At 73.1% G+C, this 54,175-nt stretch carries 62 protein-coding genes and 3 tRNA genes (1 of these 65 cut by a window edge); 43 read left to right on the forward strand and 22 right to left on the reverse strand.

The features are described from left to right. Together ABD948_RS07060 and ABD948_RS07065 are read left to right on the forward strand one after the other, a co-directional pair. Positions 1-11: the final stretch of a hypothetical protein gene (locus tag ABD948_RS07060; RefSeq protein WP_345264052.1), read on the forward strand. The gene continues 676 nt to the left of window position 1, outside the view; 11 of the gene's 687 nt are visible here — the last part of the coding sequence; the start codon falls outside the window, past its left edge; it ends in the stop codon at positions 9-11. Positions 12-70: 59 nt separating this feature from the next. Next, entirely contained in the window at positions 71-925 is an 855-nt protein-coding gene (locus tag ABD948_RS07065; RefSeq protein ID WP_345264054.1) for an SDR family oxidoreductase, read from the forward strand. Between the two features lie 12 nt (positions 926-937). On the opposite strand, the gene ABD948_RS07070 is transcribed toward ABD948_RS07065, so the two are convergent. Both ABD948_RS07070 and ABD948_RS07075 read right to left on the reverse strand, forming a co-directional pair. Continuing rightward, entirely contained in the window at positions 938-2,686 is a 1,749-nt protein-coding gene (locus ABD948_RS07070) for a SpoIIE family protein phosphatase (RefSeq protein ID WP_345264056.1), read from the reverse strand. 151 nt (positions 2,687-2,837) lie between these two features. After that, positions 2,838-3,464: a TetR/AcrR family transcriptional regulator gene (locus ABD948_RS07075; protein WP_345264058.1), complete on the reverse strand. Its 627-nt coding sequence runs from the start codon at positions 3,462-3,464 to the stop codon at positions 2,838-2,840. Between the two features lie 66 nt (positions 3,465-3,530). Here ABD948_RS07075 and ABD948_RS07080 point away from each other — a divergent pair, with 66 nt between their 5' ends. Beyond that, complete coding sequence (locus ABD948_RS07080) at positions 3,531-4,085, forward strand: DUF1697 domain-containing protein (RefSeq protein ID WP_345264060.1); 555 nt, start codon at positions 3,531-3,533, stop codon at positions 4,083-4,085. 7 nt (positions 4,086-4,092) lie between these two features. Here ABD948_RS07080 and ABD948_RS07085 read toward each other — a convergent pair whose 3' ends face one another. Then, complete coding sequence (locus ABD948_RS07085; protein WP_345264062.1) at positions 4,093-4,875, reverse strand: enoyl-CoA hydratase-related protein; 783 nt, start codon at positions 4,873-4,875, stop codon at positions 4,093-4,095. Between the two features lie 61 nt (positions 4,876-4,936). On the opposite strand from ABD948_RS07085, the gene clpS reads away from it, so the two are divergent. From clpS to ABD948_RS07120, 7 genes are all read left to right on the forward strand, one after another. Beyond that, positions 4,937-5,245 (forward strand): ATP-dependent Clp protease adapter ClpS, encoded by a 309-nt coding sequence (gene clpS / locus ABD948_RS07090; RefSeq protein ID WP_425576536.1) that lies wholly within the window; start codon positions 4,937-4,939, stop codon positions 5,243-5,245. 8 nt (positions 5,246-5,253) lie between these two features. Continuing rightward, positions 5,254-5,838: a DUF2017 domain-containing protein gene (locus tag ABD948_RS07095; protein WP_345264064.1), complete on the forward strand. Its 585-nt coding sequence runs from the start codon at positions 5,254-5,256 to the stop codon at positions 5,836-5,838. Positions 5,839-5,894: 56 nt separating this feature from the next. After that, positions 5,895-6,329, forward strand: coding sequence for a M67 family metallopeptidase (locus ABD948_RS07100; protein WP_345264065.1), 435 nt, complete (start codon positions 5,895-5,897; stop codon positions 6,327-6,329). 12 nt (positions 6,330-6,341) lie between these two features. Then, entirely contained in the window at positions 6,342-6,614 is a 273-nt protein-coding gene (locus ABD948_RS07105) for a MoaD family protein (protein ID WP_345264067.1), read from the forward strand. Between the two features lie 9 nt (positions 6,615-6,623). Then, positions 6,624-7,205, forward strand: coding sequence for an NYN domain-containing protein (locus ABD948_RS07110; protein ID WP_345264069.1), 582 nt, complete (start codon positions 6,624-6,626; stop codon positions 7,203-7,205). A 77-nt stretch (positions 7,206-7,282) separates the two neighbouring features. Continuing rightward, the gene (locus ABD948_RS07115) at positions 7,283-8,230 is read left to right on the forward strand and encodes a PLP-dependent cysteine synthase family protein (RefSeq protein WP_345264071.1); all 948 of its coding nucleotides are present in this window, start codon (positions 7,283-7,285) and stop codon (positions 8,228-8,230) included. A gap of 46 nt (positions 8,231-8,276) precedes the next feature. Next, positions 8,277-9,446: a DUF3152 domain-containing protein gene (locus ABD948_RS07120; RefSeq protein ID WP_345264073.1), complete on the forward strand. Its 1,170-nt coding sequence runs from the start codon at positions 8,277-8,279 to the stop codon at positions 9,444-9,446. Between the two features lie 9 nt (positions 9,447-9,455). Here the strand turns inward: ABD948_RS07120 and ABD948_RS07125 are convergent, their stop codons facing one another. Next, complete coding sequence (locus ABD948_RS07125; RefSeq protein WP_345264075.1) at positions 9,456-10,538, reverse strand: alkaline phosphatase family protein; 1,083 nt, start codon at positions 10,536-10,538, stop codon at positions 9,456-9,458. A 52-nt stretch (positions 10,539-10,590) separates the two neighbouring features. On the opposite strand from ABD948_RS07125, the gene murI reads away from it, so the two are divergent. Continuing rightward, positions 10,591-11,427 (forward strand): glutamate racemase, encoded by an 837-nt coding sequence (murI, locus tag ABD948_RS07130; RefSeq protein ID WP_345264077.1) that lies wholly within the window; start codon positions 10,591-10,593, stop codon positions 11,425-11,427. Next, entirely contained in the window at positions 11,424-12,197 is a 774-nt protein-coding gene (locus ABD948_RS07135) for an MBL fold metallo-hydrolase (RefSeq protein ID WP_345264079.1), read from the forward strand. Before murI ends, ABD948_RS07135 begins: the two co-directional genes overlap by 4 nt. A gap of 163 nt (positions 12,198-12,360) precedes the next feature. Here ABD948_RS07135 and ABD948_RS07140 read toward each other — a convergent pair whose 3' ends face one another. Both ABD948_RS07140 and ABD948_RS07145 read right to left on the reverse strand, forming a co-directional pair. Then, entirely contained in the window at positions 12,361-13,062 is a 702-nt protein-coding gene (locus tag ABD948_RS07140; RefSeq protein WP_345264081.1) for a response regulator, read from the reverse strand. Continuing rightward, the gene (locus ABD948_RS07145) at positions 13,059-14,219 is read right to left on the reverse strand and encodes a sensor histidine kinase (RefSeq protein ID WP_345264082.1); all 1,161 of its coding nucleotides are present in this window, start codon (positions 14,217-14,219) and stop codon (positions 13,059-13,061) included. Before ABD948_RS07145 ends, ABD948_RS07140 begins: the two co-directional genes overlap by 4 nt. A gap of 129 nt (positions 14,220-14,348) precedes the next feature. Here ABD948_RS07145 and ABD948_RS07150 point away from each other — a divergent pair, with 129 nt between their 5' ends. The 5 genes from ABD948_RS07150 to rdgB all read left to right on the forward strand — a co-directional run bounded on the left by ABD948_RS07150 (position 14,349) and on the right by rdgB (position 18,327). Then, positions 14,349-15,272, forward strand: a complete 924-nt coding sequence (locus ABD948_RS07150) for an ABC transporter ATP-binding protein (RefSeq protein ID WP_345264084.1) — start codon at positions 14,349-14,351, stop codon at positions 15,270-15,272. After that, positions 15,269-16,099, forward strand: a complete 831-nt coding sequence (locus ABD948_RS07155) for an ABC transporter permease (RefSeq protein ID WP_345264086.1) — start codon at positions 15,269-15,271, stop codon at positions 16,097-16,099. Before ABD948_RS07150 ends, ABD948_RS07155 begins: the two co-directional genes overlap by 4 nt. Positions 16,100-16,193: 94 nt before the next feature. Beyond that, positions 16,194-16,961 carry an SGNH/GDSL hydrolase family protein gene (locus tag ABD948_RS07160; RefSeq protein ID WP_345264088.1) on the forward strand — a complete coding sequence of 256 codons (768 nt, stop codon included), beginning with the start codon at positions 16,194-16,196 and terminating at the stop codon, positions 16,959-16,961. A gap of 9 nt (positions 16,962-16,970) precedes the next feature. Next, entirely contained in the window at positions 16,971-17,702 is a 732-nt protein-coding gene (rph, locus tag ABD948_RS07165; RefSeq protein WP_345264090.1) for a ribonuclease PH, read from the forward strand. Beyond that, the gene (gene rdgB, locus ABD948_RS07170; protein WP_345264092.1) at positions 17,695-18,327 is read left to right on the forward strand and encodes an RdgB/HAM1 family non-canonical purine NTP pyrophosphatase; all 633 of its coding nucleotides are present in this window, start codon (positions 17,695-17,697) and stop codon (positions 18,325-18,327) included. Before rph ends, rdgB begins: the two co-directional genes overlap by 8 nt. Here rdgB and ABD948_RS07175 read toward each other — a convergent pair. From ABD948_RS07175 to bcp, 4 genes are all read right to left on the reverse strand, one after another. Then, positions 18,291-19,178: a bile acid:sodium symporter family protein gene (locus tag ABD948_RS07175; RefSeq protein WP_345264094.1), complete on the reverse strand. Its 888-nt coding sequence runs from the start codon at positions 19,176-19,178 to the stop codon at positions 18,291-18,293. The two genes, rdgB and ABD948_RS07175, sit on opposite strands and share 37 nt — an antisense overlap. Before the next feature lie 43 nt (positions 19,179-19,221). Further along, complete coding sequence (locus ABD948_RS07180) at positions 19,222-20,172, reverse strand: hypothetical protein (RefSeq protein ID WP_345264096.1); 951 nt, start codon at positions 20,170-20,172, stop codon at positions 19,222-19,224. A gap of 89 nt (positions 20,173-20,261) precedes the next feature. Then, positions 20,262-20,343, reverse strand: a tRNA-Leu gene (locus ABD948_RS07185). Positions 20,344-20,389: 46 nt separating this feature from the next. Further along, positions 20,390-20,869 (reverse strand): thioredoxin-dependent thiol peroxidase, encoded by a 480-nt coding sequence (bcp, locus tag ABD948_RS07190; RefSeq protein ID WP_345264098.1) that lies wholly within the window; start codon positions 20,867-20,869, stop codon positions 20,390-20,392. A gap of 124 nt (positions 20,870-20,993) precedes the next feature. On the opposite strand from bcp, the gene ABD948_RS07195 reads away from it, so the two are divergent. From ABD948_RS07195 to ABD948_RS07235, 9 genes are all read left to right on the forward strand, one after another. After that, positions 20,994-21,692, forward strand: a complete 699-nt coding sequence (locus tag ABD948_RS07195) for an energy-coupling factor ABC transporter permease (protein ID WP_345264100.1) — start codon at positions 20,994-20,996, stop codon at positions 21,690-21,692. Next, positions 21,689-22,024, forward strand: a complete 336-nt coding sequence (locus ABD948_RS07200; RefSeq protein ID WP_345264102.1) for a PDGLE domain-containing protein — start codon at positions 21,689-21,691, stop codon at positions 22,022-22,024. Before ABD948_RS07195 ends, ABD948_RS07200 begins: the two co-directional genes overlap by 4 nt. Position 22,025: 1 nt before the next feature. Further along, positions 22,026-22,694 (forward strand): cobalt ECF transporter T component CbiQ, encoded by a 669-nt coding sequence (gene cbiQ, locus ABD948_RS07205; protein ID WP_345264104.1) that lies wholly within the window; start codon positions 22,026-22,028, stop codon positions 22,692-22,694. Beyond that, complete coding sequence (locus ABD948_RS07210) at positions 22,691-23,494, forward strand: energy-coupling factor ABC transporter ATP-binding protein (RefSeq protein WP_345264106.1); 804 nt, start codon at positions 22,691-22,693, stop codon at positions 23,492-23,494. Before cbiQ ends, ABD948_RS07210 begins: the two co-directional genes overlap by 4 nt. Continuing rightward, positions 23,491-23,739, forward strand: coding sequence for a DUF3618 domain-containing protein (locus ABD948_RS07215; RefSeq protein ID WP_345264108.1), 249 nt, complete (start codon positions 23,491-23,493; stop codon positions 23,737-23,739). Before ABD948_RS07210 ends, ABD948_RS07215 begins: the two co-directional genes overlap by 4 nt. A gap of 44 nt (positions 23,740-23,783) precedes the next feature. Next, on the forward strand, positions 23,784-24,083 hold the full coding sequence (locus ABD948_RS07220) for a GroES family chaperonin (protein WP_345264484.1): 300 nt from the start codon (positions 23,784-23,786) through the stop codon (positions 24,081-24,083). 51 nt (positions 24,084-24,134) lie between these two features. After that, entirely contained in the window at positions 24,135-26,543 is a 2,409-nt protein-coding gene (locus ABD948_RS07225; RefSeq protein ID WP_345264109.1) for a penicillin acylase family protein, read from the forward strand. 158 nt (positions 26,544-26,701) lie between these two features. After that, complete coding sequence (locus ABD948_RS07230) at positions 26,702-27,940, forward strand: acyl-CoA dehydrogenase family protein (RefSeq protein WP_345264111.1); 1,239 nt, start codon at positions 26,702-26,704, stop codon at positions 27,938-27,940. 27 nt (positions 27,941-27,967) lie between these two features. Next, a complete protein-coding gene (locus ABD948_RS07235; protein ID WP_345264113.1) occupies positions 27,968-28,606 on the forward strand; it encodes an AmiS/UreI family transporter in 639 nt (212 codons plus the stop codon). Here the strand turns inward: ABD948_RS07235 and ABD948_RS07240 are convergent. Then, the gene (locus ABD948_RS07240) at positions 28,549-29,466 is read right to left on the reverse strand and encodes a 3-methyladenine DNA glycosylase (RefSeq protein ID WP_345264115.1); all 918 of its coding nucleotides are present in this window, start codon (positions 29,464-29,466) and stop codon (positions 28,549-28,551) included. The two genes, ABD948_RS07235 and ABD948_RS07240, sit on opposite strands and share 58 nt — an antisense overlap. 469 nt (positions 29,467-29,935) lie before the next feature. Between ABD948_RS07240 and ABD948_RS07245 the strand changes: the two genes are divergently transcribed. Together ABD948_RS07245 and ABD948_RS07250 are read left to right on the forward strand one after the other, a co-directional pair. Continuing rightward, complete coding sequence (locus ABD948_RS07245) at positions 29,936-31,393, forward strand: HNH endonuclease signature motif containing protein (protein ID WP_345264117.1); 1,458 nt, start codon at positions 29,936-29,938, stop codon at positions 31,391-31,393. A gap of 204 nt (positions 31,394-31,597) precedes the next feature. Beyond that, the gene (locus ABD948_RS07250; RefSeq protein ID WP_345264119.1) at positions 31,598-31,933 is read left to right on the forward strand and encodes a hypothetical protein; all 336 of its coding nucleotides are present in this window, start codon (positions 31,598-31,600) and stop codon (positions 31,931-31,933) included. A 21-nt stretch (positions 31,934-31,954) separates the two neighbouring features. Here the strand turns inward: ABD948_RS07250 and ABD948_RS07255 are convergent, their stop codons facing one another. Together ABD948_RS07255 and ABD948_RS07260 are read right to left on the reverse strand one after the other, a co-directional pair. Further along, positions 31,955-32,776, reverse strand: a complete 822-nt coding sequence (locus ABD948_RS07255) for a DUF1963 domain-containing protein (protein WP_345264121.1) — start codon at positions 32,774-32,776, stop codon at positions 31,955-31,957. Positions 32,777-32,787: 11 nt separating this feature from the next. Continuing rightward, positions 32,788-33,393, reverse strand: a complete 606-nt coding sequence (locus ABD948_RS07260; RefSeq protein ID WP_345264123.1) for a CBS domain-containing protein — start codon at positions 33,391-33,393, stop codon at positions 32,788-32,790. An 89-nt stretch (positions 33,394-33,482) separates the two neighbouring features. Here ABD948_RS07260 and ABD948_RS07265 point away from each other — a divergent pair, with 89 nt between their 5' ends. From ABD948_RS07265 to ABD948_RS07285, 5 genes are all read left to right on the forward strand, one after another. Next, positions 33,483-34,292: a fumarylacetoacetate hydrolase family protein gene (locus tag ABD948_RS07265; RefSeq protein ID WP_345264125.1), complete on the forward strand. Its 810-nt coding sequence runs from the start codon at positions 33,483-33,485 to the stop codon at positions 34,290-34,292. Continuing rightward, positions 34,289-35,749, forward strand: coding sequence for a glutamate--tRNA ligase (gene gltX, locus ABD948_RS07270; protein ID WP_345264127.1), 1,461 nt, complete (start codon positions 34,289-34,291; stop codon positions 35,747-35,749). Before ABD948_RS07265 ends, gltX begins: the two co-directional genes overlap by 4 nt. 13 nt (positions 35,750-35,762) lie before the next feature. Beyond that, positions 35,763-36,827, forward strand: a complete 1,065-nt coding sequence (locus ABD948_RS07275) for a CPBP family intramembrane glutamic endopeptidase (protein WP_345264129.1) — start codon at positions 35,763-35,765, stop codon at positions 36,825-36,827. Between the two features lie 64 nt (positions 36,828-36,891). Further along, positions 36,892-36,963 (forward strand) — tRNA-Gln (locus tag ABD948_RS07280). Between the two features lie 67 nt (positions 36,964-37,030). After that, positions 37,031-37,103 (forward strand) — tRNA-Glu (locus ABD948_RS07285). 53 nt (positions 37,104-37,156) lie between these two features. Here ABD948_RS07285 and ABD948_RS07290 read toward each other — a convergent pair. Continuing rightward, positions 37,157-38,272 carry a hypothetical protein gene (locus tag ABD948_RS07290; protein WP_345264131.1) on the reverse strand — a complete coding sequence of 372 codons (1,116 nt, stop codon included), beginning with the start codon at positions 38,270-38,272 and terminating at the stop codon, positions 37,157-37,159. A 74-nt stretch (positions 38,273-38,346) separates the two neighbouring features. Next, a complete protein-coding gene (locus ABD948_RS07295; protein ID WP_345264133.1) occupies positions 38,347-39,483 on the reverse strand; it encodes an LCP family protein in 1,137 nt (378 codons plus the stop codon). Between the two features lie 92 nt (positions 39,484-39,575). On the opposite strand from ABD948_RS07295, the gene ABD948_RS07300 reads away from it, so the two are divergent. Next, positions 39,576-41,132, forward strand: a complete 1,557-nt coding sequence (locus ABD948_RS07300; RefSeq protein WP_345264135.1) for an AlkA N-terminal domain-containing protein — start codon at positions 39,576-39,578, stop codon at positions 41,130-41,132. A gap of 1 nt (position 41,133) precedes the next feature. Then, on the forward strand, positions 41,134-41,625 hold the full coding sequence (locus ABD948_RS07305) for a methylated-DNA--[protein]-cysteine S-methyltransferase (RefSeq protein ID WP_345264137.1): 492 nt from the start codon (positions 41,134-41,136) through the stop codon (positions 41,623-41,625). Between the two features lie 12 nt (positions 41,626-41,637). Here ABD948_RS07305 and ABD948_RS07310 read toward each other — a convergent pair whose 3' ends face one another. Next, on the reverse strand, positions 41,638-42,084 hold the full coding sequence (locus ABD948_RS07310; protein WP_345264139.1) for a hypothetical protein: 447 nt from the start codon (positions 42,082-42,084) through the stop codon (positions 41,638-41,640). A gap of 66 nt (positions 42,085-42,150) precedes the next feature. Next, positions 42,151-42,873 (reverse strand): IclR family transcriptional regulator, encoded by a 723-nt coding sequence (locus ABD948_RS07315; protein WP_028636173.1) that lies wholly within the window; start codon positions 42,871-42,873, stop codon positions 42,151-42,153. Between the two features lie 115 nt (positions 42,874-42,988). Here ABD948_RS07315 and leuC point away from each other — a divergent pair, with 115 nt between their 5' ends. The 4 genes from leuC (at position 42,989) to ABD948_RS07335 (ending at position 46,795) form a co-directional block, all read left to right on the forward strand. Beyond that, on the forward strand, positions 42,989-44,413 hold the full coding sequence (leuC, locus tag ABD948_RS07320; RefSeq protein ID WP_345264143.1) for a 3-isopropylmalate dehydratase large subunit: 1,425 nt from the start codon (positions 42,989-42,991) through the stop codon (positions 44,411-44,413). Between the two features lie 14 nt (positions 44,414-44,427). Further along, a complete protein-coding gene (leuD, locus tag ABD948_RS07325; RefSeq protein ID WP_345264145.1) occupies positions 44,428-45,030 on the forward strand; it encodes a 3-isopropylmalate dehydratase small subunit in 603 nt (200 codons plus the stop codon). Between the two features lie 87 nt (positions 45,031-45,117). Next, positions 45,118-45,939: an alpha/beta fold hydrolase gene (locus ABD948_RS07330; protein WP_345264147.1), complete on the forward strand. Its 822-nt coding sequence runs from the start codon at positions 45,118-45,120 to the stop codon at positions 45,937-45,939. A gap of 154 nt (positions 45,940-46,093) precedes the next feature. After that, complete coding sequence (locus tag ABD948_RS07335; protein WP_345264149.1) at positions 46,094-46,795, forward strand: HU family DNA-binding protein; 702 nt, start codon at positions 46,094-46,096, stop codon at positions 46,793-46,795. A 73-nt stretch (positions 46,796-46,868) separates the two neighbouring features. On the opposite strand, the gene cofC is transcribed toward ABD948_RS07335, so the two are convergent. Next, positions 46,869-47,504: a 2-phospho-L-lactate guanylyltransferase gene (gene cofC / locus ABD948_RS07340; protein ID WP_345264151.1), complete on the reverse strand. Its 636-nt coding sequence runs from the start codon at positions 47,502-47,504 to the stop codon at positions 46,869-46,871. 73 nt (positions 47,505-47,577) lie between these two features. Between cofC and ABD948_RS07345 the strand changes: the two genes are divergently transcribed. Together ABD948_RS07345 and ABD948_RS07350 are read left to right on the forward strand one after the other, a co-directional pair. Then, positions 47,578-48,366, forward strand: coding sequence for a lysophospholipid acyltransferase family protein (locus tag ABD948_RS07345; RefSeq protein ID WP_345264153.1), 789 nt, complete (start codon positions 47,578-47,580; stop codon positions 48,364-48,366). Then, positions 48,363-49,370 carry an NAD(P)H-dependent glycerol-3-phosphate dehydrogenase gene (locus ABD948_RS07350; protein ID WP_345264155.1) on the forward strand — a complete coding sequence of 336 codons (1,008 nt, stop codon included), beginning with the start codon at positions 48,363-48,365 and terminating at the stop codon, positions 49,368-49,370. Before ABD948_RS07345 ends, ABD948_RS07350 begins: the two co-directional genes overlap by 4 nt. A gap of 136 nt (positions 49,371-49,506) precedes the next feature. On the opposite strand, the gene ABD948_RS07355 is transcribed toward ABD948_RS07350, so the two are convergent. Further along, on the reverse strand, positions 49,507-50,616 hold the full coding sequence (locus tag ABD948_RS07355) for a trans-sulfuration enzyme family protein (RefSeq protein ID WP_345264157.1): 1,110 nt from the start codon (positions 50,614-50,616) through the stop codon (positions 49,507-49,509). Between the two features lie 32 nt (positions 50,617-50,648). On the opposite strand from ABD948_RS07355, the gene ABD948_RS07360 reads away from it, so the two are divergent. Beyond that, the gene (locus tag ABD948_RS07360; RefSeq protein WP_345264159.1) at positions 50,649-51,809 is read left to right on the forward strand and encodes a D-alanine--D-alanine ligase family protein; all 1,161 of its coding nucleotides are present in this window, start codon (positions 50,649-50,651) and stop codon (positions 51,807-51,809) included. 13 nt (positions 51,810-51,822) lie between these two features. Here the strand turns inward: ABD948_RS07360 and ABD948_RS07365 are convergent, their stop codons facing one another. Continuing rightward, positions 51,823-52,284 (reverse strand): DUF3515 family protein, encoded by a 462-nt coding sequence (locus ABD948_RS07365; protein ID WP_345264161.1) that lies wholly within the window; start codon positions 52,282-52,284, stop codon positions 51,823-51,825. 65 nt (positions 52,285-52,349) lie between these two features. Continuing rightward, entirely contained in the window at positions 52,350-52,586 is a 237-nt protein-coding gene (locus ABD948_RS07370; RefSeq protein WP_345264163.1) for an Lrp/AsnC family transcriptional regulator, read from the reverse strand. 144 nt (positions 52,587-52,730) lie between these two features. Between ABD948_RS07370 and ABD948_RS07375 the strand changes: the two genes are divergently transcribed. Then, positions 52,731-53,714, forward strand: coding sequence for a thiamine-phosphate kinase (locus ABD948_RS07375; protein WP_345264165.1), 984 nt, complete (start codon positions 52,731-52,733; stop codon positions 53,712-53,714). A gap of 180 nt (positions 53,715-53,894) precedes the next feature. Here the strand turns inward: ABD948_RS07375 and rpmB are convergent, their stop codons facing one another. After that, positions 53,895-54,080, reverse strand: coding sequence for a 50S ribosomal protein L28 (gene rpmB, locus ABD948_RS07380; protein ID WP_345264167.1), 186 nt, complete (start codon positions 54,078-54,080; stop codon positions 53,895-53,897). Between the last annotated feature and the right edge of the window lie 95 nt (positions 54,081-54,175).

Here is a 54,175-nt window from a genome sequence, read left to right on the forward strand (position 1 = left end):
CCGGCAGCTGATCTCACCCCCCTGCCGGGGACGTTGACAGTATCGCTGTCACGGTGCAGGGTGGGCGGTCATGAACCGACCCACCCTGCACCGTTCTGCGTCCCGTGACATCTCCGGGATGACGGTCGTCGTCACCGGTGGTGCCCGCGGCATCGGCCGCGCCACCGTCGAGCGGCTGGCCGGTCACGGCGCCGCGGTCGCCGTGGGCGACCTCGACCTCGAGCTGGCCGAGTCCGTGGCCGCGCCGCTCGGCAGCCGGGTGCGTGCCGCCCGCCTCGACGTCACCTCCCCGGAGTCGTGGAGCAGCTTCCTCGACGCGGTCGCCGAGCTCGGGCCGATCGACGCGCTGGTCAACAACGCCGGCATCATGCCGCTGGGCTCGGTGCTCAAGGAGCCCGAGTCGGTGAGCCGGGCGATCATGGACGTCAACGTCCACGGCCCCATCAACGGCACCAAGGCCGTCGGCCCCGGCATGGTCGAGCGTGGCCGTGGCCACATCGTCAACGTCGCCTCGGCCGTGGGTCGGGTGGCGGTGGCCGACGGTGCCACCTACAGCGCCTCCAAGTTCGCAGCCGTCGGCTTCAGCGAGGCCACCCGCGCCGAGCTGGCGCCGCACGGCATCGACGTCAGCGTCGTGCTCCCCGCCGTGGTGCGCACCGAGCTCTCCGCCGGCGTTCCGGAGGCGCGCGGCGTCAAGTCGGTCAGCGCCGACGACGTCGCGGCCGTCATCGAGTCGGTGCTCCAGCGACCGCGCGCCGAGACCTGGGTGCCGCGCTACGGGCAGTACGTCAGCAAGCCGACGCTGCTGCTGCCCCACAGCTGGCAGGACGCCGTCGCCCGGGCCTTCAAGGCCGACAGCGTGCTCGCCTCGGCCGACCCCGCCGCCCGCGCCGCCTACGAGGAGCGGGTGCGCTCGCAGGGCTAGGCAGGGCGCCCTTCAGGGCCGCACACGGACGGCGAGCACGGCGATGTCGTCCTCGGGCACCTCGGGCACCAGCACGGTGAGCAGGTGGTCCAGGAGGTCGTCGAGCGGCCGGCCGGCGGCCTGCTGCGCGGCCTCGCGCAGCCGCGCGAGCCCGACCGAGAGGCAGGTGTCGCGCCGCTCGACCAGACCGTCGGTGACCAGCAGCAGCACCGAGCCGGGCTCGAGCAGCACCTCCTGCTCCTGGCGCGACTGCGCGGGGTCGACGCCGAGCAGCAGGTCGGGGTCCCCCCGGTCGAGCAGGCACGCGCGCCCCGAGGGGTCGAGCACCACGGGCGGCGGGTGACCCGCGTTGGACCACACCAGCCGGTGTGCGCCTCCGGGGGCCGCCGGTGGCTCGAGCCGGCCGAGGACGGCGCTGGCGACGGTGTCGACGTCGAGGGAGAGCAGGGCGTCGTCGAGCAGGGCGAGCGCCTCGGCCGGGTGCTCCTCGGCCGAGAGCGCCGCCATGCGCAACATGCTGCGCAGCTCGCCCATCCGCGCGGCCGCGGAGATGTCGTGGCCCGAGGCGTCACCGATCATCAGCTGGGTCGCACCCGAGGGCATCAGCACCGCGTCGTACCAGTCGCCGCCCACCTGGGCCCGGGCGGCGGCGGGCAGGTAGCGGCCGGCCAGGTCGAGCGTGGCGGGGGTGGGGAGTCGCGGCAGCAGGGCCTGCTGCAGCGTCAGGGCGACGTCGAGCCGCTCCTGGTGCAGCGTGGCGCGCTGCAGCGCCTGCGCGGTGTAGGAGGCCATCGCCGCGATCGTGACGCGGTCCTCGTCGGAGAAGCTGCGGGTGCCCGGCCACACCAGCGCCATCGCCCCGTAGTCCACGTCGCCAGCGCGCAGCGGCACGAACGCGCGCGCCTCACCGAGCTGGTGCGGGTTGGCCAGGTGCGGGTGCTCGCCGTTCTGGGTGGCGCGGTCGCCGTAGTAGACGCCGCGGCCGGTGAGGAGCGCGGTGCCCAACGGGTTGCTCTCGTCGAGCGGCAGCACGGCGAACGTGGCGGCCGAGAGCCACGAGGAGTCGGCGTCCTCCTGGAAGTGCAGCGTCTCGGTGGAGCGCTCGTCCGCGGTGGCGGGGGGACGCCCCAGGTGACCGACCACCCGGTCCGCCGGCCGCAGCCAGATGCCGGCGCGCTCGCAGCCGAGGTGGCGCGTGCTCACCCGGGCGACGGCGGTGACGACGTCGGCCAGGGTCTCGGTGCTGCCGAGGCCGGTGCTGAGGTTGAGCAGCACGCGGCTGCGCTCGCCCAGCTGCTCGGCGGAGCGGAGCGCGGCCATCGTCCGGTCGCGGTTGCTGTGGGCGACCAGCTCGGCCGTGCAGGCGGCCGCCAGGTCGGCGAGGGTGGCCACCTCGTCCTCGGTCCACGACCGGGGCTCGGTGTCGATGGCGCACAGCGACCCCACCACCTCGCCGGAGGCGTCGCGCAGCGGCCAGCCCGCGTAGGCGACGACGCCGAGGTCGCGGATGGCCAGGTTCGAGCGCAGCCGGTCGTCGCGGCGCGCGTCCTCGACCACGAGCGGGGCGGCGTCGGCCACCACGTACTGGCAGAACGAGTGCGTCAGCGGGGTCTCCCGCGCCGCGTCGACCTCCGGCGGCAGACCGCTGGCCCCGTGGAAGACCTGGCGCTCGGGCTCGACCAGCGAGACCAGCCCCACGGGGACGTCGAGCAGGCGACGCACCAGGCGGGCGTAGTGGTCGAAGGCGCCGGTCTCCTGCACGCGCACCGCCTTCGGGTCTCCACGCCGGGCCCCCGGACGGGGCGGGCGGTCGCGGTCACCAGTATCGGGTGCGAGCGGGGGGAGCGTGGGCCGAACCGCGCAGAAGGTCCGCCGGTGTGAGGTGGGTGACTCCCCGGACCGGACGTGCGGGTCAGCGGAGGTCGAGGCCGACCTCGGCGGCGGCACCGCTGACGGCGTGCCAGGTGAAGCTGGCCAGCTGCGCCGCGACCGTCTCGATCGGCATGGCGTGCTGCTCGAGCCACCACTCACCTGTGTTCATGCCGATGCCGACCAGGCTGTGGGCCCAGACGGTGGCGGGCGAGGGGTCCAGCCCCGCCTGCTTGAGCACGTTGGCGATGATCCGGGCCACCGTGGCCGCGATCCGGTCCTTGCCGTCGCCCAGCGGGTTGCCGCCCGGCCGGCGACGCACGAGCAGCAGGAAGACCTGGTGGTGCTCGGCGATGACCCGCAGGTAGGCCTGCACCGCCCGCTCGACGCGCTCGCGCGTGGCACCGTCGTCCATGAGTGCGGGCAGGACGGCGTCGAGGATCTCGTCGGCCGCCCAGGCGCCGACGGCGGCGTGCAGCTCGTCCTTGTCGGCGAAGTAGCGGTAGAGCACGGGCTTGCTGACGCCGGCCTCGGCCGCGATCTCGGCCACGCGCACGTCGGGCCCGTGGCGGTCGACGGCGCGGGCGGTCGCCGCCACCAGCTCCGCCCGGCGCGCCTCGCGGTGCTGCTCCCAGCGGGAGGCGCGCCCGTCCACCTGACCCTCCGCCATGCGCCTCACTGTAGGCGCCTCACTGCACAGGCCCCGCGACCCGGCGTGCGCTGGCAGGATCGCGCCATGAGCACCTGGGTGGCCTTCCTCCGCGCGATCAACCTGGGCAGGACCCGCAAGTTCGCCAAGGACGACATCGCCGCGGCCACCGAGGCCGCCGGGTTCACCGGGGTGGCCACCCACATCAACACCGGCAACGTGCGGCTCGAGACCCGGATGCGCTCGCGTGCGCGCATCGAGGAGTCGCTCGAGCGGGCCTACCGGGACCGGGCCGGGTTCGAGGTGCCCACCATCTGCCTCACCGACGCCGAGCTGCGCCGCGTCGTCGAGGACGCGGCGAGCCTGGCCGACCGGTTGCCGGAGGGCGGCACCCACTACGTCTCGCTGCTCAAGGCCGAGCCGGACGCCGCGACGGTGGCAGCCGTGCAGGAGCTGGCCGACGCGGCGGGGGAGGGCGCCGGTGCTGCGGTCGTGCTGCCGCCGAGCAGGGCCGTCCACCTGCTGGTGGGCGACCCGTACCACGCCGCGCGGCTGACCAACGCCGAGGTGGAGCGGACGCTGGGCGTGGCCACCAACCGCAACCTGCGGGTGCTGGCCGCCCTGGTCGAGAAGTGGTGCTGAGTCCCGGCTACTCGCCGCGGAAGTCCGGTCGCCGCCGCTCGTTGAAGGCGGCCATGCCCTCCGCGAGGTCGGCGGTGCCGAACAGCAGCGTCTGCCCCGCCCGCTCGCGCTCGAGCGCCTCCTCGAGGTGGGGGAGCGTGGCGGCGTTGACGGCACGCTTGGTGGCGGCCAGCGCGACCGGCGGGCCGGCCGCGAGACGCCGAGCGAGGGTGGCCACGAGCTCGTCGACGGCGTCGTCGTCGGCCAGGTGGGTGGCCAGTCCGGCGTCGTAGGCCTCCTGGGCCGTCAGCGGCTCGGCCAGCAGACCCATCCGCATGGCGCGCGCCCGGCCGATCGAGGCGGCCACGGTGGCCGTCGAGCCGCCGTCGGGCATCAGGCCGATGCGGGTGAAGGGCAGCAGCAGCTGCGCGGAGCGCGCCACCACCACCAGGTCGCAGGCCAGCGCCAGCGAGGCGCCGACCCCGGCCGCGACCCCGCCGACCGCGGCCACGACCGGCTTGTCGAGCCGCACCACGCCACGGATCATCCGGTTCGCCACGTCCATGGCCCGCACGTCGAAACGAGCGTGGGCGCCCTCCCCGGCGATGTCGGCGCCGGTCGAGAACGCACCGCCGCGACCGCTGATCACCACCACCCGGACGTCGTCGCGGGTCACGGCCTCCTCGAGCACGGCACCGACGCGCGCCGCCATCTCGCCGGAGAGCGCGTTGAGCACCTCGGGGCGGTCGAAGGTCAACCGCAGCACGCCGTCGGCGACCTCCTCCAGGAGACCGGGAACGGTGCTGGTCATGGGCCGGTCGGGGAGCCGGGGGCGGGGCTGGTCATGGCGTGGAGTGTGCCACCATGGGGCCGTGTCAGCGCCGAGTCCTGTGGAGGTCGAGCCGGACCTCGAGCAGGAGCAGGTGCCCGAGGGCTCGCGCCGCCCCGCCACACCGTGGATCACCATCGTGTGGAACGACCCGGTGAACCTGATGTCGTACGTGACCTACGTCTTCCAGAAGCACTTCGGCTACTCGAAGAAGAAGGCGGAGAAGCTGATGATGGAGGTCCACGAGGACGGGCGCTCGGTCGTCAGCAGCGGCTCGCGCGAGGAGATGGAGCGCGACGTGCAGGCGATGCACGAGTACGGGCTCTGGGCCACCTTGCAGAAGCAGGAGTAGAGCAGCAGATGAGCGGCTTCACCCGCCACCGCCGCAGCAAGCAGGTCATCGCCACCTTCACCGGGTTCGAGGCCGACCTGCTGCGCTCGTTGGCCTCCCAGCTCGTCGAGCTGCTGCGCAACGAGGCGGCCGCCCCGGTCGAGAGCACCGATCCGCTCGAGGCGATGCTCGACTTCGACGGCCCCACGCAGGCGCCCGACGACCCGGTCCTGGCCCGGCTCTTCCCCTCGGCCTACCACGGGGACGAGGAGGCCTCCTCGGAGTTCCGCCGGTTCACCGAGGGCGGCCTGCGCGACGGCAAGTCGCGGGCGGCGTGCACGATCATCGACGACCTCGAGGAGGCCGGGCTCCCGCCGCTGCTCGAGGAGGACGGCCTGATGATCGACGTCGAGCTCGACGAGGACGCCGCCCACACGTGGATGCGCTCCTTCACCGACCTGCGGCTCGCCCTCGCCACCCGGCTCGGCATCGAGGACGGCGACGAGGACTACTGGATGCAGCTGCCCGACGACGACCCGCGCGCCCAGGCCCACGACATCTACGAGTGGGTCGGCTACCTGCAGGAGACGCTCGTCCTCGCCCTCCAGCGCTGAGGCGCGAGCCACGGCCCCGGCAGCCCCGGCGACCGTCGGCCCACTAGGGTGGCGGCGTGCTCACGATCGACCAGGCCACCCACGACGGCATCGTCGCGCACGCCAAGCGCGACCACCCGGACGAGGCCTGCGGCGTGGTGGCGGGCCCCGAGGGCAGCGACCGGCCCGAGCGGCTGGTCGAGATGGTCAACGCGGCCGGCTCGCCGACCTTCTACGAGTTCGACTCCACCGACCTGCTGCGGCTCTACCGCGAGATGGACGACCGCGACGAGGAGCCGGTGGTGATCTACCACTCCCACACCGCCACCGAGGCCTACCCGAGCACCACCGACATCGGCCTGGCCATGGAGCCCGGCGCGCACTACGTGCTCGTGAGCACGCGCGAGCACGGGAATAACGAGGGCCCCGTGGAGTTCAGGTCCTACAGAATCATCGACGGCGAGGTGACCGAGGAAGAGGTCAACGTCGTCGCCAGTCTTCCCGCGAGCTGAGGAGCAATACCCATGGCCATCGAGGTCCGGATCCCCACCATCCTGCGCACCTACACCGGCGGCGAGAAGGCCGTCACCGGTGAGGGCGCCACCCTGAGCGCCCTCATCGAGGACCTGGAGGCGAACCACAGCGGCATCAAGGAGCGCCTGGTCGACAACGGCGACCTGCGCCGATTCGTCAACGTCTACATCAACGACGAAGACGTGCGCTTCATGGGCGGCCTCGAGGCACCGCTCTCCGACGGCGACCAGGTCGTCGTCCTTCCCGCCGTCGCCGGCGGCTGAGCCACCGGCATGAGCGAGGGGGCGGTGGCCGAGCGGGCCGAGCGGCGGACCTTCGTCCTCGTCGACGGCGAGAACATCGACGCGACGCTGGGCAACTCCGTGCTCGGCCGGCGCCCCCACCCCGAGGAGCGGCCGCGCTGGGAGCGCGTCACCGCGTTCGTCGAGCAGCAGTGGGGCCACCCGGTCACCGGCCTGTTCTTCCTCAACGCCAGCAACGGCCAGCTGCCCGCCTCGTTCGTGCAGGCGCTGCTGGCGATGAGCTACCGGCCGGTGCCGCTCTCGGGCCGACCCGACGAGAAGGTCGTCGACGTCGGCATCCAGCGCACGCTGCAGGCGCTGCGCGAGCGCCCCGAGGCCGACGTCGTCCTCTGCAGCCACGACGCCGACTTCGTCGCCGACCTCGGCGCCCTGCTCGGGGGCGAGCGCCGGCTCGGCGTCATCGGGTTCGACGAGTTCATGAGCGCCCAGCTGCGGATGGACGGCGTCGAGGTGCTCGACCTCGAGCACGACGTGCGGGCGTTCAACACCGAGCTGCCGCGCACCCGGATCATCCCGCTCGACGAGTTCGACCCGACGTTCTTCCTGCGCTGAGCCCCCGGCGCTCGGCCGGTGTCCGCCGGTGCCCACGGAAGCAGGACGACCTGGCAGGAGGTGCCACCATGGGAGGCATGCGCTTCGACAACCTGCTGGCCTCGGTCGGCGGCACGCCGCTGGTCGGGCTCCCGCGGCTCTCGCCGGGACCCGACGTCCGGCTGTGGGCCAAGCTCGAGGACCGCAACCCCACCGGCTCGATCAAGGACCGCCCCGCCCTGAAGATGATCGAGGAGGCGGAGAAGGACGGCACGCTGCGTCCCGGCTGCACCATCCTCGAGCCGACCTCGGGCAACACCGGCATCTCGCTGGCGATGGCCGCCAAGCTCAAGGGCTACCGCATCGTGTGCGTGATGCCCGAGAACACCTCCGAGGAGCGGCGCCAGCTGCTGCGGATGTGGGGTGCGGAGATCATCTCCTCCCCGGCGGCCGGCGGTTCCAACGAGGCGGTGCGGGTGGCCAAGCAGGTGGCCGCGGAGCACCCCGACTGGGTGATGCTCTACCAGTACGGCAACGCCGCCAACGCGCTCGCGCACGAGGAGGGCACCGGCCCCGAGGTGCTCGCCGACCTGCCCTCCATCACCCACTTCGTGGCAGGCCTGGGCACCACCGGCACGCTGATGGGCGTCTCGCGTTTCTTCCGCCGGGCCAAGCCGGAGGTGCGCATCGTCGCCGCCGAGCCGCGCTACGGCGAGCTGGTCTACGGCCTGCGCAACCTCGACGAGGGCTTCGTGCCCGAGCTCTACGACGCCGACCTGATCGACTCCCGGTTCTCCGTCGGGCCGCGCGACGCCGTGCGCCGCACCCGCGAGCTGCTCGAGATGGAGGGCATCTTCGCCGGCATCTCCACCGGCGCGATCCTGCACGCCGCGCTGGGCCAGGCCGCCAAGGCCGTCAAGGCCGGCGAGAGCGCCGACATCGCGTTCGTGGTGTGCGACGGCGGCTGGAAGTACCTCTCCACCGGCGCCTACGAGGGCACCGTCGACGAGGCCGAGGACCGGCTCGAGGGCCAGCTCTGGGCGTGAGCCCGACAACGCCGCGCGCACGGCGCGTGCGGGTTACCCTGCGGGCGTGACCCGCCCCTCGCACCGCTCCCCCCGCGTCCGGCACCCCCTGCGCGCACGGCTGGCCCGGCTGGCCGCGCTCGTGGTGCTGCTCGGCGGCCTGGCCGCCGTGACCACCGCGGCGCAGGCGGCGGCGCCGGTCAACACGGCGCCTCCGACGGTGAGCGGCACGCCCGCCGTCGACGGCCGGCTGGTGGCCTCGCCGGGCGCGTGGAGCCCGTCGCCGTCCGGACGGCCGCTGGGCTACGCCTATCGCTGGCTGCGCGACGGCGACCCCATCCGCGGCGCGGTCGAGCGCAGCTACCGCCCCGGGGTGGCCGACCAGGGCGCCCGCCTCACGGTGCGGGTCACGGCCACCGACCCGAGCGACCCCGGCGCCGGCTCCGGCGTTGCGGAGTCAGCGCCCACGGCACGGGTGCAGCGCGGCACGATGACCAACCGGCGGCCGCCTGTCGTCATCGGCGAGCAGCGCTACGAGCGCACCCTGCGGGTCACCGCCGGCCGCTGGTCGACGACGCCCACGCGGCTGCGCTACCAGTGGCTGCGGGCCGGCAAGCCCATCCGCGGCGCGACCGGCGCCCGGTACCGGCTCGGCGTCGACGACGTGGGCCAGCGGGTGCGCGTGCTCGTGACCGCCACCGCCCCCGGCTACACCCGCGGCACCGCCCGCTCGGCGCGCACCGGCCCCGTCGACCACCGCGTCGGCGTGCGCCGCGTGGCCACCTACAGCATCGTCACCCGCGGTCGCATCGGCGTCTCCGTGCGCGAGTTCGCCCGCCAGGCCGCCGAGACCTTCGCCGACCCCCGCGGCTGGCGCGGCGGCGGTGTCGCGTTCCGGCGCGTGCCGCGCGGCGGCGGGTTCACCCTGGTGCTCGCCGAGGCCAGCACCGTGCCCTCCTTCTCCTCCGGCTGCTCGGCGGAGTACTCGTGCCGGGTCGGCCGGTTCGTGATCATCAACCAGACCCGCTGGCGCCTGGCCACCGCGCCGTGGCGCGCCGCCGGCGGCTCGTTGCGCGAGTACCGGCACATGGTGGTCAACCACGAGGTCGGTCACTGGCTCGGCCGCGGCCACGCCGGCTGCTCCGGTCGGGGACGCCTCGCGCCGGTGATGATGCAGCAGTCCAAGGGCCTCGACGGCTGCCGCTTCAATCCCTGGCCGCTGCGCTCGGAGTACTGAACGAGCGCGTCACTCCCAGGTGAGCCGCTGCCGCACGTCGTAGCGGCTGCCGGGCAGCGGGCCCAGGCCGAGCAGGTCGAGGCTGAGGTTGGCGAGGTCGCCGTTGCGGATCGGCTGCCTGCCGGCGTAGCCGACACGGCGGGTGCCGGGGGAGCGGTAGGTGGGGTTCATGGCGTAGAGGTCGCCGGCCCGGACGCCGGGCCCCCACACCACGAACGGGATCTCGAAGTTGGGCCGGCGGCCCACCTGGTCGTGCAGGGTCTGGCCGCGACCGCCGCCGTGGTCGGCGGTGAGGACGACGACGGTGTCGGCCAGGGCCGGGGTGGCCTCGATCGCCGTCAGCATCCGACCCACCTGGGCGTCCGACTCGCGCACGCCGTCGAGGTACTCGGGGCTCATGAAGCCGTAGGTGTGACCGCGGGAGTCGGGCCGGCTCAGGTGCACGAACCGGAATGCGCGCGGGGTCCGCGCCAGGTCGGCCACGACCTGGGTGGTGAGGGCGACGTCGTCGGTCTCACGGTGCACGTAGCGGTCCAGGTCGGCGCGCCACGAGCGCTTGAACAGCGAGAACTTCTCCTTCGTGGTGAACAGCGCCGTGCTGCCGGCGGCGCTGGCACCCGTGAAGACCGAGGGGATGGGCAGGTCGTCGGCGAACTGCTGCACCCGGGTGCCCGGCCGGTGCTCGTTCCACAGGACCCCGTGGCCCCCCTTCCAGTCCCACACGCGCCGCCCCGTGACCATGCTGGTGTGGTTGGGGAGCGTGGAGGTGGACTCCCACTGGGTGCGGGCGCGCACCGTGGAGGCGCCCTCGGCGAGCAGGCGGGTCAGCGCGGGGGCGCCGGTGGCCCCCAGACGGCGGATGGCGCGGGGGGTGAGTCCGTCGATCGAGATGGCCAGCACCTGCGTGGTGGCGGCGTCGGCGCTCGGCGTGCGTGAGGCGAGGTCGACGGCGGGTGCGGCCGGTGCAGCCGCCTGACGCCCCTGCGCGACGGCGGGGGCGTCGGTGGTCGGTGAGTCCGCCCCGACCTGGGGTGCGACGAGCGCGGCGGTGAGGACGAGCGCCAGCGCAGCGAGCGAGGTGGGGATGCGCACTCGGCGAGGGTACGCCCGCCGCCGGTCGTGCGGCTCGTCTACGCTGGGCCGCGTGCCACCGCCGTCACCGACCGACCCCGCCGGGGCCCGGCTGGACGCGCCGATCGGCATCTTCGACTCCGGCTTCGGCGGACTCACCGTGGCGCGCGCCGTGATCGACCAGCTGCCGCACGAGTCGGTGCTCTACGTGGGCGACACCGCGCGCCAGCCCTACGGCCCCAAGCCGATCGCCGAGGTGCGCGAGTACGCGCTGGAGTGCCTCGACCACCTGGTGCACCAGGGGGTGAAGGCGCTGGTGATCGCGTGCAACTCCGCGAGCGCCGCGGTGCTGCGCGACGCGCGCCAGCGCTACGACGTGCCGGTGGTCGAGGTGATCCTGCCCGCCACCCGCCGCGCCGCTGCCAGCACCCGCAACGGCCGCGTCGGCGTCATCTGCACCCACGCCACCGCGTCCTCGCAGGCCTACGACGACGCCTTCGCCGCGGCGCCGCACCTGCAGGTGCACACCAGCGTGTGCCCCCGCTTCGTCGACTTCGTGGAGGCCGGGGTCACCGGCGGCGAGGAGCTGATCGCGGCCGCCCACGAGTACCTCGACCCGCTGGCCGCCGCCGGCGTCGACACGCTCGTGCTCGGGTGCACGCACTACCCGCTGCTGACCGGCGTCATCTCCTACGTGATGGGGGAGGGCGTCACCCTGGTGAGCAGTGCCGAGGAGTGCGCCCAGGACGTCTACCGCGTGCTGGCCGACTCCGGGCTGATGCGCCCCGGCGGCGAGCCCACCCACACCTTCGTCACCACCGGTGCCCCGGAGCAGTTCGAGGCGATCGGTCGGCGCTTCCTCGGGCCCGAGATGGTCGGCGTCCGTCAGTTCGTGGGAGGTCTGGCATGAGGCTCACCGTCGTCGGTTGCTCGGGGTCCTACCCCGGTCCGGACTCCCCGGCCAGCTGCTACCTGCTGGAGGCCGAGCACGACGACGGCGGCGGCGCCCGCACCTGGCGGGTGCTCCTCGAGCTCGGCAACGGGGCGCTCGGCGCGCTGCACCGCGTCGTCGACCCGCTGAGCATCGACGCCGTGCTCGTCAGCCACCTGCACGCCGACCACTGCCTCGACCTGTGCGGCTACTACGTGATGCGCAAGTACCACCCGCAGGGTCCGCCGCCGCGGATCCCCGTGTGGGGCCCCTCCGACACCGCCGACCGGATGGCGCGCGCCTACGACCTGCCGCTCGACCCGGGCATGCACGAGGAGTTCGACTTCCGGGTGCTGGAGGAGCCGTTCACGGTCGGCCCCTTCGAGGTGCAGCCGATCCCGGTCGAGCACCCCGTGGACGCCTTCGGGCTGCGGGTCAGTGCCGACGGCGCGACGCTGGCCTACAGCGGCGACACCGCCCCCTGCGAGGGCTTCGAGCAGGTGGCCCGCGACGTCGACCTGCTCCTGGCCGAGGCCTCGTTCCGCGCCCAGGACGAGAACCCTCCCGGCATCCACCTCACCGGCCGTGACTGCGGCGAGACCGCGGCGCGCCAGGGCGCGCGCCGTCTCGTGCTCACCCACATCCCGCCGTGGTTCGACTCCGCCGATGCCCTCGCCGAGGCCCGCGAGGTCTACGACGGACCGCTCGACCTGGCGCGTGCCGGGGCCGTCTACGAGCTGGGTGGCTGACGCACCGTCGGTTCGTTGAGGCAGCCGGTCACGCCGGCTCCAGTGTCAGGGTGCGCAGGTGGGGCGCCGGAACCATCTCGTCGAAGGTGTCCCTGCGCGGCACGATCGGGCATCCCCCAGCACGACCGTTCTCTCAGCCGCACTGATGAGCGAACGGGCTCAGCTACCTGCCCGGCGCCTGAGGTTCCTGGTCGTTCCAGCCGGCGTCGTGCACGCAGATGGCGATCTGCACGCGGTTGGTGGTCTCGAGCTTCTCGAACAGGCGCGAGACGTGCGCCTTCACCGTCGGCACGGAGAGGTGCAGGCGCGCCGCGATCTCGGCGTTGCTGAGGCCGGCACCCACGGCGCGCGCCACCTCCAGCTCGCGCCCGGTCAGCCGCGCGAGACGACGCTGCGCCTGCGCCGCGCGGTCGTCGTCGGCGTCCTGGCGCACCCGCTCGATCAGCGTCCGCGTCACCGAGGGGGAGAGCATCGGCTCACCCTCGGCGACCCGGCGGATGGCGGCCACGATCTGGGCGGGCTCGGTGTCCTTGAGCAGGAAGCCGTCGGCTCCGGCCGCCAGCGCGCCGACCACGTGCTCGTCGGCGTCGAAGGTGGTGAGCACGATGACGCGCGGCGGCTCAGGAGCGGCGTGCAGGGAGCGGGTGGCCTCCAGCCCGCCCATCACCGGCATCCGGATGTCCATCAGCACCACGTCGGGCGCCAGCTCGCGTGCGCGGTCGATGCCGGCACGGCCGTCGGCCGCCTCGCCGACGACCTCCAGGTCGGCCTGGCCGCCGAGCATCAGGCCCAGCGCCGAGCGCACCAGCGGGTCGTCGTCGACCAGCAGCACCCGGATCGGTGCGACGGCGGGCGGGGTGGTCACGCCGTCCACGGTATCCACGCCCGGACGACGAAGCTGCCGTCCTCCCGCCGGTGCTCGAGCCGACCGCCGCGCAGCTGTGCCCGCTCGGAGAGACCCACCAGGCCGAGCCCGGCTCCGGGGGTGGCGGTGGAGCCGAAGCCGAGCGGGTTGCGCATGGTCACGGTCAGGCCCTCCTCTGGGGAGCCCTCGACCCGCAGCTTCAGCAGGCTGGCCGGCGCGTGCTTGGCGGCGTTGGTGATGCCCTCCTGCAGGATCCGGTAGACGGTGCGGCCGACACCGACCGGTACCGCGCCGTCGCCCGACCCGAGCTCGAGCCGGTCCTCGAGGGACACGTGGAGCCCGTGCTCCTGGGCCTCCTGCACGAGGGCCGGCACGTCGTCGAAGGTGGGCTGCGGTCGGTCGAGGAGATCACCGCTCTCGTCGCGCAGCACGCCCAGCACCGCCCGCAGCTCGGTGAGGGCCTGGTGGGACTGGTCGCGGATCAGCGAGGCGGTGCCGCGCATGGCCTCGGCGTCGAGGTCCTCGCGGTAGGCCAGGGCACCGGCCTGCATGGCCACCTGCGAGATGCGGTGCGCGAGCACGTCGTGCATCTCGCGCGCGATCCGGGCACGCTCGTTGGCGCGGGCCTGCCCCACCCGGAGGTCCTGCTCGGCCTCCGCGCGCTCGGCCCGCTGGCGCAGCGTGTGCAGCAGCTCGCGCCTCGACCCCACGTACATGCCCCACGCGATCATCGCGGCGATGGCCACGGCGTTGCTGGTCAACGTGAACCAGTACGGCTCGGACTGCGCGGGCGGGTTGACGACGGCGAACAGCTGCGCGCCCGCCACGCTGGCCACGTAGAGCGGCACCAGCTGGGACCAGCGCCGGTGGGTGGCCAGCGAGACCAGCGCGAGGACCGCGGGACCCGCTCCCAGCGACGAGAACGTCGTCAGCACCGCGGTCGCCCACGCCACCGTGAGCGGGAAGCGGCGTCGGTACCAGACCAGCACCCAGCACGGCACGGCCAGCACGACGTCGACGGTGCGGACCAGCGTCGACTGCTGGTCCATCACGGTCAGCCAGATGACCACGCTCAGCGCGAGCGCCAGCAGCCCGCGCCAGGTGTGGCCCCAGGCGGTGAGGGCCGGCTGGTAGGCCTCGACCGGTGCACGCTCCACGCCGAGGAGCCTAGGCCGCGCGTCGGGTCGGGCACAGCGGGCCGGGGTCGCTGCCACCCCCTACCAAGGTCGGGGGAGCACATCCCCGAGCACGATGTGCCGCGAGCGCTCGTGCGACAGGGTGGGGGCATGATCACCGTCGAACGACTCACCAAGACGTACGGGGGCTTCCGCGCCGTCGACGACGTCAGCTTCACCGCCCAGCCGGGGCGCGTGACGGGCTTCCTGGGCCCCAACGGCGCCGGCAAGACCACCACCATGCGCGTGATGGTCGGCCTGACGCCGCCGACCGCGGGCACGGTCACCATCAACGGCCGCGGCTACCACGACATCCCCAACCCCGGCCGGCAGGTCGGGGTGCTCCTCGACGCCTCCGCCCAGCACGCGGGCCGCACCGGCCGCGAGATCCTCACGGTCGGTGCCAAGACGATGGGCCTGCCCCTCGCCCGCGTCGACGAGATGCTGGCGATGGTCTCGCTCAGCGACACCGAGTCCGGCCGACGACTGCGCAACTACTCGCTGGGCATGAAGCAGCGCCTGGGCATCGCGCACGCGCTGCTGGGTGACCCCTCGGTGCTCATCCTCGACGAGCCCGCCAACGGCCTCGACCCGGCGGGCATCCGCTGGATGCGCTCGCTGCTCAAGGGCTACGCCGACCGCGGCGGCACGGTGCTGCTCTCCAGCCACCTGCTGCACGAGGTGGAGCTGATCGCCGACGAGATGATCCTGATCGGAAACGGCACGATCGTGGCGCAGGGCGACAAGGCCTCGCTGATGGCGATGGACGGCAACGTCTCGGTGCTCGCCAGCTCGCTCGACGACCAGGCCCTGGCCGCCGCCCTGACCCAGCGTGGCTTCAGCGTCAGCCCAGAGGCCCAGGGGCTGCGCGTGGCGTGCGCCCCCGAGGAGGTCGGCCGGGCCGCGCTCGAGGCCGGCGTCGTCCTGACCGAGCTCCGCTCCGGCGCCGCCGGGCTGGAGGACCTCTTCCTCGAGCTGACGGCGAGCACGCAGCGCGAGGGCAACATCGAGCGCACCGAAGGAGCGCAGGCATGAGCACTGGAACGAGCGCCGGGGAGACCCCGGCCCCCGAGGCCCCGAGCCACCGCACCGCGCTGGACCTGGGCGACCCCGAGCGTCGCATCCCGCTCGGACGCCTGGTCGGCGTCGAGCTGCGCAAGACGGCCGACACCCGCGCCGGGCGCTGGCTGCTCGGCATCATCGTGGGCATCACCGCGGCGATCATGGTCGTCTTCTTCCTGATCGCCGACGCCGACGACCGCCTGTTCGGCAACTTCATCGGCGTGGCCGCCACACCGCAGGGCTTCGTTCTGCCGGTGCTCGGCATCCTGCTGGTCACCAGCGAGTGGGGTCAGCGCACGGCCATGGTCACCTTCGCCCTCGAGCCCTCGCGTACGCGGGTGATCGGCGCCAAGGTGATCGCCGCCCTCATCTGGGGCCTGGGCGCCTTCGTGGCGGCCATCGTGATCGCCGCGGTCGTGACGCTCCTCGGCGGCGCCGCGGACGGCTTCGCCGGGCTCGACGTCAGCGTCTTCGTGCTGTTCCTGGGGCTGCAGCTGCTGACGATCCTGCAGGGCCTGGCCTACGGCCTGATCTTCCTCAACACCCCGGCCGCGATCGTCACCTTCTTCGTGGCGCCGGTGGCCTCGCAGCTGATCTTCAACCTGGTGCCGGCACTGCGGGACCCGGCGCCGTGGCTCGATCTCGCCACGGCCCAGCAGGCCCTGTTCACCTCCTTCGGCCCGGGCGGTGCCGGCCTCAGCGGCGAGGAGTACGCCCAGCTGGGCACGACCGCGCTGATCTGGATCGTGCTGCCCTTCGTGGCCGGCTGGATCCGGGTGATGCGGGCCGAGCTGAAGTAGCCGGCCCCCTCGGCCCCCGAGCCGTCATCCACCGTTGCGGGACGCGTCACCTCCGGGTGCGCGTCCCGTAGCGCGTGACGGCACCGTGGTGGCCATGGCGGGCTACCTGCGCGTGGCGGCACTGGGGGACAGCGCGACGGTCGGGGTCGGCGATCCCGTCCCCGGCGGATGGCGGGGGTGGGCGCGGCTGCTGGCCGAGGCCCTGGCGGCCACCCACGACCTCTCCTTCTGCTCCACCGCCCGGGTGGGAGCGACCGCGCACGAGGTGCGTGCCGACCAGCTGGAGCAGGCGGTGGCGCACCGGCCCCAGCTGGCCTCGCTGGTGGTGGGTGTCAACGACACGATGCGCTCCTCGTGGGACCCCGCGCGGCTGCGGGAGGACCTGACGACGTGCGCGGCGGCCCTCACCGCCGTCGGCGCGACCCTGCTGACCGTGCGCTACCACGACCACGCCGCGCTGCTGGGGCTGCCCGGGCCGCTGGCGCGCGCGATGGCGGCGCGGCTCGCCGTCGTCAACGGGGTCTACGACCACCTGCACGCCCGGCACGGCGGCGTGCGCGTCGACCTGGCTGCGATGCCGGGTCACGACCGCCGCGAGCTGTGGTCGGTGGACCGCCTGCACCCCTCCGAGCGCGGGCACCGCGCGCTGGCCGCCGCGTTCGCCGACCGGCTGCGCGACGCCGGCCACCCGGTCGCGCCCGTCGGTCTGGAGCCGGCCGGCGGACTGCCGCCCAGCTGGCGTCGCGACCTGGGCTGGGTGGTGGCCGAGGGCGGGCCGTGGGTCGGCCGGCGGGCACGCGACCTCGGGCCGTGGGCCGTGCGACAGGCGTGGTCGGCGCGCCCCTCCACCACGCGACACTAGGGTCGGGGCATGAGCACTACTCCTGCCGACCACACCCCCCGCGCCGACGGCCGTGCCGACGACGAGCTGCGCCCCGTGAAGCTCACCCGCAACTGGCTCGACCACCCGGCGGGCTCGGTGCTGGTGGAGTTCGGCGGCACCCGCGTGCTGTGCGCGGCCTCGGCCTCCGAGGGTGTGCCGCGCTGGCGCAAGGGCTCGGGCCTGGGTTGGGTCACCGCCGAGTACGCGATGCTGCCGGCCAGCACCAACACCCGCTCGGACCGCGAGTCGGTCAAGGGCCGCATCGGCGGGCGCACCCACGAGATCAGCCGCCTGATCGGGCGCTCGCTGCGTGCCGTCATCGACTACAAGGCGCTGGGCGAGAACACCATCCAGCTGGACTGCGACGTGCTGCAGGCCGACGGCGGCACCCGCACGGCCGCGATCACCGGCGCCTACGTGGCGCTGGCCGACGCGTGCGCCACCCTCGGCAAGACCGGCGCGCTGACCGGGTCGGTCGCCGCGGTGAGCGTCGGCATCATCGACGGCGTGCCGCGCCTGGACCTGCCCTACGTCGAGGACGTGCGCGCCGAGACCGACATGAACGTCGTGATGACGGGTGCCGGCAGCTTCGTGGAGGTGCAGGGCACCGCCGAGGGCGCTGCGTTCTCGCGCGCCGAGCTCGACGCGCTGCTCGGCCTGGCCGAGACCGGCTGCGCCCAGCTGACCCGGATGCAGCGCGAGGCGCTCGCCGGTGCCTGAGCGGGTCGCCCTCCAGGTGCTGGTCGCCACCGGCAACCCCGGCAAGCGGGCCGAGATGGAGCGCCTGCTGCGCGCCCACCTGCCCGACGTCGTCGTCCTGGGGCTGCCCGACGTCGAGGCCTACGACGAGCCGGTCGAGGACGCGCCGGACTTCGCGGGCAACGCGCTGCTCAAGGCCCGTGCCGGCCTGGCCGCCACCGGCCTGCCCACCGTCGCCGACGACAGCGGACTGTGCGTCGACGCGCTGAACGGCATGCCGGGTGTGCTCTCGGCACGGTGGTCGGGCCAGCCCAAGAGCGACGAGCGCAACAACCGGCTGCTGCTCGAGCAGCTGGCCGACGTGCCCGACGAGCGTCGCGGTGCGCATTTCACCTGCGCCGTGGCGTTCGTGCACCCGACCGCGGGGGAGCACGTCGTCGAGGGGCACATGGCCGGTCGGGTGGGCCGGGAGGTGCGCGGCGGGGGAGGCTTCGGCTACGACGTGCTGTTCGAGGCCGACGACGCGCCGGGCCGCACCACGGCCGAGCTGACCCGCGAGCAGAAGGACGCGATCTCCCACCGCGGCCACGCCTTGCGCGAGATCGCGCCCTACGTGGCCGAGGTGCTGGCGCGCTCCGAGGGCTGAGGCGCCACGCGACGCGAGACCCACGAGCCCCACAGCGCCGCGAACGCGAACATCACCAGGGAGTAGACCGCGGCCGGCACCGCGATCTCACTCTCGCCCAGCACGTTCTCGGCCACGAAGATCGCGAGCGTCGCGTTGTGCACGCCGATCTCCATGCTGCAGGCGATCGCCTGCCGCTCGGTCACGCCCGCGGCGCGCGGCACCGCGTAGCCCACCAGCAGGCTCAGCGCGCAGAACAGGGCGGCGGCCGGTCCGACGTCGCGCAGGTAGCCGCCCACATCCTCGCGCTCGGCCAGCAGGATGCCGAGCACCAGCACCGCCAGGATGACCGCCGAGGCGATGCGCACGGGCCGGTCCATCCGGGCCGCGAACGCCGGCCGCGCTGCCCGCACCGCCATGCCGAGCCCGACGGGCAGCAGGATCAGCGCGAAGACCTTGACCACCTCGACCAGCGGCATCGAGACGTCGTCGCCGCGGTCGTAGAAGGCGATGGCCAGGCTGGTGATCAGTGGCAGCGTCACGACCGCGATCACCGAGTTGATCGCGGTGAGCGTGATGTTGAGGGCGACGTCGCCCCGGAAGAGGTGGCTGAACAGGTTGGCCGTCGTTCCGCCCGGTGAGGCTGCCAGCAGCATCAGGCCGATGCCGAGCAGCGGCGGCAGGTCGAGCAGCACCACCAGGCCGAAGCAGACGGCCGGCAGCAGCACCAGCTGGCAGGCCAGCGCGACGACGACGGCGCGTGGGTGGGCACCCACGCGCCGGAAGTCGGCCAGGGTGAGGTCGAGCCCCAGCCCCAGCATGATGATGCCGAGTGCGATCGGCAGTCCGACGTCGGTGAGGGCCCCGTCCATGACGGGACCCTACCGAGCATCGGCGGTCAGCGTGTGGTGCAGGTCACTCGAAGGTCCACGAGTCGTAGATCTGCTCGAACTGGTCCTCGGCGCCGTCGTCGTCCGCGGTGCTGCTGGCGGTGATGATGTAGGCGACGTCGTCGATCACCGCCACGTACGCCTCCTGGTCGACCTCGACCCCGGCCTCGTTGGTGCGGGTGAGCTCGAGTCCGAGCATCTCCTCGCCGCCGATGGTGCGCGGGTCGGTGTCGTCGATCTCGGCGTCGGGGAACTGCGAGGTGAAGTTGGTGCGCAGCTGCTCCAGGGCCTCGGCGCTGTCGGCGCCGCCGGCCGGCGGGTTCTCGACGATCACGTTGCCGCGACCCTCCTCGATGGAGGGGCCCCAGCTGGCCGCGGTGTCGATGAAGGTGCCCGGGTTCGCGCCGGTGACGTCGGCGCTGATGTCCTGCCAGCCCTCGGGGAGGGAGTAGGAGTACCCGGTGCCCTGGAGGGTGGAGCCGTCGGGCGCGGGCGCCTCGGTGGCCGCGCCGTCGTCGCCCCCGGCGCCGCTGTCCTCCGAGGCGGAGTCGGTGGGCTCGTCGGTCGGCTCGTCGGAGGAGTCCGCCTCCTGGCTGGACTCGTCGGCGCGCGGCTCGTCGCCCTCGTCGTCGTCACCGGTGACCGCGAGCGTGACGCCCACGATGATGGCGATGACGGCGATCGCGCCGACCACGCCACCGATGATCAGGCCGGTCTTCTTCTTGGGGGGCTGCTGGCCCGGCGGGGGGAAGCCGCCCTGGCCGAGGGGCTGGCCCGGCTGCTGGGGGTAGCCGCCCTGGCCGTAGGGCTGGCCCGGCTGGCCACCGGTCGCCATCGGCTGGGTGGGGGTCGGCTCCTGCGGCGGCCACGGCTGCTGGCCGGGCGGCGGGGGAGGCGGCTGGTCGCCGGCGCCCCATCCCTGACCCGGAGGCGTGTCGGGGCCGGATCCGGGCGGGGGCGGTGGGGGCTGGTTCACGAGGGTCCTCCGGGTGCGGTGGGTACGACGACCCGAGGGGGCCGCACCGGCACGGTACCCACCTGGGCGCCGCATCCGCGGGCATCGTGTGCCGGAAGGGGGACTCGAACCCCCACGCCGCGAGGCACAGGAACCTAAATCCTGCGTGTCTGCCAGTTCCACCATTCCGGCCGTTCTGCGGCGCGAGTGTAGGGCCTGGCCGGCCCGCCCCCCGGGGTCAGGCGTCGAGGCCCAGGTCGCGACGCAGCTTGGCCACGTGCCCGGTGGCCTTGACGTTGTACTGCGCCAGCTCGACGGCGCCCTCCTCGTCGACGACGACCGTGGAGCGGATGACGCCCTCGACGACCTTGCCGTAGAGCTTCTTCTCCCCGAACGCGGCGTAGCGGCGCATGACCTCCTTGTCGGGGTCGGAGAGCAGGGTGAGCGTCAGGCCGTCGCGCTCGCGGAACTTCGCGAGCTTCTCGGGCTTGTCGGGGCTGATGCCGAGCACCTCGTAGCCGGCCGACCGCAGCGACTCCAGGGAGTCGGAGAAGTCGCAGGCCTGCTTGGTGCAGCCCGGCGTCATCGCCGCCGGGTAGAAGTAGACGACCACTTTGCGGCCGCGCAGCCCGGAGAGGGTGACCTCCTCGCCGGTGTCGCTGGGCAGGGTGAAGTCGGGGGCGGTGTCGCCGGGGGAGAGGCGCTCGGGCTGGCTCACAGGTGCTCCTGGCGGGTCGGTCGTGCGCGGATCGGGCAGTCGCAAGTTGTTCGCAACAGCGTAGAGTGGCCGATCGGGGCCACTTCGACCCTATCGACGGCCAGCCGGCCCCGAGCCGCAGGAGATGCCCGTGCACGTACCCGACGGATTCCTCGACGCCCCCACCTCGGTGGCCACCGGCGTCGTCGCGGTCGGCGTGGTGGCCGTCGCGCTGCGCAAGGCGCGCACCGAGCTCGACGACCGCACGGCGCCGCTGGTCGGCCTCGTGGCGGCGTTCGTGTTCGCGGCCCAGATGATGAACTTCCCGGTCGGCGCCGGCACCAGCGGGCACCTGCTGGGCGGAGCGCTGGCCGCGGTGCTGGTGGGGCCGTGGACCGGCGCGCTGTGCGTGAGCGTCGTGCTGCTCGTGCAGGCACTCTTCATGGCCGACGGCGGCATCACCGCACTCGGCACCAACGTGGTGCTGATGTCGGTGGTGGGCACCTTCGTCGGCTACGGCGTGTTCCGCGCGGTCCGGATGGTGCTACCCAAGCGCCTCAGCAGCGTCGCACCCGCAGCCGCCGTCGGAGCGCTGCTCTCGGTGCCGGCCGCCGCCCTCACCTTCACCCTGCTCTTCGCCGTCGGCGGTCAGGCGCCGGTCAGCCTGGGTGCCGTGCTCACCGCGATGGTCGGCTGGCACGTGGTCATCGGCATCGGCGAGGCGGTGGTCACCGGGCTCGTGGTCGGCGCCGTCGTGGCCTCGCGCCCCGACCTGGTGCACGGTGCCCACGACCTGGTGCAGCAGCGTCGGCTCGAGATCCGCGGCACGGGGGTGCAGGCATGAGTGCGCGCACCTCGACCCGCCGCTTCTGGGTCGTGGGGTTGCTCGTGGCCCTGCTGGTCGCCGGGTTCGGCAGCTACTACGCCAGCTCCCACCCCGACGGCCTGGAGTACGTGGCCGAGCAGACCGGCTTCCTGGACTCCGCCGAGGACTCGCCGACCGCAGGCAGCCCCTTCGCCGACTACTCCACCGAGGGGGTCGAGGACCCGCGGCTCGGTGGCGGCATCGCCGGCGTCGTCGGGGTGCTGGTCACCCTCGCGCTGATGGGCGGCCTCGCGATGGCGGTGCGGCGGCGCGGGAGCCCGAGCCGCGAGCGCGTCGGCGCGGACGACTGAGGTGGGGGCCGGCCACGGTCACCGCCTGCACTACCACGGCCACAGCCGGGTGCACCGCGCCCCGGCCCACCGCAAGCTGGTGGTGCTGCTGGCCTTCGTCCTGCTGGTGGTCGCCACCCCGCGCGAGTGGTTCTGGGCGCACGCCGGGTACGCGGCGCTCGTCGTCGGGGTGATCCTGGCGGCACGCGTGCCGCTGGGCTACATCGCCCGACGGATGGTCGTCGAGGTGCCCTTCGTGGTGTTCGCGGTGCTGATGCCGTTCGTGGCCACCGGCCCGCGCACCGAGGTGCTGGGCCTGAGCCTCTCCGAGCCCGGGCTGATGGCGGCGTGGGCGCTGCTGGCCAAGGGCACCATCGGCGTCATGTCCTCGCTCACCCTGGCCGCCACCACCGAGCCCGCCGACGTGCTCGACGGGCTGCGCCGACTGCGGATGCCCGAGCTGATCGTGCAGATCATGGCGTTCATGATCCGCTACCTCGACGTCGTGACCGCCGACCTCGGCCGGATGGTCGTGGCCATGCGCTCACGTGGCGTCGACCCGCGCTCACCGCGCCACTGGCCCGCCCTGGCCCGCACCCTGGGGGCGCTGTTCATCCGCTCCTACGAGCGCGGCGAGCGCGTGCACCTGGCGATGCTCTCGCGCGGCTACGAGGGGGCACCCCGGTCGTGACCGAGCCTGTCAGCGAGCCCAGCGCGCCCGTCCTCGACGTCCGCGGCCTGGCCTACGCCTACCCCGACGGCCACCAGGCGCTGTTCGGCGTCGACCTGCAGGTGCGGCGTGGCGAGCGGGTCGCGCTGCTGGGGCCCAACGGCGCCGGCAAGACCACGCTGGTGCTGCACCTCAACGGCATCCTGGGCGCCGGCTCGGGGCACGGCGCCGGCAGCGTCCGGGTCAGCGGCCTGCCGGTCGAGAAGGCGCACCTGGCCCAGGTGCGGCGTCAGGTGGGCATCGTCTTCCAGGACCCCGACGACCAGCTGTTCATGGGCTCGGTCCGCGCCGACGTCGCCTTCGGGCCGCGCAACGCCGGCCTGCGCGGCGCGGAGCTCGAGGACCGCGTGCAGGAGGCGTTGGCGCTGGTGGGGATGGCCGACCTCGCCGACCGGCCGCCGCACCACCTCTCCTTCGGCCAGCGGCGCCGCGTCGCCGTCGCGACCGTGCTGGCGATGCGCCCCGAGGTGCTGGTGCTCGACGAGCCCTCCTCGAACCTCGACCCCGCCTCGCGGCGCGAGCTCGCCGACATCCTGCGCTCGCTGGAGGTGACCGTGCTGATGGTGACCCACGACCTGCCCTACGCGCTCGAGCTGTGCCCGCGCTCGGTGGTGCTCAGCGACGGGCACGTGGTGGCCGACGCGCCGACGCTCGAGGTGCTCACCGACGCCGACCTGATGCGGGCCCATCGGCTGGAGCTGCCCTGGGGTTTCGATCCGCGGACGGTGGGGCCCGGCCCGGTTGGTAGCGTGGGCCCGTGAGCCAGAACCCCGCTGCCATCGAGCGCGAGATCGAGGAGACCCGCGAGCGACTGGCGGCGACGATCGACCAGCTGCTCCACCGTGCCTCCCCGAAGACCATCGTGAGCCGCGAGACCGCTGCTCTCAAGGGCTACTTCGTCGACGCCGAGACCGGGCAGCCGCGCACCGACAACATCCTCAAGGTCGTCGGCGGCGTCGCCGGCTTCGTGGCCCTGCTGGTGGTCGTGCGCAAGGTCGCCTCCTGAGCGGCTCCGTGTCGCAGGCCTCCGGCGACAAGACGCCGATCAAGATGCTCCACGACCGCGTGCTCGTGGAGGTCGACGAGGAGGCGGGGGAGCGGCGCTCCTCCGGCGGCATCGTCATCCCCGCGACCGCGGCCATGGGCGCGCGCCGGCTCGCCTGGGCCCGGGTGGTGGCCACCGGCCCGCACGCACGCGCGGTGCAGACCGGCGACAAGGTGCTCTTCGACCCCGACGACAAGGCCGAGGTCGAGGTGCACGGCGACCTGTTCGTCGTCATGCGCGAGCGCGACGTGCACGCGGTGGCCGCCGAGCGGCTCGGTGACGAGTCCGCCGGTCTCTACCTCTGAGGCCCCTCGGTCCGCACGTAACCGTCGTCACAGGCTCACGTTGAGCCCTGCATGCGTCGCACCCTCTCGGCCTCCGGCCTCGCGCTGACCCTCCTGCTCCCGCTCGTGGGGGTCACCAGCGAGGCTGCCTCGGCCGCCCCGGCTCCGGTTGCTGCTCCGACCGCCGCGGCGAAGCCGCGCTACGAGGCGACCGTGCGCTTCACCGAGCACGGCATCCCGCACATCACCGCCCGCGACTTCGGGTCGCTGGGCTACGGCAGCGGGTACGCGGCGGCGGAGGCGTCCATCTGCACGCTCGCGGACACGTTGGTGACCGCCCGCGGCCAGCGCAGCCGGTGGTTCGGCCCGAGCGCCCGCTACGACGACCAGGTGACGCTCGAGGCGTCCAACCTGCAGGTCGACGCGCTGGTGACCGACCTGCGCAACCGCAAGGTGGTCGAGCGGCTGCTGCGCTCGAAGGCGGGTCCGGGTCGTGAGGCCAAGCAGCTGGTGCGTGGCTACGTGGCGGGCATCAACCGCTGGGTGCGCACCCAGCGCGTCACCGACCCCGCCTGCAAGGGGGCCGGCTACCTGAAGCCGAACGCGACCACGGTCGACCTCTGGTACGGCGTCTACCTGGCCAACCTGCTGGCCAGCACCGGCGTGTTCGTCAAGGAGATCGTGACCGCGGCCCCGCCCAGCCTCACCGACCCCGGGCTGCCCGAGGTGCCCGGGCTGCCCCTGCGGGCCGCCGACGTCGACCGCGAGGCGCTGCTGCGCGGCCTGGGGCGCGACCCCGAGCGGCCGTTCGGCTCCAACGCGACGGCGGTGGGTGGCTCGGCCACCTCGACGGGGCGCGGGATGGTGCTCGGCAACCCGCACTTCCCGTGGCAGGGGCGTTACCGCTTCACCCAGCAGCACCTGACCATCCCCGGCCGCTACGACGTCGCGGGCGCATCGCTGATCGGATCCCCGGCCATCAACATCGGCTGGAACAAGAACGTGGCGTGGAGCCACACCGTCTCGACCGCCTACCGCTTCACGCCCTACGAGTACACGACGGTCGGCCCCGGGACGCGCTACCTCACGACGAACGGCGTCAGGCAGGCGGAGCGACGCGTGGTCAAGGTGCGCGTCCGCAAGCCGGGGGGCGGGCTCGCCACGGTCACCGAGGACCTCTACCGCACCCCGCAGGGCTACGTCAGCGACTCGCCGGCCCAGCTGATGCCGTGGGGACCGGCCAGCTTCTGGGCCATCCGTGACGCCAACGCCGAGCACCTGCGCACCATCGACTCGTTCCTGAACATGGGCAAGGCCACGAGTGCGCGCGACCTGCTGCGTCGCCAGGACCAGGGCGGCGGCATCCCGTGGGTCAACACCACGGCGGCCGACCGCCAGGGCAACGCCCTCTACGCCGACCACTCGGTGGTGCCGCACGTGACCAACGAGCTGGCGCAGGCGTGCATGACGCCGGTGGGCCGGCTCCTCAACCAGGTGGCCGGGCTGCCCGGGCTGGACGGCACCCGCGCCGACGGTGCCTGCGCGTGGGGTGCCGACGCCGACGCCCAGCGGCCCGGCATCCTCGGCCCGCGCAACCTGCCCGACGTCGTGCGTCGCGACTGGGTGATCAACGCCAACGACTCGTTCTGGCTGCCGAACCCCGCGAGCCGCCTGGAGGGCTTCCCCGACATCATCGGCTGCGAGCAGTGCGAGCGCACCATGCGCACCCGGATGGTGAGCCAGTACGTGATCGACCGGCTCGCCTCGCGCCGCAAGGAGACCCCGGCCAGCCTGCGGGGCCACCAGCACGCCAACCGGCTGCGCGCCGCCGAGGTGATGCGCGCCGACGGCGCCCTGGACCGGGTCTGCGCCGCCACCGGCGAGACCGCGGCCTGCGCGGTGCTGCGACGCTGGGACGGTCGCTCGGAGCGCGACTCGCGCGGCACGCACATCTTCGAGGAGTTCGTGCAGCGGCTGCCTGCCAACCCGTGGCGGGTGCCGTTCTCGGCCGCCGACCCGCTGAACACGCCGCGTGGCCTCAACGACGCCGACCCCGCCGTCGTCACCGCCATGCGCGAGGCGATCGCCTCGCTGCGCGCCCGACGCATCCCGTTGAACGCGCGGTGGGGCTCGCTGCAGGTGGCGGCCGACCGGGGCTCGCCGCGGATCGGCCTCGGCGGTGGGACGGGCGACTCCGTCGGCAACGCCAATGCTCTGGCCTCCTACAAGCCGGTGCAGAACCGTTCGGCCTACCGTCCGATCACCTACGGCTCCTCCCACATCCAGGCCATCTCGTTCCTCGACGGCGGTCGCGTGGACGCCCGCACGATCCTCACCTACGGCCAGGTGGAGAACCCGCGATCACCGTTCTCGAAGGACCAGACCCGGCTGTTCGGGGCCGGGCGATGGGTGAGGTTTGCGTTCACCGAGCGCGAGATCCGCCGCGACCTGCTGCGCTCGGTGCGCCTGCGGGGGCGCTGATCGCAGCGAGGGGGAGTGAGCCGAGGGGGCGATCGGCAGAACCGAGCACGCGTGGCGTGGGACGGGGTCCATCCCGGCCGCTCAATCTGTATAAACTCAGGTGACTTACTGGCCGAGGCGCGACCCTGCGTCTCGTCGTCACCCGAGGAGACCCACGCATGAGCACCACGACCCTGCACCACGACGCCACCGCCGCGGCGCCGACCAGCCAGCCCGTGCGGCCCGGCACGCCCGAGCTCGACCAGCTGCTCGCCCGGATCGCCGTCGGCGCCGACGAGCGTGACCGCCTGCGCGTGAGCCCGTTCGAGCAGATCGGCTGGGTCAAGCAGGCCGGGCTGGGCCGCTTGCGCGTGCCGAAGGCCGAGGGCGGTGCCGGCGCGGACGTGCGCACCTTCTTCGAGGTGCTGATCCGCCTGGCCCAGGCCGACTCCAACGTCGCCCACATCCTGCGCACCCACTACTGGTTCGTGGAGCAGCAGCTGGCCTCGCCGGACCCCGAGTCGCGCGCCCGCGGTCTGGCCATCGTGACCGCCGACGAGCTGGTGGGCAACGGCTTCAGCGAGCAGACCGCCAAGCCGGTCGGCCTGCACTTCGAGAGCACGCTGACCCCTGAGGCCGACGGCGGCTACCGGCTCAACGGCACCAAGTTCTACTCCACCGGCACGCTCTACTCCGACCACACCCAGATCTGGGCCTCCACGCCCGATGGCCGCATCGCCGGCGCCGTCGTGCCGCTCAGCCGGCCCGGCGTCACCGTCGAGGACGACTGGGACGGTTTCGGCCAGCGCCTCACCGGCACCGGCACCACCCGGCTGGAGAACGTGCGCGTGGAGCCGCACGAGTTCTTCGACCTGGGCGACCCCGACGACCAGCCCGACGGCTACATGGGCGCCTTCCTGCAGCTCTACCTGCAGGCCGTGACGGTGGGCATCCTGCGCAGCGTCCGCGACGACGCCGTCGCCCTGGTGCGTCGCCGCGCCCGCAACTTCAGCCACGCCTCGGCGGGCAGCGCCGCCCAGGACCGTCAGGTGCTGCAGGTGGTGGGCGAGATCTCCGCCGACGCCTTCGCCGCCGAGGCGATCGTGCTGGCCGCGGCCGACCGCATCCAGGACGCCGTCGACTCCGTCGTCGATGGGGCGCCCGGCGTCGAGGAGGCCCAGGCCGCGCAGCTCGCCGCCGCCCAGGCCAAGGTCGCCATCGACCGGTTCTCCTACGCCACCGCGGCCCGGCTCTTCGACGTCGGCGGGGCCTCGGCCACGCAGTCCGTGCACAACCTGGACCGGCACTGGCGCAACGCCCGCACCGCCTCCACCCACAACCCCACGTTCCTCAAGGCCTCCGCCATCGGGGACCACGAGGTCAACGGCGCGGGCTTCCCGGCCAACGCCTACTTCTGAGACCCCGGAAGAGAGAGCGAGAACGCCATGTCCTCGGTCGGACTGACCTTCGTGGGCGCCGCCCTGTTCGTGAACGGCCTGCTGCTCCTCGGCAAGGTCGACCCGCGCAGCGCCGGTGTCTTCAACCTGTTCGTGGGGGCCCTGCAGACGGCCATCCCCTTCTACCTGATCGCCACCGCCACCACCCCCGACGAGATCCTGGGCGCGGCAGGCATCTTCTTGTTCGGCTTCACCTACCTCTACGTCGGGATCGGCAACCTGGCCGGCCTCGACGCCTCCGGGCTGGGCTGGTACTCGGCCTGGGTCGCGCTGATGGCGGCCGGGTTCGCCGTCGTCAACGCCGTGCGGTTCGACGACGTCGCGACCGCGCTGCTGTGGGCGCAGTGGGCGGTGCTGTGGACGCTGTTCTGGCTCGTGATGGGTCTGGGGCGCACCCACCTCACCGAGCTCACCGGCCGCCTCACGCTGGTGCTCTCGTTCACCACCTGCACGATCCCCGGCTTCGTGCTGCTGCTGGGGGAGTGGGCGGCGGTACCGGTGTGGGCGGTCGGCGCCTCGATCGCGGTCACCGTGGCGGTGCTGGCCCCCACCGCGCTGCGGGCAGGCAGTCAGCGCGAGGTCGTGACGCCGGAGTCGCGCACGCAGCCGCTGCCGGCCGGGGTCTGAGCGTCCAGCAGACGATCGCACTCGGCCAGCACCCGCGCCCGCAGCGGCGCGCCACGCTCGGCGAAGCGCCGCTGCGCCTCCGCGTAGTGGCGCTTGCCGTCCGGAGTCTCGATGGGGATCGGGCTCCAGGCCTCACCGGTGTGGTCCATGACCACGCCGGTGAGGTCGTACGGCGCTGCGCGCATGTCCATCACGCGGATCTCCCACGCCAGCTCGAAGCAGTCGACGACCAGCTCCGAGGGAACCAGGGGCGAGAGCCGGAAGGCGTGCTTGTAGAGGTCCATCCCGGCGTGCAGGCAGCCAGGCTGCTCGAAGTCCGCGCGGTCCCCGCTGGCGGGGGAGAGGGTGTTGAGCGGGCGCGCGCTGGAGGTGAAGAACCGGAACGCGTCGAAGTGCGAGCAGGTGATGCGGTGGCTCTCGACGACGGCGTCGGTGCCTGCGCCGCCGAGGCGCAGCGGCCACGGGTGCCGGATCTGGTCCTGCTCCTGCCCGTGCACCATCGCCCACTCGTGCAGACCGAAGCAGCCCAACGTGGCGGGGCGGCTCGCGGTGGCAGCGAGCAGTCGCCGCAGTGCCACCAGCAGGGGGCGGCGGCTCTCGAGCAGCTCAGGGCTGACGGCGCCGTCACGGTAGGCGGGCAGCTCCTCGTGCTCCGGGGCGTCGAGCAGCCGGACGCCGTAGCCGGGGTGCCAGCGGCGCAGCTGCGAGGGCTTGTGGGAGTAGTAGGTGAACAGGAAGTCGTGCACCGGGTGCTTCTGCTCGGCCTCGCGGCGAGCCAGGTGCGGAGCCACCAGTGCGTCGACGCGCTGCTCGTGGGCCCGGGCGCGCGGCTCCCACTCGTCCCGGGTCAGCGTGCGCACCGGTCCAGGTTAAGGCCGCGCCGGACAGCGCTCCGACACCACCTTCGCCGGTCGAGTGCCGCAACCTTGCTGGGCGAGCAGCCCACCCTCCGCTGGTCGAGTAGTGCCGTCCCGAGGAACGAGGGGCGGCACGTATCGAGACCCCCGCACCCGACCGCAGGCCTCTGGGAGCGGCATCGCGGGTGACGGGTGGGTGGTGGTCCGGACCGACAGGCGACGACGGCGAGGGCGCCGCGGTGGGTGGCGGTCGCCGGCCGACGTCCGGTGGTCGAGGAGCCACCCACCGGTGGTCGAGTAGCCGGGTGGCGAGCGCGCGAGACACTCGGCGTACCGAGACCCCCGCACCCGACGGCCAACCTTAGACCCATGCTGACAGACAGAAAACTGTTACCAGTTTGTTCCTCGGAGACCGGTGGATAACCCCCGATTCCAGGCTCTGACTGTCGGTGGTGAGTGCTTGAGTAGACCCATGACCAGCACCGCTCCCGACCTCGCCGAGGTCCTCGCCCGCGAGGAGCGCGAGCGTGGTGAGCGCGAGCACGCGCTGCGGATGGTGCGCTCGGTGCAGACCCAGCTGATGAGCGCCGAGGTCGCCAAGGTCCGGGTGATCATCGAGTGGGCGAAGGTCAACCGCCTCGACGCCGACCACCTCGAAGGTGAGCCCGACCCCGACGCCGCCATGAGCGACGAACAGGTCGAAGAGCTCGAAGCCGCTCTGGCCGACCTGGGGTTCTGCGACCGCTGGTTGAGTGTCGCCGGTCCCGGCGCGCCAGTGGTCAGCGAGTTCGCCGTGATGGAGCTGGCTTCAACGCTGGGCATGGGCACCGATGCCGGGTTCACGTTGGTCGGCCGGGTGCTGGAGCTGAAGTACCGCCTCCCGCGCCTCTACCAGCGCGTGGAGCAGCTGCAGCTGCCGGTGTGGAAGGCGTTCGAGCTCGCCGACCTCACCCAGCCCCTCACCGCCGAAGCGGCCGAGCATGTCGACCGTCAGGTCGAGGCGGTGGCGGGGAAGGTCGGCAAGCGCGCGATGGAGCGGCTCATCGCGGAGACCCAGGCCAGGTTCGACCCGAACGCTGCGGCCGAGGCGGCGGCGAAGAAGCGGGAGCGCCGGTTCTTCGACATCGGCGAGGGCCGGCGCACGGACTCCACCGCCGGGACGCTGGAGGACCTGGCCGGCACCGTCGAGGTGTCGGGGTGCCTGGACGCCGCGGATGCCGCGGACCTTGAGGCCGCGATCAGGAACACCTCCCGCGCTCTGGCCGCTGCGGGGTGTGAGGACTCGTTGGACGTGCGCCGCGCCGCCGCGGTCGGGGAGCTGGCCCGCAACCAGCTCGCCCTCGACCTGGACACCGGCGAGATCGTGGAGCAGGCAGCGCACGGCGGCCGCGGCGTCGAGCTGGTGGTGCACCTCTCCGACGAGGCGTTCACCGCCGCCGGGTTCATGGTCGGGCGCCTGGAGAACACCCAGACCCCGGTCAGCGCGGAGGTGATCCGCGAGTGGTGCGGGTCGGCCGCCAGGATCACCGTGCGGCCCGTGATCGACCTCAACGGTGCGGTGCACGTGGAGCAGTACGAGGTCCCGAAGCGGATCAAGCAGCAGCGTTCCCGGTGGACCGACCCGCGGTGCGTGTACCCGCACTGCAACCGCCCAGCCGATCGCTGCGACTGCGACCACATCCAGCCCTTCGAGCGGGGTGGCGCGACCTGCAGCTGCAACCTCGCGCCATTGTGCCGTCGGCATCACCGCTTCAAGACCCACGGCGCGGTGACCTACCGCCGGATAGGCCCGGGTGCCTACGAGTGGGAGTTCCAGACCGGCATGACCATCGTCCGCGACCACCTGGGCACCCAGCCGCCGGTCTGGCCCAAGCCACCTCCACCGGGCGACTGGGAAGCCGAACCACCAGACGAACCCATCCTCGACTGACGACGGGCGCAGCGGACCCGCCGTGCACGATGAGGATCGCGTCGCCCGCGGGTCTGCACCTGCATGGGCACCGAACTCCATCACCAGCTCGACCAGCTCGTCGGCACCTGGCGCACGCGCGGCCGCATCGTCGACGGCTCGACTGACAGCGACACCTGGACGGGCCACGACGTCTACGAGTGATTCCCCGGCGGACGGCACCTCGTGCACCGCATCGACGTCGAGATGGGCGGGCAGCGCAACGAGGGGCTCGAGATCTTCACACCACGAGGCGAGGGCTCGTCGACCTTCGACCAGACGAGCTACAACTCCGACGGCACCGTCGAGCACGCGACGGGCAGCTTCGACGCCCAGGGGCGCTACCACAACGACCTGCCCGACTCCCGGGCCACGCTCACCTTCGTCGGTGACGACCTGATGCGGGCGTCGTGGGAGCGACGAGACGCCCGGGGCGACTGGGTGCCGTGGATGGAGGTGGAGCTCACCCGCGAGGCCGAGCCCCACATCGAGATCAGGTCGAAGGACGACCACAGCCGCTGACCGAGGTCGGCGAGGCGTGACTCAGCTCTGGTGCACGAAGGCGACGTCGTCGTCTGCGGGCCAGCGGTCCGAGACGTCGCGGCCCAGCCAGTACAGACAGCCCAGGTCGCTCCACGACGTGTCGACCGAGGCGTCGGCGTCGACCTGCAGCAGCGGTCGCCAGCGCAGTGCCTCCGCGTCGTGCGCCTCGTCGTAGGTGGCTGCCAGGCGGGACTCGGCGGCCTCGTACTCCACCGAGCTCTGCAGGGGCTGGGCCCACCCTCCGAGGCGGTGGTAGGGCTCCTCGTCGGGGTGCTCCTCCTCGAGGAGCTCGTCGAGCGCCTCGTCGAGGTCGTCGGGAAGCTCCTCGATCCCGAGCGCAGTCAGAGCCGGGTGCTCCCGGTCCGGCCACGTGGTGGCCTGGACGCCGGTCAGCTCCCGCAGCGGCTGCGCGGCCGGGGCTCCGGGCGGCGCCAGGAGCAACCGGGAGGCGAGGCGGGTCACGGGGTCGCTCGGGTGGGCGACGACGTCGAGCCGCTCGAGCGCCTCGCCGTCGTCGAAGCAGAAGGCCAGCAACCGACCCTCGCGAGGCAGTGGCAGGCCGGTCCGCAGGCCGAGGGTCGCCAGCAGCTGCAGGTCGACCTCTGCCGCGCACGTGAGCGGGCCGACCCCCGGCCAGTCGGGCCAGGCCTGCTCGTCGGGGAGCTGGGGGGTGCCACCGAGGCGCGCGACCACCGGGTCGCCGGGACGGGCGGCCCGCAGCTGCACAGCAGGTCGGAGCAGCGCCGTCCAGCTGGTGGCGGTCGCCGGATCGAGGTGCTGGATCGCGAGTCGGGAGAGATGCTCGTGGTTGAGGCGGCTCATGCTGCGCCGGGTCAGGAGGTGTGAGCGGCGACGACGCCGGGCACCGAGCGAGCGATCGCGACGGCGAGCGAGCGAGCCTTGTCCGAGGCCGGGCCGTCCACCACGACGACGCCGTCCTCCACCGAGACCGTCCAGCCCTGGGCGCCGAGGTCGGCCTGCTGGGCCAGCTCGGCGAGCAGGGCGTGCAGCTGGCTGGTGATCTCCTCGTCGCTGGTGGCGAGCATGTGCACCACGTCGCGGCGACTCACGATGCCGACGCAGCGGCGGTCGTCGTCGACCACCGGCAGGCTCTTGACGCCGGTGCTGGTGACGGTGTCGACGACGACGGAGAGGTCGTCGTCCGGGCCCACGGTCACGACCTCGTGGGTCATCACGTCCGCCACCCGGCGCGGCAGCCCCTCACGCTGCGCGACCGGGAGGGTGCTGCGACGCTGGTCGGGCGCCACCAGGTGGCGGATCAGGTCGGCCTCGCTGACGATGCCCGTGATGCGCCCCTGGCCGTCGACGACCGGCAGCGAGGTCACGCGTGCGGTGTCGAGCAGCTGCAGCGCCTGCTTCACGCCGGTCTCGGCGCCCACCGTCGTGGGCGTCGCGGTCATCACCTGGTGGACGAGCATGACCCCAGTCTGCGTCGTGGCGTCAACCCGTCGTCCGCCGCGATTCGCCGGGATGAGGCGGAGGGTCGGGCGGTCGATAGGGTCGCTGCGTGCGTATCGCGAGATTCACCACGGGCGAGGAGCCCGCCTACGGAGTCGTCACGGGCGAGGTCGACGAGTTCGGCCAGCCCGACGAGGACAGCGTCGTCGTCACGCTGGCCGGTGACCCCATGTACGTCGGCGTCAGCCTGCTCGAGGAGCAGCACCGGCTGGCCGACGTGCGGCTGCTGGCGCCGGTGCTGCCGCGCAGCAAGGTGGTGGGCATCGGACGCAACTACGCCGACCACGCCAAGGAGCTCGGCAACGAGGTGCCCAGCGAGCCGATGTTCTTCCTCAAGCCCAACACCAGCGTGGTGGGGCCGAACGACCCGATCTACTACCCCGCGCAGAGCAGCGAGGTGCACTACGAGGGCGAGCTGGCCGTCGTCATCGGCCGGATCTGCCGCGACGTGCCCGCCGAGCAGGCCACCGACGTGATCTTCGGCTACACCGTCGCCAACGACGTGACCGCGCGCGACCTGCAGCGCGCCGACGTGCAGTTCACCCGGGCCAAGGGGTTCGACTCCTTCTGCCCGCTCGGGCCGTGGATCGAGACCGACCTCGACCCGCAGCACTTCACCGACGGCGTGCGCCTGCGCACCTTCCTCAACGGCGACGTCGTCCAGGACGGCAGCACCGCCGACATGGTCTTCCACGTCCCCGAGCTGATCGCCCACGTCTCCAGCGTGATGACGCTGCTGCCCGGCGACGTGATCCTGACCGGCACCCCCGCGGGTGTCGGCCCCATGCAGGTCGGCGACGAGGTGGAGGTCGCGATCGACGGCCTCGGCGCCCTGACGAACAAGGTGGCCCGACGATGACCGTGCGCGTGCGCTTCTGCCCCTCGCCCACCGGCTCCCCGCACGTGGGCTTCGCCCGCGCGGCGCTCTACAACTGGGTCTTCGCGCGCCACCACGGCGGCACGTTCGTGTTCCGCATCGAGGACACCGACAAGGCGCGCAGCACCGAGGAGTCCTACCAGGGCATGCTCGGCGCGATGCGCTGGCTGGGCCTGGACTGGGACGAGGGTCCCGAGGTGGGCGGCCCCTACGGCCCCTACCGCCAGTCCGAGCGCGAGGACCTCTACCGCGAGGTGCTGGCCAAGCTGGCCGGGTCCTCCTACACCTACGACTGCTTCTGCACCACCGAGGAGGTCGACGCGCGCCGCAAGGCGGCCGGCTCCAAGGTGCAGGGCTACGACGGCTTCTGCCGCGACCTCGACGCCGAGCAGCGTGCGGCGTTCGAGGCCGAGGGCCGCGCGCCCATCGTGCGCTTCCGGATGCCCGACGGCTCGGTGACCTGGCAGGACCTGGTGCGCGGAGAGGTCTCCTTCGAGACCGAGTTCGTGCCCGACTTCGCCCTGTGCCGCGCCAACGGCGACCCGCTGTACACGCTGGTCAACCCCGTCGACGACGCGCTGATGCGCATCACCCACGTGCTGCGCGGGGAGGACCTGCTCTCCAGCACGCCGCGCCAGATCCCGCTGCACCGCGCGCTGGTGGAGCTCGGCGTCTCCGAGGCCGTGCCGGAGTTCGGCCACCTGCCGCTGATCATGGGCGAGGGGAACAAGAAGCTCTCCAAGCGCGACCCGCAGGCGCACCTGTTCATGTACCGCGACCAGGGCTTCCTGCCCGAGGGGCTGCTCAACTACCTGGCGCTGCTGGGCTGGGCCATCGCCGCCGACCGCGACGTGTTCACGCTCGAGGAGATGGTCGAGGCCTTCGACATCGCCGACGTGAACCCCAACCCGGCGCGCTTCGACCTCAAGAAGGCCAGCGCCATCAACGGCGACCACCTGCGCATGCTCAGCGTCGAGGAGGTCACCCACCGGGTGCTGCCGTTCCTCAAGCAGGCCGGCGTCGTGGGCGACCCCGTGGGCGACGCCGATGCGCAGCTACTCGAGCAGGCGATGCCGCTGGTGGCCGAGCGGATCGGCAAGCTCACCGAGGCCGTCGACCTGCTGGCGTTCCTCTTCGTCGACGAGGCGGACTTCAGCGTGGACGAGGCCGACGCCGCCAAGCTGCTCGACGAGCAGGGCCGCGAGGTCGTCCGGGCCGCCCTGGACGCCGTCGAGGGGCTCCCGACGTGGTCGACCGCCGCGATCCAGGAGGCCCTGCAGGCGTCGCTGGTCGAGGAGCGGGGGCTCAAGCCTCGGGTGGCGTTCGGGCCGGTGCGCGTCGCCGTCACCGGGCGCCGCATCTCGCCGCCGCTCTTCGAGTCGATGGAGCTGCTCGGGCGCGATCGCACGCTTTCGCGCCTGCGCGCTGCGGTCGCCTGACACACTCGGGAGGGTGAGCGCCAACCCCCACGAGGCCTTCGCCCAGCCCGTCCCGCCGGACCCCTACGGCTACGGCCAGGGCGGCTACGGCTACGCCCCGCAGCCGCCCCCGTCGCCGACCCACCTGCCCTACCACCGACTGCTCCGCGGCGGTGCCTGGGGCGCCAACGGCTGGTGGCGCGTCGTCGTCGGCGTGATCGTGCTCGTGGTGCTGGTCTTCCTGGCGCAGGCGCTCCCCGTGACGGTCCTGGCCGTCTACTACGCCGCCCGCGGCATGAGCTACGAGGACACCCTGGCGCGGCTGAGCGGCGAGATCGTGACGCCGTCCTTCCTGCTCGTGGTCAACCTGGGCTGGGCGTTCTCGATCCTCGTGGTGTGGCTGGTCGCACGCACCCTGCACGGGCTGCGGCCCGGGTGGGTCTCCTCGGTGGTGCCGCGGATGCGGTGGCGCTACTTCGTCGCGTGCCTCGGGCTCTCGCTGGTGGCGCTGCTGGTCACGGTCGTGCTCGGAGCGTTCCTCCCCGCCCAGGCCGGCGACGACGTCACCGGGCAGCTCAACAGCTTCACCACGACCACCCGGGACTTCCTGCTGGTCGTCGTCCTCCTCACCCCGTTGCAGGCAGCGGGTGAGGAGTACGTGTTCCGCGGCTACCTGACCCAGGCGTTCGGCAGCCTGATCCCCTCGCCGCGGGTGAGTGCCGCGGTGGCGGTGCTGGCGCCGTCACTGCTCTTCGCCCTCGCGCACGGCGCGCAGGACGCACCCATCTTCTTCGACCGCTTCGCCTTCGGGGTCGTGGCCGGCACGTTGGTGATCCTCACCGGTGGGTTGGAGGCCGCGGTGGCGATGCACGTGCTCAACAACTGGCTGGCGTTCGGGCTGGCACTGGCCTTCGGCGACATGACCTCGGCGCTCAACCCCGAGGGCTCCTCCTGGTGGAACATCCCGATCACCGTCGTGCGTGCCGTCGTGTACCTCGCGCTGGCCGTGTGGGTCGCGCGACGGATGGGGCTGGCGACCACGACCGAGGACCGGCTGCACCCGGGGTCCCGATTGGTGCCCTCCCGGGCCCGCATGTAATCTTTCCGGCGGTTCACCCGAGGCCGCGAGAGCGGCCCGGAGGAGCTGAACACCAGTAGTTCAGTGGGATATGGTGTAATTGGCAGCACGACTGGTTCTGGTCCAGTTAGTCTAGGTTCGAGTCCTAGTATCCCAGCGAGATCGGACGCCGATGGCGGCCGATTTGGAGCCCGGCAGGCAGCATCGCTAAGGTTCCACCGCTTGCCCCGTTCGTCTAGTGGCCCAGGACGCTGGCCTCTCACGCCGGAAGCACGGGTTCGAATCCCGTACGGGGTACACCACCACGAAGGCCCGGTCCACCAGGACCGGGCCTTCGTCGTTGCCGGGAGTCAGTCGTCCAGGCGCGGCGGGGGAGCCAGACGGCTGGCCCCCTGCAACGGCAGCATGCAGCCCTGCGCCTTGCCGACCTCGTTGAGCCCGCCCAGGTCGCCGGCCTCGTACTGCGTGGTGCTCTTGTACGACATCATCTGACCGGTGCGCTTGAGCACGTGACCGAGGCCCGCGGCGTGCCCCAGCTCGTGCATGAGGATGGTGCCGCGCGAGTTGAGGCCGACCTGGGGCCCGCCGCCGTCCTTCGAGGGCCTGAACCCGTTCGGGACCTTCACGTTGCCGTTGATCAGCACGCGCGACTTGGTGGTCATCGCGGTGCGGCCCTCGTAGTCGCGCATCCACAGGCCCTGCTGCGGGCCGCCCCAGGCGACCACACGACCGGGGAACTTCTTCGGCGACTGCTTCGGGGTCAGCCACGCGATGACCAGGTTGGTGTCCTCCGGCCAGGTCTCGAGGTTGCCGGTGCGGTGGGAGGTCTGGCCCCGGTACTCGAAGGTGATGCCCGTGGCGACCCCCAGTCGTCGGATCGCCTCCTTGGCGTCGCGGAGGGCGCCGGGCCTGGCGGCCTTGAGGTTGACCCGCCAGGGGATCACCTGGCAGGCGTTGTAGCGGTAGCGGACGCCGGGCTCGATCCGGGTCCACCAGGAACGCTTGCCCTTGAGGGAGCGGGCCGGGACGACACCGTGGTAGGAGGCCGGCGAGATCGCCTGCGTCGCCCGTGGCGTGGCGGGCACCCGCACCCGGTAGGGCAGGGCCTCGTGCAACCAGCTGGTGGGCAGGGTCAGCGCGAAGCGGCCGGCGGAGTCGGTGGTCGCCCCGCCGACCACGAGCCACCCGTAGCCCCGCACGAGCTGCTCGAGGTAGACCCGGCGACCGGCCTTCCAGCCCTCGATCGCGCCGTTGACCCTCGGCGAGGAGCCGGCCTTGACCGTGGCGCCGGGCCAGGCGAGGGCGGTGAAGGTGGTGGTGGTGCCGGGCTCCGCGGCCGTGGAGGTCGAGGCGCTGAGCGTGGAGAGGGGCAGCAGCAGCGCCAGCGCGGCGCTCAGCGCCAGCAGGGGCAGCCGTCGTCGGGACGGGCCGCGGGGGGTGCGCTGAGCGGGCGAGGGACGAGACATCAAGGCTCCAGGGGTTCGGTGACCGCGGTCACCTACCCGCTCGACCCGGCGGCTAACCCTCGTGCCGAGCGCGGTCAGGCGCAGAGACCGGCCGCGCGCCGCGCCTCGGCCCGCTCCTCGGCCGCGCCCGAGCCGCCTCCCTGGCCGCCCTGGCCGCCCTGGCCGCCGTCGCCGTCCACCCGGTCGGAGGCCCGCACGGTCTCGGCGGAGAAGCGCCCCGGGAGCGGCGCGTCGCGGTTGATCCGATTCCACAGCACGTCGGCCTCCTCGGTCCACACGAGGCGGTTGGGATCGGGCTCGTACTCGGCCAGCGGGACGGTCACGAAGGCGATGTCCTGGGCACGCAGCGCCCGCAGCTCGCGCGCCAGCCCGGCCAGCGCGGAGACCGAGTCCAGCTCCTCGTCGACCCGCAGCGAGGCGGTGAACGCGTCGAGGAAGCGGTACACGCGGTCGGGGCGCGAGAGCGTGCCAGCCGAGAGCACCTTGGCGGCCAGCGAGGCCGCGAACGCCTGCTGGCGCTTCATCCGTCCGATGTCACCGGTGATCGCCAGCTCGGTGCGCTCGCGCACGTACCCCAGGGCCTGCTCGCCCTCGAGGGTCTGGGTCCCGGCCTCGAGCACGATCCCCTTGCTGTCGACGGGCTCGGGCACGCACACCTCGACGCCGTCGACGGCGTCGACCATGTCGGTGAAGCCGGCGAAGTCGAGCACCACGTAGTGGTCGACGAACACCCCGGTGAGACTCTCCACCTGGGCGACCGCGCACCCGGGGCCCCCGACGGCGAGGGCCTCGTTGAAGATCACCTCGTCGACGGCGGGCAGCACCTCTCCGGTCCCCTCGCCACGGCACTCGGGTCGCGAGACGATCGCGTCGCGCGGCAGGCTGACGCCGTAGGCCTCGGTGCGGTCGGCCGAGACGTGCAGCAGGATGCTGACGTCGGCGGCGCCGCCGCCGTCCGCGCGGTCGATGCCGTTGCCTGCCCCGGCGCGGGTGTCGCTGCCCATGACCAGGATGTTCATCGCCTCGGTCGGCGCCTGGGGTGCCACGTGCGGGATGGCCTCGCCCGGCGGGATGTTCTGGTCGAGGTTGCGGTAGCCCAGCAGCACGACGGTCGCCGTCGCGACGGCGACCAGCACCTGGGTGGCGGCGATGGCCACGACCAGCGGGCGCCCGGAGCGGGCACCGGACTGGTCGGGACGCGGTCGAGGCACCTCCGCATCCTCCCACGGGGGCGGGCGGCCGCGTGGGCCGCGATGTCCGATTCCCGCGAGTGCGGCACCCGCGGGTGGCGCATGATGGAGGCGTGACGACGACCGTGGACCCCCGTGCGGACCCGGAGGCCTGCTACCGGGCGGCGAGTGCGCGCGACCGCCGGTTCGACGGGGTGTTCTACGTGGCCGTGCGCACCACCGGCATCTACTGCCGTCCCTCCTGCCCGGCGCGCACGCCGGCGCGGCAGAACATGACCTTCCACGTCAGCCCGGCCTCGGCGCAGGCGGCGGGCTACCGGGCCTGCAAGCGCTGCCTGCCCGACGCCGTCCCCGGGAGCCCGGCGTGGGACGTGCGGGCCGACGTGGCCGGCCGGGCGATGCGGCTGATCGCCGACGGCGTGGTCGACCGCGAGGGCGTCACCGGTCTCGCGGAGCGGCTGGGCTACAGCCCGCGCCACCTGACGCGGCTGCTCGCCACCGAGCTCGGCGCCGGTCCGCTGGCGCTGGCGCGCGCCCGGCGCGCGCACACGGCGCGCGCCCTCGTGGAGACCACCGACCTGGGTCTCGCCGAGATCGCCTTCGCCGCCGGGTTCGCGAGCGTGCGCCAGTTCAACGCCACCGTGCGCGAGGTCTACGCCGCCACGCCCGGCGACCTGCGCGCCCTCGGCGCCCGACGCCGGGGGGCGCAGGAGCATGCCCCCGGCGAGGTGCGGCTGCGGCTGGCGGTGCGCACCCCCTTCGCCGGTCGCGCGCTGCTGGCCTTCCTGGCCTACCACCTGGTGCCGGGCGTGGAGGTGGCCGGCGAGGGCTGGTACGCGCGCACCCTCGACCTGCCGCACGGAGCCGGCACCCTGCGGCTCGAGCTCGCCGACCACCTGGAGCCGGGGCGCACGGCGCTGGTGCCGGCCACCTTCGTGCTGGAGGACCTGCGTGACACCAGCGCGGCACTGGAGCGCACGCGCCGCCTCCTGGACGCCGACTGCGACCCCGTGGCGGTGGACTCCCAGCTGGGTGAGGACGCCCTGGTGGGGCCGCTCGTGCGGGCGACCCCGGGTCTGCGGCTGCCCGGACAGGTCGACGGCGACGAGACCGCCGTGCGCACCGTGATCGGACAGCAGGTCTCGGTGACGGGGGCCCGCACGGTGACCGGTCGGATCGTGGCGGCGCACGGCCGCCCGGTCACCACCACCGTGCCCGGGCTGACCCACCTGTTCCCGAGTGCTGCCGTGTTGGCGGCCGCGGACCCCGAGACCCTGCCCATGCCACGGGCGCGTGGACGGGCGCTGGTGGGTCTGTGCGCCGCGCTCGCCGCCGGCGAGGTGGCCCTGGACCGCGGCACCGACCGCGTCCAGGTGCGTGAGCAGATGCTCGCGCTGACCGGCATCGGGCCCTGGACCGCCGACTACGTGGCGATGCGGGCGCTGGCCCACCCGGACGTGTTCCTGCCCACCGACATCGGTGTGCGCAACGCACTGGTGGGGTTGGGGCTGCCGCGCGAGCAGGTGCCGGCAGTCGTCGCCGAGCACGGGCGCTGGCGGCCCTGGCGCTCCTACGCGCTGATGCACCTGTGGAACACCCTGATGCCCGAACCGGCGCCTCCCTCGGTGGCGCCCACACCCGAGAGCACTGCTCCGAACGAGAGGACCTGACATGTGGACCGTGGTGGACTCGCCCGTGGGTGAGTTGCGGCTGGTGGAGCACGAGGGCGACCTCACCGCCATCGAGTTCTCACCCTTCGCGGAGCCGGACGCCCCCGGGTCCGGCCCGGCCCGGGGTCCGCGCGACGACGAGCACCCCGTGCTGGTGCGGGCGCGCGAGCAGCTGGCCGCCTACTTCGCCGGCGACCTGACCGAGTTCGACCTACCGCTCGCGCCGCGCGGCACTCCCTGGCAGCAGTCGGTGTGGGAGCAGCTGCGCGCCATCGGCTACGGCGAGACGAGCAGCTACGGGCAGGTGGCGGCCCGGCTGGGCCGCACCAACGCCGCCTCGCGCGCCGTCGGCCTGGCCAACGGGCGCAACCCGATCCCCATCGTGATCCCGTGCCACCGGGTGGTGGGCGCCGACGGCACCCTCACCGGCTACGCGGGCGGGCTCGAGCGCAAGCAGGTGCTGCTGCGGCTGGAGCAGCGCGGGCTGTTCTGAGGAGCGAGGAGGTCAGGACTGCGGGGTGGGCGCCGGGTTGCTCGCCCGGCGACTGACCGCGCCGATGGCGACCGCGGGCAGGGCGGGCACGGCCACGAGGCACGCGGTGAACACGATCGTGCCCGGGTCGTCGAGGTACTCCAGGAAGCCCATGCTGGCATCGCTGTAGACCAGCGCCAGCCCGGCCTGCCAGCCGATCGCGACGACGACGGAGGTGAGCAGCCACGCGACGGCACTCGGCCACGCGGAGCGGGTGAGACCGTCCAGCAGCGCCCACAGCCCGCTGGCGACGACGAGCAGCAGGAACGCCAGCAGCCCCATGCCGATGTCGGCGTCCGGGGTGGCGGGCACGAGCAGGTCGTAGACCAGGTAGAAGCCGAGGATGCCGGCACCCAGGGCGGTGGAGCGCACGAGGGTGCGCCGGGCGGCGGTGAGGATCAGGGACGCGGTGGAGGACATGTGCCCACCTTGGACCCGCACCGACCGGTTGCGCGTGGGTCCACGTACTCAGCCGGTGACCGGCACCTACTCGGCGGCGGCCCGGCGCAGCGACTCGGAGAGCCGCTCGGCGGCAGCCAGCACGGCGGGCGCGTGCATGCGGCCGGGCTGGCGGCTGAGCCGCTCGAGCGGGCCGGAGACCGAGACGGCGGCGATGATCTTGCCGCCGGGGGAGCGGACCGGCGCCGACACCGAGGCGACGCCCTGCTCGCGCTCGCCGACCGACTGGGCCCAGCCGCGACGACGGATCCCGGAGAGCGCGGCGGCCGAGAAGGCGGCGTTCTGCAGGCCCCGGTGCATGCGCTCGGGGTCCTCCCAGGCCAGCAGCACCTGGGCGGCCGAGCCGGCGCGCATGGTGAGCTGCGAGCCCACCGGGATGGTGTCGCGCAGACCCGAGGGGCGCTCGGCGGCGGCCACGCACACGCGGTGCTCGCCCTGACGCCGCCACAGCTGCGCCGACTCGCCGGTGATGTCGCGCAGCCGCGCCAGCACCGGGCCGGCGGTGGCGAGGAGTCGGTCCTCGCCTGCGGCGGCGGAGAGCTCGGAGAGGCGAGGGCCCAGCACGAAGCGGCCCTGCATGTCGCGGGCCACCAGGCGGTGGTGCTCCAGCGCGACCGCCAGGCGGTGGGCGGTCGGGCGGGCCAGGCCGGTGCCGGCCACGAGCCCGGCCAGCGTGGCCGGTCCGGACTCGAGCGCGGTGAGCACGAGGGCCGCCTTGTCGAGCACGCCGACGCCACTGGAGTTGTCCATATGGCAATACTGCCGTCTCATTCCCTGGGATGCAAGAGTACGCTCGACGAGAACGCGGAGGGCCTCGCACGACGAGGTCGGCCGGACGAGCACAGCAGCTGGAGGAGTCGCGCAGATGGGCAGGACGCTGTCGGAGAAGGTGTGGGACGAGCACGTCGTCCGATCCAAGCCGGGGGAGCCGGACCTGCTCTACATCGACCTCCACCTCATCCACGAGGTCACCAGCCCGCAGGCCTTCGAAGGTCTGCGCCTGGCCGGTCGCACGGTGCGCCGCCCCGACCTGACGCTGGCCACCGAGGACCACAACGTGCCCACGCTCGACTGGGACAAGCCGATCGCCGACCCGGTCTCGCGCACGCAGGTCGAGACGCTGCGCCGCAACGCCGAGGAGTTCGGTGTGCGCCTGCACCCGCTGGGCGACGTCGAGCAGGGCATCGTGCACGTCGTCGGTCCGCAGCTGGGTCTCACCCAGCCGGGCATGACGATCGTGTGCGGCGACAGCCACACCAGCACGCACGGTGCGTTCGGCGCGATCGCCTTCGGCATCGGCACCTCCGAGGTCGAGCACGTGCTCGCGACGCAGACGCTGATGCAGGCCAAGCCCAAGACGATGGCCGTGACCGTCAACGGGAGCCTGCCTCCCGGCGTCACCGCCAAGGACCTCGTGCTCACGCTGATCACCCACACCGGCACCGGTGGGGGGCAGGGCTACATCGTCGAGTACCGCGGCCAGGCCATCGAGGAGCTCTCGATGGAGGGTCGGATGACGGTGTGCAACATGAGCATCGAGTGGGGTGCCAAGGCGGGTCTGATCGCTCCCGACCAGACCACCTTCGACTACATCGAGGGCCGCCCCGAGGCCCCGCAGGGTGCCGACTGGGACGCCGCCGTCGCGCACTGGCGCTCGCTGGTCACCGACGATGACGCCGAGTTCGACCAGGAGATCGTGCTCGACGCCTCGACGATGACGCCGTTCGTCACCTGGGGCACCAACCCCGGCCAGGGCGTCCCGCTCGGCGGTGCCGTGCCCGCGCCCGAGAGCTTCGAGGACGAGCAGGACCGGATCGCGTGCGAGAAGGCTCTGGAGTACATGGCGCTCGAGGCGGGCACCCCCATGCGCGAGGTGAAGGTCGACACCGTGTTCGTGGGCTCGTGCACCAACGGCCGGATCGAGGACCTGCGTCTGGCCGCCGAGATCATCCAGGGCCGCACCGTCGCCGCCGACACCCGCCTGCTCGTGGTGCCCGGCTCCGTGCGCGTGCGCATGCAGGCCGAGCAGGAGGGCCTCGACGTGATCTTCAAGGAGGCCGGGGCGGAGTGGCGCGGGGCAGGTTGCTCGATGTGCCTGGGCATGAACCCCGACACCCTGCAGCCCGGTGAGCGCAGCGCCTCCACCTCCAACCGCAACTTCGAGGGGCGTCAGGGCAAGGGTGGCCGCACGCACCTGGTCTCGGTGCCGGTCGCCGCGGCCACCGCCGTGCGCGGCACGCTCTCCTCGCCCGCCGACCTCTCGCCGGCCGCCGCGCCGTCGGCCGTCTGAACGGAGACGTCACCATGGACAAGTTCACCAGCCACACCGGCATCGGCGTCCCGCTGCGCCGCAGCAACGTCGACACCGACCAGATCATCCCGGCGGTGTACCTCAAGCGCGTGACCCGCACCGGCTTCGAGGACGGTCTCTTCGCCGCCTGGCGCGGGGACGACTCGTTCGTGCTCAACCGGGAGCCCTACAGCTCCGGCTCCGTGCTGGTGGCCGGCCCCGACTTCGGCACCGGCTCCTCGCGCGAGCACGCCGTGTGGGCCCTGCAGAACTACGGGTTCCGCGCCGTCATCTCCCCGCGCTTCGCCGACATCTTCCGGGGCAACTCCGGCAAGGCCGGACTGCTCGCGGCGCAGGTCGACGAGAAGGTCGTGCAGCGGCTGTGGGACCTGCTGGAGTCCCAGCCCGGCGCCACCGTGACCGTCGACCTGGAGTCGCGCACGGTGCGCGCCGGTGACGGTCCCGACGCGATCGAGGACTCCTTCGACATCGACGACTACACGCGGTGGCGGCTCCTCGAGGGCCTCGACGACATCGGCATCACGCTCGGTCACGACGAGGACATCGCGACGCACGAGGCGCAGCGGCCCACGTGGAAGCCGGTCACCATCAGGTAGTGCACTACCCAACCTCGCGGTGGGTACCGACCAGTTGACGCCGCAGACCGCGGCGCTGCTCCCCGGCACCGACGAGAGGACTGTTTCGTGCCCACCATCGACAGCAACGGCATCACCCTCAGCTACACCGACACCGGCGGCGAGGGACGCCCGGTCGTGCTCATCCACGGCTGGCCGCTCAGCGGTGCCTCGTGGTCCGAGCAGGTGCCGGCGCTCACCGACGCCGGCTACCGCGTCGTGACCTACGACCGCCGTGGCTTCGGCGACTCCGACAAGCCGAGCAGCGGTTACGACTACGACACGCTCTCCGCCGACCTGGCGGGGGTCCTGGAGGGCCTGGACCTGCGGGACGCCACGATCGTGGGATTCTCGATGGGCGGTGGCGAGGTGGCCCGCTACCTCGGCGCGCACGGCGACGAGCGGATCCGCTCCGCGGTGCTGGCCGCTGCGGTGCCGCCCTACCTGCTCAAGACCGACGACAACCCCGACGGCGGTCTCGGTGACGAGGACGTCGAGGGCATGAAGCAGGGCGTCGCGTCGGACCGCGACGGGTTCCTTGACGAGTTCACCACCGGCTTCTTCAGCGCCGGCGACGACCTGAAGGTCAGCGAGGAGCAGCGTCAGGAGGCGCTGGCCCTCACGCGGCCCGCAGTCATGGAGGGGCTCACGGGCTGCATCGACGCGTTCGCGCGCACCGACTTCCGCGAGGACCTGGCCAAGATCTCCGTGCCCACGCTGGTGATCCACGGCGACTCCGACGGCACCGTGCCGGTCGAGGTCTCCGGAAACCGCTCAGCTGAGGCGATCTCGGGCGCGAAGCTGGTCGTCGTCGAGGACGCCCCGCACGGCTTCAACGTGAGTCACGCGCAGGAGTTCAACCAGCACCTGCTGGCTTTCCTCGACTCCTGAGGCGGTCGGCAGCCGTGGATCCGCTCAACCACGGGCCGGAAAAAGTTGACAACTTACCGGCGTGGTGATTGTGGGCGCGCACCAGAGTGCCTAGCGTGACGGCTTGTATCAGTCGAGCACCGGCTCGGCACTCGGTTCATTGGAAGGGAAGCTAGTGAACAAGACTCAGCTCATCGACGCCCTGTCCGGGCGATTCGAGGGGAACCGCAAGGCCGCAGCCCACGCGCTCGACTCGGTCCTGGACACCATCACTCGTGAGGTGGCCAAGGGTGAGAAGGTCGCGATCACCGGGTTCGGCTCCTTCGAGAAGCGGGTTCGCGAGGCGCGCTGGGTGCGCAACCCCCAGACCGGCGCGCGGATCAAGGCCAAGAAGACCTCGGTGCCCAAGTTCACCGCGGGTGCCGACCTGAAGAACGTCGTCTCCGGCGCGAAGAAGCTGCCGCGGCTGACGGCGGCTGCAGCGGCCCCCGCCGCCAAGAAGGCAGCGGCTCCCGCCAAGAAGGCGGCAGCCGCGGCCAAGAAGGTGGCTCCCACCAAGAGCACGTCGACGAAGAAGGCTGCTCCGGCCACGAAGGCCACCACGGCCAAGAAGGCTGCCCCCGCCAAGAAGACCGCGGCGAAGAAGACCACGACGGCGGCCAAGAAGGCGCCGGCGAAGAAGACCACGACGGCCGCGAAGAAGGCGCCCGCCAAGAAGACCAGCACCGCCAAGAAGGCGCCGGCCAAGAAGACCACCACGGCGGCCAAGAAGGCGCCGGCGAAGAAGACGACGACGGCGGCCAAGAAGGCGCCCGCCAAGAAGACCAGCACCGCCAAGAAGGCGCCGGCCAAGAAGGCCACCGCCAAGAAGTCCTGACCCACCTGCACGTCAACGACGGGCCGTTCTCCGCGAGGAGGGCGGCCCGTCGTCGTGCGCGGCGGTCGTCCGGTCAGCCGGAGAGACCACCCATGCCGGCGATCGCCAGCTGGGTGGCGGGCCCGAGGCCGAGCGTGCGGGCGAGGTCCAGCCCGGCCAGGTCGTCGACGTCGTGACGCAGGGAGGCGAGCTCGCCCGACACCTCCAGCGCGCCTCCGGCTCGGTGCGCCTGCGCGGATCCCGGGCCGAAGCGCGGCTCGAACCGCGCGTAGGGGGCCAGGTACACCGTGGTGCCCGAGCCCTCCGCGTCGGCGACGAACGCCGGCCCCGTGGCGTCCACCTGCGACAGCGCTGCGTCGAGGTCGTGGGGGAGCAGCGCGGGCAGGTCGGCACACACCGCGACCGGCACGAGGTGGCTCCAGCGGCGGTGCGCCTCGGCCGCTGCCTGTCGCAGGGCGGCGTTGAGGTCGTTGGTGTCGCCGTCGGGCACCACGTGGCAGCCGAGGGCGTGGAGGTCACGGGCGAACGCCGCGTCGTCTGTGGCCACGAGCACCTGCCCCACCTCCTCGGCGCGCAGGCACGCGGCCACCGTGTCGAGGGCGAAGGCGCTCGCCAGGGCGCGACGGCGCTCCGGGTCACCGACCTCCAGGCGTGACTTGCCCACCGTGGGTGGCTTGACGGGCACCACCGTCACGAAGCGCGAGCGCATGCCCCCATCATCGCGCGAGGTGAGCACCGAGGCTCACGTGGTCCGGGGTCCGGCCGGGGTAGCGTTCGTCCTCGTGAGGTTCCGTCCCGTCCGTCCGATGCAGCGTCGGCGCAGCTGGCCGTTCGTGGTCGGTGCCGCCATCCTCAAGCCGCTGTACCTCGCCTTCACCCGGCCCGACTGGCGCGAGGGCACCAAGATCCCCGCCACCGGGGGCTGCGTGCTGGTGCTCAACCACATCTCGCACGTGGACCCGCTCACCGCCGCGCACCTCGTGCACGACCACGGTCGGGAGCCGCGCTACCTCGCCAAGGCGGGGCTCTTCCGCGGGCGGGTGCTGGGCTACTTCCTGCGCAGTGCGGGGCAGATCCCGGTGCAGCGCAGCAGCCGGCACGCCGTCGGCGCCTACGCGGCCGCCGTCGAGGCGGTGCAGGCCGGCGAGTGCGTCGTGGTCTACCCCGAGGGCACGATCACCCGCGACCCCGACCTGTGGCCGATGACCGGCAAGTCCGGCGCTGCGCGCATCGCTCTCGCCACGGGCTGCCCGGTGATCCCCGTCGGGCAGTGGGGTGCCCACACGCTGCTCGCCCCCTACGCCACGAAGCCGCGCCTGTTCCCCCGCTCCACCATCACCATGCTGGTGGGAGACCCCGTGCCTCTCGAGGACCTGCGCGCCCGTGAGATCTCCCCGCAGGTGATCCACGAGGCCACCGAGCGGATCATGGACGCCATCACCGAGCTCGTCGCCGAGGTGCGTGGCGAGACCCCGCCCGAGGAGCGCTTCGACTGGGTCCGGCACCGGGCACAGCAGGGCGACGACCGACCCGACGACCAGCACGACGACCTGCGGAGGAACGCGTCATGAGCCACGGCAAGATCGCGGTGTTCGGTGCGGGATCGTGGGGCACCGCGTTCTCGATCGTCCTCGCCGACGGCGGCAACGAGGTGACGATGTGGGCGCGCCGCGAGGAGGTGGCCGCCGCCATCAACGACGGTCGGGAGAACCCCGACTACCTGCCGGGCGTCGAGCTGCCGCCGCGCGTGAGCGCCACGCACGACGTCGAGAAGGCGTTGCACGGTGCGGACATCGTGGTGCTGGCCACGCCCTCCCAGACGTTGCGCGGCAACCTGGAGGAGTGGGCGCCCTTCGCGGAGCGCGACGCCGTGTTCGTCTCGCTGATGAAGGGCGTCGAGCTGGGCACCCTCAACCGGATGAGCGAGGTCATCCACCAGGTGACCGGCGCCGAGCCCGACCGGATCGCGGTGATCAGCGGACCCAACCTGGCCAAGGAGATCGCGCGTCGCGAGCCCGCCGCCTCGGTGGTGGCGTGCGAGGACGAGTCGGTGGCGCGGATGCTGCAGGACCGTTGCCACAGCCCGGCCTTCCGGCCCTACACGAGTGTCGACGTGCTGGGCTGCGAGCTGGGCGGCGCCTACAAGAACGTCGTCGGTCTCGCGGTCGGCATGGCCGTCGGCCTGGGCTTCGGCGACAACACCACCGCCTCGGTGATCACCCGTGGGCTCGCCGAGACCGCGCGGCTGGGCATGAAGCTCGGAGCCAACCCGCTGACCCTGATGGGTCTCGCCGGGCTCGGCGACCTGGTGGCCACCTGCTCCTCGCCGCTCTCGCGCAACCGCACCTTCGGCGAGAAGCTGGGCCAGGGCCTGAGCACCGAGGAGATCTACGCCTCCACCCGCCAGGTGGCGGAGGGCGCCAAGTCCTGCTCCTCGCTGCGCGCCCTCGGCGAGCAGGCCGGCGTCGACGTCCCGATCGCCGAGAGTGTCGACGAGGTCGTCGCCGGTCGCCTCACCGCCACCGAGTGCATGGACGGGTTCCTCCGTCGCGACACCAAGGCCGAGACGGACTGAACGAGCGAGCAGCCGTCCCCGACGAAGGAGGGGACGGCGTGGGCGAGCGAAGGTTGAGCGAGCCCGCGGCTGAGCCTGCGAAGCCGCGTCAGGCGAGTCGAAACCCGCCAACTCACGGACCGCGCAGTGGTGCCGCTCAACCAGCGGTGTCGGGCCGCTCGGTGACCAGCCGGTCCAGCGACTGCTCGAGGTCGGCCCAGAGGTCCTCGACGTCCTCGATGCCCACCGAGAGACGGACCAGTCCCTGGGGGATGGTGGCGGCCTCGGTGCGCCAGCGGCGACGGCGCTCGAGCGTGGACTCGACGCCGCCGAGGGAGGTGGCGTGCACCCACAGGCGGGTCTGGCGGCTCAGCAGGTCGCCGGCCAGCTCGCCGCCGGCGAGCACCGGGGCCACGATGGCGCCGAAGCCGGGGTAGCGCACCTCGGCGACGGCGGGGTGCCCCTCGAGGCGGCGGGCCAGCTCGGCGGCGTTGACGCAGGCGCGCTCCATGCGCAGCGGGAGGGTGCGCAGGCCGCGCAGGGCCAGCCAGGCCTCGAGCGTGCCGGGGGTGGCGCCCACGAGGTCGCGGCGGCCCTTGAGGACGCCGTGCAGCTCGTCGTCGCGGGTCACGAGTGCGCCCAGCAGCAGGTCGCTGTGGCCGCCGAGGTACTTGGTGGCCGAGTGCACGACGATGTCGGCGCCGAGCTCGAGCGGGCGCTGCAGCACCGGTGTCGCAAAGGTGTTGTCGACGACGGCGTGCGCGCCGGCGTCGTGGGCCGCGGCGATGAGCGCGGGCAGGTCGGCCACCTCGAGCGCGGGGTTGGTGGGCGACTCCAGCCACACCAGGGCGGCGTCGGCGCACGCGGCCGCGAAGGCGGGGGTGTCGGTGACGTCGACCAGGCGTGCCCGGATCCGGCCGCGGGCCTCCAGGTCGCCCAGGGCCACGATGCTGCCCTGGTAGGCGTGCCGCGGCGCGACGACGAGACCCTCGTGGCCGACCAGGTCGAGCACGGTGGAGACCGCCGCCATGCCGGTGGCGAACGAGAGCGCCCGGCCGCCCTCGAGAGCACCCAGTGCCTCCTCGAACGCCGTCCAGGTGGGGTTGCCGTAGCGCCCGTACTCGCGGTCGCCGCCGGCGACGTAGGTGGAGGCCATCGTCAGCGGCTCGTTGAACGGCTGGTCGGGCTCGGGGGAGGGGCGCCCCGCGGTCACGGCGAGGGTGGCCGGACGCAGGAGGGGCGGGTCGGCGGGCGAGTCAGCGGGCATGCACCGAGCCTAGATAGGTAGGGTCAGCCGCGATGAACGCCCCCGACGACAGCCCCGACGGAGCAAGCGCGACGTCCCGCCGGCCCCGTGTCGCCGTGGTGTTCGGCGGCCGCTCCAGCGAGCATGCCATCTCGTGCGTGACCGCCGGCAGCGTGCTGGCCGCGCTCGACCCCGCCCGCTACGACGTGGTGCCGATCGGCATCACCCGCGACGGCCGCTGGGTGCTGGAGTCCGCGGAGCCGGAGCGGCTGCGCATCACCGCTCCCGACCGCCTCCCCGCCGTCGACGAGCAGGCGCAGCCGGTGGCGCTGGCGCACACGGGCTCGGCCACCGACCTGGTGGTGCAGGAGGCCGGGCAGCCCCCCCGCGCGCTGGGCGAGGTCGACGTCGTGCTGCCGCTGCTGCACGGTCCGTGGGGCGAGGACGGCACCATCCAGGGCATGCTCGAGATGGCGGGCGTGCGCTACGTGGGAGCCGGCGTGCTCGCCTCCGCGGTGAGCATGGACAAGGCCTTCATGAAGGTGGTGCTGGCCGCGGCCGGGCTGCCGCTGATGCCCGGCGTCACCGTGACCGCCCGCGGCTGGGCCGACGACGAGGCCGGCCAGCGGCAGCGGGTGGCTGCGCTCGGGTACCCCGTGTTCGTCAAGCCCGCCCGGGGCGGCTCCAGCATCGGGATCTCCAAGGTGCGCTCCGAGGACGACCTCGCGCCGGCCGTCGAGGAGGCGCTGCGCCACGACCCCAAGGTGCTGGTGGAGGTCTCGGCCGAGGGGGCCCGCGAGGTGGAGTGCGGGGTGCTCGAGGTGCTCGGCACCCCCGGGGGCGGCCTGGAGGCCAGCCTGCCGGCCGAGATCCGGATCACCGGCGAGCACGACTTCTACGACTTCGAGGCCAAGTACCTGCCCGAGGAGGCCACCGAGCTCGACGTGCCCGCCGACCTGCCCGACGAGGTGGTGGCACGCGTGCAGGAGCTCTCGCGCCGGGCGTTCGAGGCCGTGGGCTGCGAGGGCCTGGCGCGCGTGGACTTCTTCCTGCTGCCCGACGGCGCCCTGGTCGTCAACGAGCTCAACACCATGCCGGGCTTCACGCCGCTCTCGATGTTCCCGCGGATGTGGGCGGCCTCGGGGCTGGACTACCCGGCGCTGGTGGAGCGCCTGGTCGAGCTGGCGCTGGCCCGCGACACCGGCCTGCGCTGACCGCTCGGCAGGACTACAGGCAGGGACCGATCTGGGTCAGGTGGGCACGGATCGGCTCGGCCAGCTCGGCGAGCGCTGCCGCCACCCCGTTGGGCCGGTACTCGCCGGGCACCTCCAGCCGCACGATGGGGCTGTGGCTCAGCGCGTACACCTCGACGTCGCCCTCGGGCTCGTCGACCTGCGACTCGGGCACGAACCAGCCCACCTGGTTGACCTGGTCGCACGCCGAGAACCGGTCGAACTCCGGCGGGGCGGCGTCGGTGCAGGTGACGACGATCGCCGGGTCGCCGTAGGCGGCGGCCAGCACACCCGTGGGCTCGACCTCGGCGGGCTCCTCCTCGGCCAGCGTCGGCGGCAGGTCGTCGAGGAAGGCGCGGCAGGCCGGCTCCAGGTCGGCCGGCAGCGGGGGTGGGTCGACGCGCACCGGGTCCGCGCTGCAGCCGGCCAGCAGCGACGCGGCCAGCGAGCACAGCACGACGCCCCGGGAGGACCCGGGGCGTCGCGACGTCGCGGTACCGGCCAGCGCTCGGTCCGGGGTGCTCAGATGTGGACGACCGGGCAGGTCAGCGTGCGGGTGATGCCGTCGAGGTTCTGCACCTTCGAGACCACCAGCTTGCCGAGCTCGTCGACGTTGCGGGCCTCGGCGCGCACGATCACGTCGTAGGGACCGGTGACGTCCTCGGCGAGGGTGACCCCGGTGATCTGGGCGATGGCCTTGGCCACCTCGGCGGCCTTGCCGACGTCGGTCTGGATCAGGATGTAGGCCTGGACGACCATGAGAGCTTCTCCCTCGCCTCGTTCACGCATCGTTGCGGTGTGCAGGACGTGCAGGGCGAACCTACCCTGATCCACCCGCCGCCGGGTAGGCAGGCCGCGCCGCCCCGGCGGTGCCACGCGGCCGGGTTCTGGTGGGATGGGGGCATGCCCCCGTCGACGCCCGCCGCCTCCGAACCGACCCTGGCCGACCTGGGGGAGTTCGGCGTCATCGACCGCCTGGTGGCGCTGTTCCCGCAGGACGAGCAGGTGCTGGTCGGGCCGGGCGACGACGCCGCGGTGCTGCGGGTCAAGGTCGGTCACGTGGTGGTGAGCACCGACCTGATGGTCGAGGGTCGCCACTTCCGGCGCGACTGGGCCGGTGCCGCCGACGTCGGGCACCGCGCCGCCGCGCAGAACCTCTCCGACATCAACGCCATGGGCGGGCGGGCCACCGCGCTGACCCTGGGTCTGGCGGCCCCGCCCCACCTGCCGGTCTCGTGGGCCGTGGAGATGGCCGCGGGCTTCGCCGAGGAGTGCGCGCAGGTGGGTGCGGTGGTGGTGGGCGGCGACCTCACCCGCGCCGACCAGGTGGTCATCGCGGTCACGGTGCTGGGCGCCTGCACCCAGGCGCCGCTGCTGCGCTCGGGCGCCGAGCCGGGCGACGTCGTCGCGCTCGCGGGTCGTCAGGGTTGGGCCGCCGGCGGCCTGGCGGTGCTCGGGCGCGGGTTCCGCTCGCCGCGCGCGCTGGTGGAGGCCTACCGGCGCCCGCAGCCGCCGTACGCGGCGGGTCGCGAGGGGGCCGAGGCGGGTGCTACCGCGATGATCGACGTCTCCGACGGCCTGCTCTCGGAGGCCGGCCACCTCGCCCACGCCTCCGGGGTGCACCTGGACCTGCGCGCCGAGGCCTTCGACCTGCCGGAGCCGCTGCAGGCCGTGGCCGCGGCCACGGGCGTCGACGCGCTGCAGCTGGTGCTCGGTGGTGGCGACGACCACGCGCTGCTCGCGACCTTCCCGAGCACCGCCGCGCTGCCGATGGGCTGGATCGTGGTGGGCGAGGTGCACGAGGCGGGCTGGTCGGGCGCCGAGGGCCCCGCCGTCACCGTCGACGGGGCCGTGCACGAGGGCGCCACCGGGTGGACGCACTTCTGAGGCGGGCGTGGGTGCCGAGCTGGTGTCCTGTGGTGGGTGGGACCGGCCGTGCTACCGGCGCGGGCACACCCACCACAGGACCTCCACCAGACGACCCCGGACGCACAGGGACCGCCGACCCCGAGGGGTCGGCGGTCCCGGTCCGGCGTCGAGCGCCGGGAGGTCAGGGGTGCTGCAGGGTCAGCGGGTGACCTTGCCGGCCTTGAGGCAGCCGGTGCACACGTTGAGACGCTTCGGGGTGCCGTTCACCGTGGCGCGGACCCGCTGGATGTTGGGGTCGAAGCGGCGCTTGGTGATCTTGCGGGACCACGGGCGGTTGTTGCCGAAGCTCGGCTTCTTGGCGCAGATGTCGCACACGGCAGCCACGGGATGACTCCTGGGATCGAGGGTGGTTCGAGGTGGACCGAGGTGGTTCGGTCGACCAGACGGTCGGGGCCCGCGAGCGGGCAACCGAGCAAGAG

It is taken from the genome of Nocardioides nanhaiensis, assembly GCF_039542785.1.
Taxonomy (GTDB): Bacteria; Actinomycetota; Actinomycetes; order Propionibacteriales; family Nocardioidaceae; genus Nocardioides; species Nocardioides nanhaiensis.

Excerpts from the sequence above, each read along its gene's own strand:
- ABD948_RS07065 (WP_345264054.1), top strand. The coding sequence starts at position 71 with ATGAACCGACCCACCCTGCACCGTTCTGCGTCCCGTGACATCTCCGGG.
- ABD948_RS07075 (WP_345264058.1), bottom strand. The coding sequence starts at position 3,464 with ATGGCGGAGGGTCAGGTGGACGGGCGCGCCTCCCGCTGGGAGCAGCAC.
- ABD948_RS07080 (WP_345264060.1), top strand. The coding sequence starts at position 3,531 with ATGAGCACCTGGGTGGCCTTCCTCCGCGCGATCAACCTGGGCAGGACC.
- ABD948_RS07085 (WP_345264062.1), bottom strand. The coding sequence starts at position 4,875 with ATGACCAGCACCGTTCCCGGTCTCCTGGAGGAGGTCGCCGACGGCGTG.
- ABD948_RS07095 (WP_345264064.1), top strand. The coding sequence starts at position 5,254 with ATGAGCGGCTTCACCCGCCACCGCCGCAGCAAGCAGGTCATCGCCACC.
- ABD948_RS07105 (WP_345264067.1), top strand. The coding sequence starts at position 6,342 with ATGGCCATCGAGGTCCGGATCCCCACCATCCTGCGCACCTACACCGGC.
- ABD948_RS07110 (WP_345264069.1), top strand. The coding sequence starts at position 6,624 with ATGAGCGAGGGGGCGGTGGCCGAGCGGGCCGAGCGGCGGACCTTCGTC.
- ABD948_RS07115 (WP_345264071.1), top strand. The coding sequence starts at position 7,283 with ATGCGCTTCGACAACCTGCTGGCCTCGGTCGGCGGCACGCCGCTGGTC.
- ABD948_RS07135 (WP_345264079.1), top strand. The coding sequence starts at position 11,424 with ATGAGGCTCACCGTCGTCGGTTGCTCGGGGTCCTACCCCGGTCCGGAC.
- ABD948_RS07150 (WP_345264084.1), top strand. The coding sequence starts at position 14,349 with ATGATCACCGTCGAACGACTCACCAAGACGTACGGGGGCTTCCGCGCC.
- ABD948_RS07155 (WP_345264086.1), top strand. The coding sequence starts at position 15,269 with ATGAGCACTGGAACGAGCGCCGGGGAGACCCCGGCCCCCGAGGCCCCG.
- ABD948_RS07160 (WP_345264088.1), top strand. The coding sequence starts at position 16,194 with ATGGCGGGCTACCTGCGCGTGGCGGCACTGGGGGACAGCGCGACGGTC.
- rph (WP_345264090.1), top strand. The coding sequence starts at position 16,971 with ATGAGCACTACTCCTGCCGACCACACCCCCCGCGCCGACGGCCGTGCC.
- ABD948_RS07175 (WP_345264094.1), bottom strand. The coding sequence starts at position 19,178 with ATGGACGGGGCCCTCACCGACGTCGGACTGCCGATCGCACTCGGCATC.
- ABD948_RS07195 (WP_345264100.1), top strand. The coding sequence starts at position 20,994 with ATGCCCGTGCACGTACCCGACGGATTCCTCGACGCCCCCACCTCGGTG.
- ABD948_RS07200 (WP_345264102.1), top strand. The coding sequence starts at position 21,689 with ATGAGTGCGCGCACCTCGACCCGCCGCTTCTGGGTCGTGGGGTTGCTC.
- ABD948_RS07220 (WP_345264484.1), top strand. The coding sequence starts at position 23,784 with ATGCTCCACGACCGCGTGCTCGTGGAGGTCGACGAGGAGGCGGGGGAG.
- ABD948_RS07225 (WP_345264109.1), top strand. The coding sequence starts at position 24,135 with ATGCGTCGCACCCTCTCGGCCTCCGGCCTCGCGCTGACCCTCCTGCTC.
- ABD948_RS07230 (WP_345264111.1), top strand. The coding sequence starts at position 26,702 with ATGAGCACCACGACCCTGCACCACGACGCCACCGCCGCGGCGCCGACC.
- ABD948_RS07235 (WP_345264113.1), top strand. The coding sequence starts at position 27,968 with ATGTCCTCGGTCGGACTGACCTTCGTGGGCGCCGCCCTGTTCGTGAAC.
- ABD948_RS07245 (WP_345264117.1), top strand. The coding sequence starts at position 29,936 with ATGACCAGCACCGCTCCCGACCTCGCCGAGGTCCTCGCCCGCGAGGAG.
- ABD948_RS07255 (WP_345264121.1), bottom strand. The coding sequence starts at position 32,776 with ATGAGCCGCCTCAACCACGAGCATCTCTCCCGACTCGCGATCCAGCAC.
- ABD948_RS07260 (WP_345264123.1), bottom strand. The coding sequence starts at position 33,393 with ATGCTCGTCCACCAGGTGATGACCGCGACGCCCACGACGGTGGGCGCC.
- gltX (WP_345264127.1), top strand. The coding sequence starts at position 34,289 with ATGACCGTGCGCGTGCGCTTCTGCCCCTCGCCCACCGGCTCCCCGCAC.
- ABD948_RS07290 (WP_345264131.1), bottom strand. The coding sequence starts at position 38,272 with ATGTCTCGTCCCTCGCCCGCTCAGCGCACCCCCCGCGGCCCGTCCCGA.
- ABD948_RS07305 (WP_345264137.1), top strand. The coding sequence starts at position 41,134 with ATGTGGACCGTGGTGGACTCGCCCGTGGGTGAGTTGCGGCTGGTGGAG.
- ABD948_RS07310 (WP_345264139.1), bottom strand. The coding sequence starts at position 42,084 with ATGTCCTCCACCGCGTCCCTGATCCTCACCGCCGCCCGGCGCACCCTC.
- ABD948_RS07315 (WP_028636173.1), bottom strand. The coding sequence starts at position 42,873 with ATGGACAACTCCAGTGGCGTCGGCGTGCTCGACAAGGCGGCCCTCGTG.
- leuC (WP_345264143.1), top strand. The coding sequence starts at position 42,989 with ATGGGCAGGACGCTGTCGGAGAAGGTGTGGGACGAGCACGTCGTCCGA.
- leuD (WP_345264145.1), top strand. The coding sequence starts at position 44,428 with ATGGACAAGTTCACCAGCCACACCGGCATCGGCGTCCCGCTGCGCCGC.
- cofC (WP_345264151.1), bottom strand. The coding sequence starts at position 47,504 with ATGCGCTCGCGCTTCGTGACGGTGGTGCCCGTCAAGCCACCCACGGTG.
- ABD948_RS07350 (WP_345264155.1), top strand. The coding sequence starts at position 48,363 with ATGAGCCACGGCAAGATCGCGGTGTTCGGTGCGGGATCGTGGGGCACC.
- ABD948_RS07355 (WP_345264157.1), bottom strand. The coding sequence starts at position 50,616 with ATGCCCGCTGACTCGCCCGCCGACCCGCCCCTCCTGCGTCCGGCCACC.
- ABD948_RS07360 (WP_345264159.1), top strand. The coding sequence starts at position 50,649 with ATGAACGCCCCCGACGACAGCCCCGACGGAGCAAGCGCGACGTCCCGC.
- ABD948_RS07370 (WP_345264163.1), bottom strand. The coding sequence starts at position 52,586 with ATGGTCGTCCAGGCCTACATCCTGATCCAGACCGACGTCGGCAAGGCC.
- ABD948_RS07375 (WP_345264165.1), top strand. The coding sequence starts at position 52,731 with ATGCCCCCGTCGACGCCCGCCGCCTCCGAACCGACCCTGGCCGACCTG.